The organism is Shewanella sp. CAL98-MNA-CIBAN-0140, from assembly GCF_040309905.1.
In the GTDB taxonomy this organism is placed as follows: domain Bacteria; phylum Pseudomonadota; class Gammaproteobacteria; order Enterobacterales; family Shewanellaceae; genus Shewanella; species Shewanella psychromarinicola.
Map to the genome: position 1 here is coordinate 1 of NZ_JBEOPI010000032.1, position 48,686 is coordinate 48,686.

Here is a 48,686-nt window from a genome sequence, read left to right on the forward strand (position 1 = left end):
TCAAGCGGTATCAAGCGGTATCAAGCGGTATCAAGCGGTATCAAGCGGTATCAAGCGGTATCAAGCGGTATCAAGCGAAAAATCTAAACACCGACAGCTTCTCCACACCAGCTTTTTCACTATTTAATCTATACATTGTTCAACCATTTAATCTTTCTAAACAATCTCACAGATATCATCTGGATTGACCATTAACACAGCGTTCAATCCTAGCATTAGCTCTTATAGCATCTAGCAGCGAAGCGCCCTAGCCCCTAGGCTTGTAAACGCTCTCACCGCTCGTTATCGCTTGTCATCGCAGAATACCCGCAACCCTTCTTAGCTCTTATAGCATCTAGCCGCGAAGCGCCCTAGCCCTTAGGCTTTAACGCTCTCACCGCATTGTCGTCCTTATCGCTTGTCATCGCTTGTCATCGTTTTCCATCAGCTTTCACGCTTGTTATCTATTTTGCCATTTTTATAAGCGTTTCTTGAGCGTTATAATCTGCCAATCAAACTCTAAATCCGAAATGGCAGTCGATTTAATTTGATGCTTTAGCTGATCATTCGCGCGCCAACCAAATACTGACATGTCGAGTAATGTTATTGCTTGCTCACCGGTCACCGACTGCGTAAATGTCACTTGTTGTTGCGCATCAATTTCAACATCATTGGGTAAATTAAGCTGCAGTGTTTTTTCCACTAAATCAGGATACACTTGCTGCTTGATTTGCCATAAATGGCGAATGCCTGGCTGCAATAACACAATACGACCATCATCTTTTAAAATACGAATGCACTCTTTACCCTTCAAGGGTGAATCAAGTACCGTCACAATATCGATAGATTGTGATTCAAAAGGTAATTTCTTTAGTGCCAACAATAATAAGTTAGCCGGGGTTTCAGCTTTAGCGGCTGCAAAGATAGCATTTTCAGCATCGGTAATACCCCAGTGCTCACATAATACATTTGCTTGAGCTAACGCAGGCACAAGCTGGCGCAAATAATAACCATCAGCACATTGGTAATCGATATGCTGTAGCTGAGTTTCGCCACGTGCTGCACACAAGTCTAATAACACAGTTTGAAGTTGTTTAATTAGCGGTGCAAACAAACCTGACTCCAATAAAAAATGTCGCCCACGCATTTGCTGGCGAGACTCCACTTTTGGCTTAGTTTTGGCCTTAGTGTTGCTCAGCAGTGGCCAGTAGCCCTTAGGGTTTTTATCAAAATGATGTTTGTTCTCACAATAAAATCCCGATGAAGCTTGATGTTGCTTTAGTGAAGCCGAACACTCTGGACATAATAAAGATAAAGTCATAATTACACTGATAGTTAATTGAAAGAGAGTAAAACAAAACGGGTAGAAATACCTAGTATGGTAAGACTACCCGCGATGCAAAAAAACGTCGCTTAAGTGTTTATCTTAAATATAGAGCAATCCAAGCAACACTGCACCAAGAGCAAGACGATATAACACAAACGGTGTCATACCTATTTTGCTAATAAACTTTAAAAAGAAATGGATACATAAGTACGCAGCAAAAAATGATACGACAATCCCTAAACCAAGTGCTTGATAATCAATCGGGTCTGGACTACTGACTAAGTCTTTAGTCACCAATAACGCTGCCCCAAAGCTCACGGGTACAGACATGAGAAATGAAAATCGAGCAGCCGCTTCACGCGTCAAGCCTAACATCAGTGCTGCCGTCATCGTGGCACCAGAACGTGAAGTACCTGGAATTAATGCCATTGCTTGAGCAATACCAATTAATAGCGCCTTTTTCCAACCCATTTGAAATTCACTTAACTGGGCTTTTGACATTCTATCGGCTAGCCACAACAGTAAGCCAAAGAAAATGGTGGTTATCGCGATAACCAAGGTATTTCTAAAATGCGTTTCAATAAATTCTTTTGCGGTAAATCCCACAATCACAGCGGGGATAGTAGCCAAAATTATCCACCACGCCAGTTTACTTTCTTGAGTTTGTTGCTTGCTGGCTAAGCTGGTAAACCATGCCTTAGCCAGTGCGATAATCTCGTAACGGAAATAAATAATCACCGCAAATAAAGAGCCTGTATTGACCGCTACATCAAATGATAAACCTTGATCTGCCCAACCTAAAATTTGTGATGGTAAAATTAAATGTGCCGAGCTAGAAATCGGCAAAAACTCTGTAAGCCCTTGAATTAATGCCAGCAGAATAACTTGAAACGTTTCCATATTTGTCCTTGTTAGAGATTAACTTATCGAGTAATTATTAACGGATTAGTCGCTAATAATTCTGCTGGGAACTCAAATGCGATAGGCCATAATTGCTGACACTGTTTATCGTAATGCTGCCAAAGTATTTGATAGGTTTGTAACGTCACCGGATGACATAAGTTAGGAACTAACTCTGCCAAAGGCCATAATACAAACGCATTAAACAAAATTTCGCCTCGGGGTAATTCAACGGGGATTTCACAAATAACATCGTCATACAGCAACAAGTCAATATCAAGACTTCTTGGGCTAAATTTTTTCTCGCCTCTAATACGGCCGTTATCTTGTTCAATTTGTTTAAATGTTGCCACAACCTCTGTAATCGATAACTCGGTATCGGCGGCCGCCACCATATTTAAAAAATTAGTGCCTTTAAATCCTACCGATTCACTCTCAAAAACGCGCGATAACTGTAACGGGCCAAAATGTTTCTGTAAATCAACCAAACCGGCTCTAAGATGTTGCGCAGGCGAAATATTCGTGCCTAAGCTAATGTAAATACGTGCCATTGACTGACCTAATGCTAAACAATAAAAAGAAAATAAGACTTAAATAACCTGATCTCGGGATAAGAGATGAAAATATAATGATAAAGATAAATCTTAGTCATTATATCTATCAAACTTGCCATTTGTTTTACTAACAAGGCGAATTAACGCGTCAATAGTGAGTCTATTGCAAGTTGATTCAACACCGTTAGGAAGGCAAAGGGCTGTTTGAGAGTCGTTTGTTATCCCGAGTTCAGGTTAAATACTGCCGCGTTCAATCTCAACACCGACAGAAACGGCATGGGGTATTGCCCCAGGTTTCATCACCACGACTTTAACCCACGGCACATTAAATTCATCTTGCAAGCAATGGGCGATCATTTCGGCAACCGTTTCAATCAGATCAATCGGATTTTCAGTAATTAACGTCGTTAAACGATTTGATACCGTTTCATAACACAATGCATGTTGGTAATTATCACTGGCAGCCGCAAGACGATTATCCCACGCCATATCTAAATCGATGAGTAATGTTTGATGAAGTTTTTTTTCCCACTCATAGATACCAATAATGGTCTCTATCGCTAACTGACGGATGAGTACTTTATCCATATAAATTCCTACCTTAATCGACGCAAAAAAACCACAAGATCACTCTAAACAAACTTTATTACCGATTATATGCTTAATAATCCACATTTAAGCTTTTTCCTAATGAGTTAACGCAGTAGGATAGGCGCTATTATGCAATTAACATCAATCAAATCTTTAATGTTAACGCAAAGGCGGCTTTAGTGGTTACTGAAAATCACTTGTCTTGCAAATGAATGCGCGATGATACCCTAAGAAGAGTAAGGAAACCAATTTGAACGCCGTTACCGTCACCATTTTGATGATCATTGCCGCCTACCTAGCGGGTTCGATCTCAAGTGCCGTACTGGTTTGTAAAATAAGAGGTTTACCCGATCCAAGAACCAGCGGTTCTGGCAATCCCGGTGCCACTAATGTGCTACGCATTGGTGGAGTAAGTTCTGCTGCTATGGTACTTTTTTTCGATATGCTCAAAGGCGCTCTGCCTTCTTTTCTGGGCTACAAAATGGGACTTGATGCCGTATCATTAGGTTTTATTGCTGTCAGCGCCTGCTTAGGGCATATATTGCCGATATTTTTTGGTTTCAAAGGGGGTAAAGGTGTTGCGACAGCCTTTGGTGCGATGGCGCCCATTGGTGGTGATTTAGCAATATGCCTAATCCTGACTTGGATTGTATTTTTGCTTTTAACACGTTATTCATCTGTTGCAGCAATGGCAACCGCCACCTTAGCGCCCTTGTATACTTGGTGGTTAGACGAACGCTTTATTCTTCCGGTCGCCATGTTGTCAACCCTGATTTTAATCCGCCACAAAGACAATATTGGCCGTTTACGTCATGGTGAAGAAAGCAAAGTCTCACGAAAAAAAGCGATAAAAAAACCCAATACCAACTAGTATTAGGTTTTCTATGGATTTGAAGATCAGAACAATCATTTAAATCAGTCGCATAAACTTATCGGTTAATCAACCGCAGGTAACGTATCCAAAGGCCAACGAGGTTGACCTTTAACGGCAAGTTCTTCTATATGTCCAGCACGTAACCGTTGTAATCCAGCATAAGCAATCATCGCACCATTGTCGGTACAAAACTTCCCACGAGGATAATACACTTGACCGCCTAAACTAGTCATCATCTCAGCCAATGACTCTCGTAAGCGCGTATTAGCACTCACACCACCAGCAATCACCAAACGGGTATAACCCGTCTGTTTCAAGGCACGTTTACATTTTATGGCTAGGGTATCAACAACGGCTTCTTCAAATGCACGAGCAATATTAGCACGTGTCTGTTCATCATCAGGCTCTTTAGCAATTGTATTTGCCGTAAATGTTTTTAATCCAGAAAAACTAAAATCTAATCCTGGTCTATCCGTCATCGGACGCGGAAATTTATACCCTGCAGGCACGCCTTTTTGGGCTAATTTAGCTAACCGTGGACCACCCGGATAATCTAAACCCATTAGTTTGGCGGTCTTATCGAAAGCTTCGCCTGCAGCATCATCAAGAGATTCACCTAACACTTGATACCGGCCAATGCCTTCAACTTGTACTAGCATTGAATGGCCGCCAGACACTAATAAGGCTAAAAAAGGAAATTCTGGAGCGTTATCTTCCAGCATGGGCGCTAATAAATGCCCTTCCATATGATGTACACCGATTGCCGGCTTGTTCCACGCATAGGCCAACGAACGCCCCACACAAGCCCCAACAAGCAATGCACCCATTAACCCAGGCCCCTTGGTGTACGCCACACCATCGATATCATCTACACTCGAATTTGCTTCGGATAAAGCCTGTTTAATTAATGGCACAATTTTACGAACATGATCACGAGAGGCAAGCTCAGGCACAACACCACCGTAATCGGCGTGCAATTTAACTTGGCTATATAGCACATCTGACAACAGGCCCAATTTATCGTCATAGACTGCAACCCCAGTCTCGTCACAAGATGTCTCAATACCGATAACCCGCATAATCTCTCGTCTTCATTAAAAATATGGACGCTAATTCTACCCGTCTCAGCGTAAATACTCCAATGTTTCAGTATTTGATCTCAACTCGGGATTTGATCTCAACTCAGTATTTGAGATCCGCTCGGGATTTGAGATCAACAAACTGTTTTGAATGAGCTAACATTGACTATTTTGATCTCAAACTTGAATTTTAGGCTGATAACAAGACGAATTTATGCGTCAATAGCAAGTCTACAGCCAGTAGATTCAAGACCTCTATTGGCGCAAACGGCTGTATGATATGCATTTGTTATCTCCAGTGGCGACTATTTAAGCCAATAACGTTTTATAAAATCTTAAAAATGAAACTGTTACACCTTAGCTAAAGAGAAAATCAATCAGGGGTTTACAAATGGTCGTCGCTCGGTGTAAAATTCCGCACCATTTTGAATAGCCTTTGGTTTGAGCTAAATCACTAAAAATGTTTAGTCGATTTAGTCATCCAGCATAACTACACCTAAGGGGTGATGGCGTATGCCAATAATTAAAGTACGTGAAAACGAACCATTCGACGTAGCTCTTCGTCGTTTCAAGCGCTCTTGTGAAAAAGCTGGAATTCTAGCTGACGTGCGTGCTCGTGAATTCTACGAGAAGCCTACTACTGCCCGTAAGCGTGCAAAAGCAGCTGCAGTTAAGCGTCTAGCAAAGAAGCTTTCTCGCGAAAACGCACGTCGCGTACGTTTATATTAATCTCATTATGAACTTAACCGATCAGCTAAAAGACCAAATGAAAGATGCTATGCGTGCTAAAGAAAAAGTGCGCTTAGGAACAATTCGTATGGCGCTTTCTGCCATCAAGCAGATTGAAGTGGATACCCGCGAAACTCTGACTGATGAGCAGACAATAGCTGTATTAACCAAAATGGTAAAACAACGCCGAGATTCGATTGCTCAATATGAAGCCGCGAATCGTCCGGAGTTGGCCGCAGCAGAAGCAGAACAAATTCGAGTTATCGAAGACTTTTTGCCTACGCCGCTAACCGAAGATGAAGTTGCAGCGATTATCGATGCAACGATCATTGACGTTGGTGCGGCATCCATGGCGGATATGGGTAAAGTAATGGGAGCATTAAAATCTAAAGTTCAAGGCCGTGCAGATATGAGTGCCATTGGTACAATGATCCGCGCTAAATTGAAGTAATCAAGTTTTAATGTTGAATAAGCCGTGCACTTGCACGGCTTGTTTGTTTTAATCAGTTGATAAAGTAAATTCGAGAACAACAGCAATCAATGGCGATACCTCGTGATTTTATCAATGAGCTAATAGCTCGAATAGACATAGTCGATCTAATTGATCGTAAAGTCCCGTTGAAAAAAGCCGGTAAGAATCACTCGGCTTGCTGCCCTTTTCATAGCGAAAAATCACCCTCTTTTACCGTCAGCAGAGATAAACAGTTTTATCATTGTTTTGGTTGCGGTGTTCATGGCAATGCCATTGATTTTGTCATGGAATATGATCGACTAGAATTTATTGACGCCATTGAAGAGCTTGCAGGTCAACTTGGTCTTGCCGTACCACGGGAGCAAGGCACAGGGAAAAGACCCGACCAAGGATTAAGTCGCGATTTATATGAACTGATGGAAGAAGCCAATCTCTTCTATCAAAGCCAACTTAGGCAGCATACAGACAAACAAAAAGTTGTTGATTACCTAGACTTCAGAGGTTTATCAAATGACGTTGTTGAACAATTTGGTATCGGGTTTGCCCCCGATGGTTGGGATGGTTTATTGGGTCGTTACCGGCAAAATTTGCCCGCCCAAGATAAATTACTGACAGCAGGCATGCTTATTGCCAATGATAGCGGTAAACGCTATGACCGTTTTCGCGACAGATTAATGTTCCCAATACGCGATCGTCGCGGTCGTGTTGTGGGATTTGGCGGTAGAGTTTTGGGTGACGGTACCCCAAAGTACTTGAATTCGCCAGAAACGCCCATATTTCATAAGGGTAATGAACTTTATGGTTTATATGAGTTAAAGCAAAAACACCGTGATCCACAGCATGTGTTAATTGTTGAAGGATATATGGATGTCGTCGCACTCGCCCAATTTGGGGTTGATTATGCGGTTGCATCTTTAGGGACTTCGACTACTGCTGAACAATTTCAGCTTTTAGTGCGTAGTGCAAAACAGGTGGTCTGTTGTTATGACGGCGACCGTGCAGGCCGCGAAGCTGCTTGGCGTGCACTCGAAACAGCATTGCCACTGTTAAAACCGGGTGATCAAGTCAAGTTTATGTTTCTACCGCAAGGTGAAGACCCAGACACTATGGTCCGCAAAATTGGTAAAGAAGCATTTGAAGCCTTAATGCAAAAAGCCATGTTACTTCCCGAGTTTTTGTTCGACACATTAAGTGCTAACCACGGGACAGATAAAGGGGCATTAGCCAAGCAAGCAATCTCGCTAATTGAAAAGGTACAAGATACCGTCCTACAAAATTTATTGCTAGAAAATCTGGCACACAAGTTAGGCATGAACAGTGCCGATGACTTGAAAAAGAAGTTAGGTTTTTCTGCAAAACAGAAACCATTAAATGCGAAAGGCTTACAAGGTCGTGGCACGCCATTAAGATTGGCTATTGGCCTCCTGATCCAAAACCCAAGTTTAGGCTTTGGTTTGGCAAAACAGCCAGCACTAGATCGATTACAAATGACCGGCATAGAATTGCTAAATCATTTGTTAGATATAACTCGAGAGCAAACGTTAAACAGCGCACAACTACTTGAAATGCATAGAGAGCATCAGAAAAAAAGCACTCTAATTAAGCTAGCCCAATGGGAACATCAAGTGGCGGATGAAAACGTATTGCCAGAGTTTAAGCAAACCCTGATTTGGTTAAACAACCAATATATTGAACAACGATATCAGGAATTGAGTCTCAAACAGGCTTTAACGAAAGTTGAAAAAATGCAGCTAAAAAAGCTGATTTCGATAATGAAAGGCATAGCGAAGTAATACGCAATTTATTCGTCAAGAATGTGCGTACAAACATTGCCATGGACTAGCTAAGGTTAGCCCATACAGCTATAATTGACGATTTGCGCGCCACTTAGTAAAGCTAACTGGCCTATCGTTTTAACAGTTACCCAAAATTGGATGATATCTATGGATCACACTCCGCAGTCGCAACTTAAACTGTTGCTCGCTAAAGGTAAAGAGCAAGGTTACTTAACCTATGCAGAAGTGAACGACCACTTACCTGCAGACATGGTCGATTCCGATCAGATTGAAGATATTATCCAGATGATAAATGACATGGGTATCCGCGTTTTTGAACAAGCGCCAGATGCCGATGACATGATGATGTCGGAAGACAACACAGACGACGAAGATGCTGCAGAAGAAGCAGCGGCAGCTCTCGCAACCGTAGAAAGTGAGTTAGGCCGAACCACAGACCCTGTCCGCATGTACATGCGCGAAATGGGCACGGTAGAGCTACTTACCCGCGAAGGCGAAATTGTTATTGCTAAACGTATTGAAGAAGGTATTAACACTGTACAGAGTTCTGTCAGTGAATACCCTCAAGCGATCGCAATGATCTTAGAGCAATTCGATAAGTATGAAGCTGAAGAATTGCGCTTGTCTGATATTATCTCTGGATTTATCAATCCTGACGACGATGACGTCGCACCTACTGCCACCAATGTTGGTTCTGAATTGGCTGACAATAAAAAAGATGATGATGACGACGATGATGAAGAGGAAGAAGGCAACAAAGGGCCTGATCCTGAACAAGCCAAAGAAAAATTCACTCAACTCAGAGAAGCCTACGAAAAAAGCTTAGGTATTATTGCTGAAAAAGGCCGTGATCATCCTGAAGCGATAGGCTCATTATTTGTTATCGGTGAATTATTCAAAGAATTCCGCTTAATCCCTAAACAATTTGACCGTTTAGTCAAAAGCATGCGCAGCATGATGGATCGCGTACGAATTCAAGAACGGTTAGTCATTAAGCTTAGTGTTGAACAAGCTAAGATGCCAAAGAAAAACTTTATTAAAGCATTCACCGGCAATGAAACAAATTTAGATTGGTTTAACAAAGAAAAAGCAAGCACCAAGCCTTATGCTGAAGGTTTGCGGATGATCACCGATGACGTAACGCGTTGTGTGACAAAGTTGGGGGCTATTGAAGTCGAAACCGACTTAACCATCGCAGGCATTAAAGACATTAACCGTCGCATGTCTATCGGTGAAGCGAAAGCTCGTCGTGCGAAAAAAGAAATGGTTGAAGCTAACTTACGTTTGGTTATTTCTATTGCCAAAAAGTACACCAACCGTGGTTTACAGTTCTTGGATTTAATTCAAGAAGGTAACATTGGTTTGATGAAGGCCGTAGATAAGTTCGAATACCGTCGTGGTTATAAGTTTTCGACGTATGCAACGTGGTGGATCCGTCAGGCAATCACCCGTTCAATTGCTGACCAAGCACGTACTATTCGTATTCCAGTACACATGATCGAAACGATCAACAAGTTGAACCGTATTTCTCGTCAAATGCTTCAAGAAATGGGCCGAGAGCCGTCTCCTGAAGAATTAGCAGAACGTATGATGATGCCTGAAGATAAAATTCGTAAGGTACTGAAAATTGCTAAAGAGCCAATCTCAATGGAAACCCCAATCGGTGACGATGAAGATTCGCATCTGGGTGATTTTATCGAGGACACGACCCTGGAGTTACCACTAGACTCAGCAACCAGCGAAAGTCTTAAGAACGCCACACACGAAGTCTTAGCAGGCCTAACCGCTCGTGAAGCAAAAGTACTGCGTATGCGTTTTGGTATCGATATGAATACAGACCACACCTTAGAAGAAGTGGGTAAGCAATTTGATGTAACACGTGAACGTATTCGTCAAATTGAAGCCAAAGCGTTACGTAAGTTACGTCACCCTTCTCGCTCTGAAATATTAAAGTCTTTCCTAGACGAGTAAACTGACGGTTTAGTCTTTTATGACCATGAAAACCCAGCATATGCTGGGTTTTTTTATTTGCATTCTAAGCTGCTAGTTGTAATTTTTTATCTAATACCAATTCTAATAATTATCTGGTCATTCAGCGGGAATTCTGCGCCTTCTAGGCAAGTAATAGGATTGTAGGCATAGTTGTTCTCGGCAACAGCTCCTGCGTTGCTCTATCTCCTGCATCCATGCAGTCGTACGTCAAAATCATATTAAGCAGTATAGAAGGTGCAGAAAACCGCCCTTGGGAGCCACTCAGGCTTTCCATTTTTTTGTTGCATTGTTTTATAAGGGAACAACCATTATTTCAACAATGCGCCTCAAACTGAAAAACCTGAGTGACTCTGATTGAGCACATTATTAATGGAACTGGTATAATTTACGCGGCACAATGACTTATCAGATTAAGCCTAAATGCTCATGCCCATGCAAAGATATAGCCTTCACAACACTCTCTTGACGACATTTTAAAAAAACTATCCGCATTAGTTCATGTTGGTCAAAGCATGCCATCAATCAGATAGTCAAGTGACTTGAGCGATGATATTTTAGAAAAAATATCCGCATTAGTTCATGTTGGTCAACACATGCCATCGATGAGACCGTCAAGTGACTTGAGCGATAATAATTCAATTGTTCCTGCAAACTTAAGATAAAAAAAGCCCACGCTATTGCGTGGGCTAATCAAGGATGAAATCAGCGGTTTATTGCTGTTTTCTGCTCGCTGCTTTATCAAGAAGCGTTAAGATGTTTTTATATGGAATACCCGAGTGCGTCGTTAAACCAACATCACAGGTTGCAGAGACTGAGTAACCATGGGTACAACCTTTATCTTTGGTCTCTTCTTTTAAATGACGAAGTCCATGTTCATTAAGCTCAGGGTAATTCATACCGCGGTTGCCCGCCATACCACAACAACCTACATTCTCTGGCACCACTACTTCAGTGGCGCAAAGCTTGGCAAGTTCAGTTAATTTGCCTGCCATACCGAGCTTACGCGTGGTACAGGTTGGGTGAACAGCTACTTTTTCAACAACTTTGTTTATTTGCATACGGTCAACCATGAATTCAAAAGCAAACTCTTCAGGGCCATACATCTGCAAACGGCTATCACAAGCACGGCGCATCCGCTCAAGACAAGCAGTGGTTGCCACTAGGATAGGATACTCACCATTATTAGAGGCTTTTAACAACCACACCGAGAGTTCATCAGACTTACGGTCGGCCGCATCATCATGACCATAAGACTCCCAAGGTTGCCCACAGCATAAACCTTTGGTTTTCTCACCTAGAATTATCTCAATATTGGCCTTTTCAAATAGGCTCACGATGGTTTCGGGTAAAGAGCGCTGATCGTCATGTTTAGCACTAGTGCCCATCATGCGGTTCAAACATGCAGGGAAGTACACGGCTTTCATGTCACCATTGGTTTTGCGAGTTGGCAAGGCTTTGCCTCGTGTCGGCATCCCTTCAGTCCATAACGGCACCGGCATACCTGGCATAACTTTACGCACGATTTTGGTTATAGCGCCCATACCAGACTCGCCAATCACTTTACGGGTAATATCGGTGGCACCTAAAGCAAATCGAGCGACCGATTCCATAGTGCCAAAACGATCGGCAGTGAAATCAGAAATTTTCTTATCCATATTGCTGGCCCCTTCGGCTCGCAATACCTTCATATATTTACCGGTATCAATCGCCATTGGACAACCTAGCTTACACAGGCCATCTGCAGCACAGGTGTCAATAGCAAAGTAAGGATAGTCCTTTTTCAGCGCCGCCAAGACATCAGGCTCGTTGCCCGTGGCTTCTAGCGTTTTCATCACGCGCGCAACGGCGGTACGTTGGCGTGGAGACAGGGTTAAACCATGAGCCACACAATGCGGTTCACAAAATCCACACTCAATACATTTATCCACAATACTATGCACTGCTGGCATAGGCTTAAAGCCTTTAGCATGGCAAAGTGGGTCGTCATTAATGATGACGCCAGGGTTTAAAATACCGTTTGGATCAAGCGTATTCTTGACTCGCTTCATCAAGTCATAGACTGCTGTGCCCCATTCTTTTTCAACGAAGGCAGCCATACCAAATCCGGTGCCATGCTCTGCCTTAAGCGAGCCGTCATATCCCACAACAAGATCACACATCCCTTGCATAAAGCCTTCGAAACGATCCACTTCAGCTTTAGAGGAGAAGTCTTGTGCGAAGATAACGTGATAGTTACCTTCAAGTGCGTGACCATAAATCACCGCATCATCATAACCATGGGCAAAAGATAAGTTTTGTAAATCTATGGTTGCCTGCGGCAACACTTCAATTGGGAAGGCTATATCTTCGATAATACAAGACGTGCCGACCGGACGCATTGAACCTGCGAGCGGGAAAATCGCCTTACGAATAGCCCACATATTGGTAATTACAGCAGGATCTTGGGTAAACTCGACGTCATGATACAAACCATGTTTTGCCATAATCGCTGACATTTTAGCAACGTTGGCATCGATCTGCGCTTGGTTATCGCCAAAGGTCTCGAATAATACGGCCGTCACATCTTTGTGCACATTGTTTAAGAAGTCTGGTGTTTCATACTTAGACTGGGCAACAGCTTTCAGAGCGAAGTTATCTAACAACTCCGCCGCGTTGGTCTCTTTGAAGGCATCTCGTCGCAGCTCAACAATCGCCTCACAAGCACCGCGAAGTGAATCGAAATAAACCATAGACGACGCAGAGAATTTGTTTTTCACCACACTTTTCATGGTAATTTCTGATAAGAAGCCGAGCGCACCTTCCGAGCCAACCATCAAGTGTAAGATAATGTCGATAGGGTCTTGATGATCAACAAATGAATTCATACCAAAGCCAGTCACGTTTTTAATCGAGTACTTACGCTTGATACGACTAACTAATTCTTTATCAGCCATGATTTCGTCACGAATGGCTTCAATGCCTTTGATCATCTCAGGGTGATGTTTTTTAAACACTTGACGACTTTGCTTGCTTGCGGTGTCTAAAATCGAACCATCAGCAAATATAATTCGAGCAGAGTCAATTAACTGATAAGAGTTATGGTGCGTACCACAGTTCATACCAGAAGCATTATTAGCCACAATACCACCGGCCATCGCCGAGGCAATCGTGGCCGGATCGGGACCAAACTTCCATCCCAGAGGTGCCAGTGCACCATTAAGTCTAGAGCCAATCACTCCGGGCTGCATTTGTATCTTCTTGCCGCCCTCTAACACCTTAAAATTATTCCAATGAAGACCTGCGACCATCAGAACTGAATCAGAAATCGCCTGACCACAAAGCGCTGTACCTGCGGCTCTAAATGTCACAGGAGTAGAGCTCTGATAACATTGCGCCAAGACTTTTGACGCCTCAGCTTCATCTTTAGTGTGGACTACCATTTGTGGACGTTTTTGGTAGAAAGAAGCGTCTGTACCCCATGCCACGCGGCGTATGTAATCGGTATTGACTCTTGAAGGCTCAAGGAGTTGGCCTAGCTTATCTGCAAGCACTTTCAAATTAGATTGCAACATGTGTGTATCCCCATTCATGTCATCTCTATGTGAACAGAGTCCTAGTAGACCCCATCTAAAAAACTTTATGCCGACTACGCATCAAACTTGATGACCTCGACATAACCAAGATGAGCTTTTGGTCAGACGTTCCCGCATGTTCATTTCTACTGATATCATGCAAGCATTTATTCCCACACTATTTAAGACCGCAAATCTACACTCGTGCTTGTGTTGTTGTTACCTTGATTTCAAGCTCAAGCCAATTTTTCGTCTAAAAACAATAAAAATAATTGTCACTTGCATCCATAACCATTCTCGCTATTTAAGAAGACATTATTATGGGGCAGTACATGGGTTTACAGACTGACGCAATCACACCTTGACTACCTTTTTAACAGAGATAAACGCAAGATACTGCAAATACTTAAGACCTTAGTCTCAACCTTTAAATCAGCTCGAAATTTGCACGATTAACGTGAGCGACACCCGCATCTTAAAACACCATCGACCCGCATGATCACAAAACCTAACAAAGCAAAACCCAGCACGCACATCGTCGTCACAGAACATGCAAAAACATGCGTTATAGCATCACTTAATTGAAGGGGTATTGTCTTTTTTCGCAGCATTGCGCCGAACAGCTGGCATTGAGGATAGTTCTCATTTGGGACTGACTTTATAGACTCACTCACACCCGAGATCCATAAGGAATGACATAATCCCTGACCCATTATTTTTCGACCAAAAAAAACCATTAGCCACAACTGTGATCAAAGTATTTATTTCATCTTAAACTGCGACCAATATCTGCCAGAATTTTATTTGATATTTAGTTGCACTGATTAACAGATAACCAGTTGAATCATTTCAACAGAATTCTTGCAAAATCAGAGGTGACAACCACAAATAAACTTCGTATACTGCACACGCTTTCGATAGTGACGACTATCTTAAGTCGGCCCCTTAGCTCAGTTGGTTAGAGCATACGACTCATAATCGTCAGGTCCCCAGTTCGAGTCTGGGAGGGGCCACCAATTAAAAAACAAAAAAGCCCATTGAAAAATGGGCTTTTTTGTGCCTGAAGTAAAATAGTACATTCTAATTGAGCTAGTAAAAAAGTGATGGAAATTAGCCGGGGATCAAATAGGGAACATTTTGCCGACAATTAACTCAGCAATATTTCAACCATTATGTTGTAAAACTCAGCTCAAAATAAGTTGATAGACCTCTAGCGTCAGTCAATACCCAATTCTATTAAGAGCTCACCTGTAAGCTGACTCAATCGTTTGAAGGATTGATCTTGTTTCGGATTCATCTCAATACCAAACAAATTTTTGAAGAAGTGGTTGTGAGTTTTATATAGAAGTAGCTCTTTTTCAATTAGAGGTATGTATTCGTTCATGGTAGTGGTGATATGCTCATTATGCTTTCGAATTGTGAGCAGTTCCGTCTTGGCTTGAGGAAGAAGTTGATATAATTTATCAGTTTCATTAATCAGTTTAGCTTTTTGAATCTCCACCAACTTCACTTTTTTGTAGGCATTCTTAGTCGTAAAGTAAATCATAGGTGCAGCAACTATTCCCCCTAACACCCAAAAACCTCCAGCCATACCTGCACCTCCGGTAGCAAGAGAACCACCACCAAACCAAGCTAAAGTTGCATTGGTAGCAGCAACACCTGAAAGTGATGAAATAGCTGTACCTGTGGAAGCAGAGCCTACGACCGTCACTACACCCCAAGCCCCAAGAGCTGCTGTTCCACCAACTAGACCACCAAATCCCATCCTCATTGAGGTAATACAACCGGTGGAGAACTTTTCATACTGTCGAAGTGTAGGATAAATATTTGTACCGGCTTTGGATTTTAATACCTTTTCAACAGGCTTCAGTGTTTTGTTCAGTTGCTGTAATATATTACCAGTAGCAGATAAGATTTGTTTAGTGCGATTTTCAATTGAAATCAAACTGTCTAGAGTTGGTTTATACATAGCCTCATAAAAATCCAAGTAATGCTTATTTTGCCTCTCCAGTGAGTAAGAACCTCCAAATGAGAAGGCTGCCCCAAGCAACTTGCCAGAGTTTTTTAAGATCCCTCTTTTTGTATCGTTAGGGACAAAGAAGATTTCTTCATATATTTCATCCAGAAACTCAAATGAGCCTTCAGAAATGTGTTGGAGGTTCATTTTTTCACATTTTACAGTGTTCCTATACGCAATCACTGAGTTCTTGGTGATTTGATACTGAGTCAGGTAACGATCTAGATCCGATCTTATAATCATGGCAAAAATAAACTCCACTCCCTAGGTGTAATTAAGCAAAAACACATCGATATTGGGCCCAACTTTTTAGGCATAACCGACAGTTGCTTACCCGACAAAATATCTAGTAGACTTATACAACCAAACGTTTTCCTTTGCTTCATTTCGGCTTATAGGTCTGGATTATATGAATTTACTTTGTACCTAAATATCTTTAGATTTAGGGTTAAGTAAATCTTTATGTTTTTCTTGGTAAAATTTTACCTTCTTATTTATTTCTTCATTTTCCCTTGCGAGTGAATCCTTTTTAGCACTAAGAATTGGCTCTATTGTTTGTTCAGTATTTAACTTGAACACCTTTATGTTTTCAATTAAGTTTTCAGCTTCAACTTTTAATTTTTTTGATGCTTCATCGTCTAATGGTAATTCCATTTTTATTTTTTTAATTAAATTGCTGTTCAAAGCCTCAAAATGAGATAGCTTTACCTTGCTTTTATATAGCATATGGTTAGCTGAAGTACGAAGGGAAATATCTGAATGTATACCCATGGACATCATACGAGAGAAACAATCTAACGTAATACCGATTGAATACAACAATCGCGATGGTTTTTCACTTAATGAGTTCATAAATTTTAAATAAGAATTTTGTTCATCCAATTTTTCTTCCAAAAAAGTGTTTATGTTGGTTTTGCTTTTCACTGCTGATTTAAAAAAAAATTTTAATAACGTTAGCAAAATTTATCCTTCCCCTGGTCTGTTTCATATTTTCTATTGTGACTAAATATAGCTAAGCGCCAGTAAAACCGTATGAACGTTCGATTTTTAGTCAATTATCTAGAACCGGAATTTATTATATTACTTTGTCCATGAATCTATATTCAGAAGGGAAATGTCGTCACTCCAATCATCAAAATCCAATTATTTACTATAGATGTAATTGGTTATATTTTGGCCTCTGATCATTCAAACCATTATCCAACTGCTTCTGTCATGTTACTCTTAAAAAAATCAGAGTATTGACTTTCTTTACTCACATCAAAAACTATCAGATTTTCCACAGAGCGAGTTATAGATGTATACACAATTTCCGGCGTATCTCTCTCATCCATTAGATAGAATACCGTTTTTGATTCTAACCCCTTAAAACTATGAACTGTTGATAGTTTTATTAACCCACTATTTGCATAAAAATGATTCTTTTTTGTTCGACGCGCTAACTCCACATCAGACTTTAATCCCTTATAGCTGTAGATAATTTTTCTCAACTCTTCCTCAGGCATTAATTTTAGATTTTCCAAGGTAGTTATATGACCATATGTAGAAATTAACTGGTGAAGCTCTTGATAAGTTTCAAACATACAGTGAGTCTTTTCAATCCCTTGAAATTTTTCAGCTAACTTTCGAACGAGATAAATGTTAGAGGATAATATAACCACATCATTTGGATTAAAGTTGTTAGCCCTAATCGTTTTTTGAATAAGTTCAAATGATTTATTCACCCAGTCATCAATAAAAAAGTGATAGTCCATAATTTCAAACGTAAGCCCATGCTGCACAAAAATTGTTTCTAACAATTCAGAGTCTGAATATTTTTCGATCAAATACTTTGACTGAAAATCTTTAAAAACTTTGTTGAGAGGTGACTTAAGGCTTGTTCTATATGAGCGCTTTAACTTCTTCCAACGCCCAAACCCTTGAGCTATAACAGCTGCTCGTTCATTATCTCGTCCGTAGATATTCTGTGATTCATCGCCAAATAAAACCATTTCACCATCACTAACGAGAAAGTTATCTCTAAGTATTTTGACCCATTCATTCTCGAAATCTTGTACTTCATCAACTAAAATTGTTTGATAACGTGGTAATGAGTAGTCTTGAAAACTATCTGTTTTATAAAGACGTTCTACCCCATAACGGTCCATGAGTTCACTGATATCCAGTCCTGTTTCATTGATTTGAGAATTGTAGAACTGATGGTAGTTGGTGACAGCAAAGTTTTGCTCATCCCTATAACCTAATATGTCACTAATCCGATCTTTGATAAGATTTTTGAGAGTAATGTTAAAAGTGATTATAAGCACACGATCTTGGTGCCGAGCAAAGGCATTAACAGCTCGTTGAGCAATGATTGTTGTTTTACCACAACCAGCAACGCCCTTGATTTTCTCTTGCCTAATTTCACTCTTTGCCAATTTAGATTGCTTGTCATCCAAAGGCACTGGTTTACCTTGCTTCAAAACATGTTCACATGGCATGAGGCGTCGCTTTAGGTCATCATATACACGTTCATCGAAGAGGACATGGGATTTTGTATTCCTGATTATTTTTACAAAGGATTCTAATCGATCGTCACTAAAAATCATTGATTTATCACGACTTAAATTACGCTTGATATGTGAAAGCACTTGTGATTGGCGCTCGTATTGATCAAACTTGATATGCCCTATTCGGAAGTTTGAATTCAGCTCAGACAACTTTTGTTTTAATTCCTTTTCAGCATGCTGATAAAAATTATCAATCTGATATTTCATTGTGTGATGCAAATAAACATAAGGATGAACCAGATTAAAAAAGTAGCGATTTCTTAACCACTCTAGCCCTAGAACAGGCAGATGTAACTGGTACAAATTTTTCTTGTATTTAAAAGCTTGCGATTGAGGTGATGAAATTTTGGAAGAGCCGCTTGGTGTTTTAACCAACCATTTATTATAACTATCAACCTGATAATTGCTTAAGTTATAGTCTTTAACCTCTATTACAAATATCGCTACGCCTTCTTTTAACAATATAAAATCTGGCCTGTCTCCATCTAAAAAGGGATTGAAAAAAACTTCAAAACTATCATCTAAATGCTCATTAAAATAGTTCAGAAGATGTAACTCCCCCTTCGTAGGTTTAACTTTTAGCCTAGATATGTTTTCAATCGATGGGAAAAATCTAGCCATATATTATTCCTACAAAAAATGGAGTCTAAATAATGCCCCGAAAATTGCAATAGGGCTAATAGGTAATGCAACGTCAGCTGCCACTTCAGCCAGACTTTCACTAGCTACTGTAGTGGAGAAGTCCATTGAATTAGATATTCAGCCTGATGCCAAAGTTTCAGTAACTACTTAATCTAATGTCGCATTATCAATGTCACAAGAATCTATCACCATATGTGACGTCACTGATGACAACAATCGAATTTTTGGGTTTTCAGCTAAGCTTTTATTGACATAACTGACACTACCGGTAACTTTTTGATTTATTTCAACGGCTAAATCGCCACCTTACACACGACATGCCTCTTTGATATCTACATGCACCTAGTCATCGTCACACAATAAACTTGGCGAAGGTGAGATATCTTCAAAATAGACAAAAATTATCATCATCTGATTTATTTACCATAGGCAAGAACAAATTGAACCAACATGTACTCGTACGCATGGACGAGAATGTCATTACAGTGTAAAGCTTCAAATTATTTCAAAAAAGCTTATTCAGTCAGTGTCATTGGATAATTTTTTCTATGATATATCTAATAAATGATATCACTCAAGACTCATAAGACTATGACTTATGTCTTACTTTTATTACTTTTTTGATAAAGTTATAAGCAACATTAAAGTAGTTTGAAAAAAGGCAAATACATTGGGCAGAAAAAAGCATTCCAACTCAAGGATATCTGGCATCCGCAGAAACCTAGAATTTGAAGATTAGCTTAAAGAATTGGCGCGGTTTAATCTCGCCATTGATTTTAAGTTACGGTCGTGTGATTTTGCTTAAAATAAAGGCTCAAGATGTTTCCATAGCAGGAATTTTGATATCCCTTGTAATGGTAAAATAGCATAAGCAGGGCAACCGCATGAGTGTGTATTTTTTGCTCACCATGAATGGTTTCAATATAGAATCACTTCCAATCATTCATGAAGTGATAACATTCCGAACAAATGTAGTTTGATAAACACACTCGATTTGTTCATAACACGTTCGCGGTCTCGCCCTGACAGCATAAGCCTCATTGAGAGGTGCAATTTGAAATAACTGCCAAGTTTCAGCAGCTCCTTTCGCAATGTATATTTCATAACAAATGGATGAATAAATAGGCTCTACTGCTCTTGTTCAATAACAGATGTTCTGTGAGCTGATTGCTGTGCTTGGCTAATAGTCATTCCGCTTAAAAAGACATTTTATCAAAACATACGGTTATTGATATGTTAGTTTATTAACGGCTTACGAGGGTATTAAGATGAAAATTTCCTGATCGATGCTTAATATTCATAATGGTTCTGCTATTTTTGCAGCTAGCCTGCAGCTCGTTCTAGAAATAGTGTCCAAATTCGGCATTAAGCGCTGCTTCGGTGAGCAATTTAATCAGCGAACCTAAGATACTATATTTGCCCAAAAGGCTTTACCCGCATGCAGGGCTTATTCGAAGTAAAAAGGGGCTAATAGTCATTCCTCTGTTGAACATTTTACTGAAACAAAAGAGGTTTTGAGCACTCCCATTATTTTATGATATCTGATTTTCATCCGCAATTGCCAAGATGGCAATGCTTCTAAATTGACGATATGTCACCAACAAGCGCTGGTATGTTTTCTCGTGCATACCTTTTGGCTTAGATTCTTCTGAGTATAGTATGCCTAGTCGCCATCCCAATTTCGCACGGATTTTATCAGCTTTGCGCGCCATACGATCTGAACGGCTTTCATTCTTACTTTGATGGCTTAATTTCAAACAATGTCTGCAGCCAAGTCGATCTGCTATGTAAAGTTTCTTAACTCGCTTGTCGCAATGCAAGTAGGGACACATAAACCATGGCCTCTCGCCACCGAACTGCCCTGCCGTATAAGTTAATGGAACACTATAAACTTCGTCCTTATAATTATCGCCCTGCAGTACAGCATAATAAAACCACACTAAACCTTGTTCTGTTTCACCGTTCACTTCACAATTTTCTGATTCAAACTGCAAAGTAAACTGACAACCATTGGTTAAAGCGCCTGATTTTTTTAAATCGGCCACATCAATACATAGGTAGGATGATGTAACTGCATTGCTATCATGTCGCCTTCCACTTCCAAAGCCACCCATAAATTCGCTCCAGATTTACCGAAATCAACTGAAAAGTACCACCTAACTCACTAGCATTATTTTTAGACGTAACAAACGTAACTGGCGTTACACGTTACAAAAACCATATATGCTCAACATCATCCAGTTATACATTAGGTAATCGCAAAGCATGCACTTTTATGGGTTGACCATGAATGCGCTTAACCAAAGCAGCTTCTTTTGTGCCAGTCTGAACATACAACTGCGCTTGTCATAACGCTTTTACAATCCGTTTTGCGTCTTTTCCTGGGAAAATGTCTTTAAGACCTGAACTGACCACGTAATAAACGCATTGTTCATTTATAAATTCATAATAGCCACTGCGAGGATTTGCACGATGTTCAACATCATTGAGTGCACTAAACCGTGTATCACCATATCGGGTAATATAATCGACCAGCTCTGTGATTATGGCTTCATCTTCATGGCTACCAGTGGGTTGGGTACTTTGCCACTCTTTATGTAATTGCTGACAAAGTTGAGTCGCATGCCCTTTCTCCCATGGCAGTAATTGCCATCGCACCGCTAACTCGGCAGCAAAAGCGACAACGGCAAACCGCTTAGCAATTCGCCCAGCCTGGCCATGAAAGGTATTGAATGACACCAGCACATCAGAGAAATCCTTCTTCAAATCTTCAGTATGATGTTGTACCAACTTGCGTACAAATGCAGTTCCTAAGTGGCCGTAATGTTTGTTGCATGCATAGTTTAGATGATCCGCAAGTTCGGCACCTTTTTCAAATTCAAACAGTGTATCGAAACAACCATACTGACGCTGGGCAGCTATAGATGTTAAGCGCACTTGTTGACCGGCTTTTATTTGCTGCCGGGCTAACTGCAGCACTGCTTCGATGGGGTATTCACCATTAGACAACAACATTAAACGCCAGGTTTGCACGGGCCTCATTCCTCCAAGTCTGTCTGCCCGTATTTTCCCCTGCCCGTTACCAAGTTGATAAATTATCTTACCCACCTCAGCAGGCTCAGATTCACCAATCTCATCCAGGACCAATAATGTATCATTGCGACTTGCTGCGACTCCTTCCTGCCCATTAGCAGTCGCACGCCAGGTTTTAATAAATTTGTCTGGTGATCCCCATACGCTGCAAGCAACTCGGCTAATAGTAGACTTTCCTATGGACGAATCACCATACACATGAAAACCACCATTGCTAAGCTCAAGCTTTGATAATAAGGGACCAGCCAATGCAGAACCAATGGCCACAACCAACCAAGTATTGTCTTTTGCATAAGCGGCCACTTCCTTTTGCCAATCTTGCATAGTTCCATCAACGCCATAATCAGCACTACTATAAGGGCTAGAGGCGAGCATATAATCAGCGGAGCCAATAACCACATTTGGTAAAAGAAAACTGTTTTCATCGGCCCAACCTGTTTTTTGTGCAAGCTTCACTCTGCGTTTTGGTTTCATTTTATTAATGTAATCTCGCAACAAATTGAAACGACGCAATTCAAGGCTGAGCCCCATATCCAAGAACTCTCCCTTTAGTTCTTCTGCTTGCCCTTTAAGCATTTGCATGGGGAGTAAAAACTCGCGGTTGTTATCCTCTACATCAACAAAACTAAGCAACTTTGAATAGCTTGTTCCTGAATCTGAAGCCATAGCAACAACCTCAAGTGGAGCGCACAACCATTGGTCAAGACTTTGCTTGCTGCGGTTGTTTTCTGTGCAGCCATGAAAATAGAGACCGGCATCATAGCGTTTTCCGCTAACTCTGAATGACTCGTTATAACATCGATAACATGGACGCTGTTCTTCACTAGGTAACGTAACGCCTGCTTTAGCGAGCGTCGAACTAGTTACTGCAGCTAAATGACTGTTTCCATTAAATGTAACGTCAGTAACGCCTGTAACTTCTTCCAGTAACAATTCATTTTTCATGCTAAGCTCCCAATCGCGGACCAAACATCCAACCAGTCACCATAAATGCCAACAGGTAAATACTTAGAAGGGCAATGTACTGTAACTTGGCGACCTTCTTTGATCAGGCGAGCCTTAAGATGATTAGCAGCTTCTATACCTGCTCCATTTTTATCGTGATCAGCAAAGATATGTACGTCGCAAATCTCAGCAGGTAATCGGAGCGTTTTCATCCCACCAGTGGTTAAAGTTGCCCATACAGGAAAGTTAGGCCGCATGCATCGCACAGCCAGAGCGGTTTCAATACCTTCTGTGATACATAAAGAATATTTTGCCGGAAATAAGCGCACCGCAGCACCATTCATTGCTCCTGGAAATATCGGAGGTAAGCTTTTTTTAGGTGTACTAACTGCAGCTTTCTGCCCATCGGCGCTCAAATAAATCCTATGTCCACCAATTAAGTTGCCGTCTACATCATGTAACGCCGCTAATAAACACCCAAAACGTTGCGACCGTTCACCATAATGTTTGTAAAGTACATCTTTAGCATAATAAAGATTATCAGGTTCCTCACCCCGCTCAATTAGCGAACCTAGCCCTCTATTAATCATGTATTGTGTGACAGGGTTTCGCTCAAACAATTGCAGTGGCTTACCCTTCTGAATGAATTGTTTAAGGTATCGATATCTACCGTCGGTACTCTGCTGTTTAGGTTTAACTATCGGTTTAGGCTTTACTGCTGGTAATGATTCATCGAGCGCCAAGCGCATCACGCAGTGAAATGACATATTCAAACTTTTCATTAAGAGCCCGATACCATCGCAACTCTCACATTGATTACAAATGGAAGCACCTGTTTCAGGCCAATCACTAAATAATCGGAATCTGTCTTTACCACCACAATTGGGGCATGGTTGATGCGTTGTATTGAGCTTTAGTTCAGGAAAGAACCTCCTGAATACTTGTTCCCAATTCAAACTACGGCATGCTGCATCGGCTTTCATAAAGGTTGGCTTATTCATGATTAGCACTCCTTACCGTTTAATAGCGCTTGTACTGCGTCAGCAGGCCAAAGCAAACGTCCGGTGGGTAACTTGATGGGCTTAATACCGTAAAAACTACCGGTTTTACATAAGCGAGTACGGATGGTGCTGGGCTGACCATGAATAGTGTCAGCCAGTTGTTCTGTGGATAAATGTATTGCTAATGTTTGATGCGACTTCATACCAATTCTCCTATGTTGTTTGGTATGAGCATCTTATGAGGGGCATAGGATCAGATAAGCTAAGTTGATCCTTGGTTGATCCCTTTTTATTTTTTAATGTCTCTTTTGGCTCTTGTAAAACCCGTTTTGAGCATACTTAATGTGTATTCCTCTGAAATGTTGCCATTTATAGCCATTTCAATACTGGTGCTATGACCAACTCTCTCTATTTCTAATGGTCCTGATTGTGTTTCAATTATTTTACTTTCCAATTCTTTAGAAAAATTGAAAAGGGATGGAACAGCTGTGCTTGTTACGGTAAGCGAACCTGTTGGATATTCATTTAGATAATATTGCGCTAGCGAGTATGCTGCACCTTTGGTTGGCCTTCTGACTTCTGCAATCCCATCAGCCTTATTTGCTAGTCGCTCAAACTCTTTTTTCAATTTTATATATTCGTTATAAAGATCATGCCTACGATTAATAGGGTAATCTTTATCCTCTGATTCGTTTAATTTATCTCCAGCTTCAGCTAAGGCATTGAACATTTTGATTTCTAATTCGGCCAGCTCTTCAGCGGTTGTTTTTTTTAAGTTAAACATATTTTATACCACACTAAGTTTCTTTAAAGTTTGGTTGACTGGTAAGTTCAAGCCTGCCTGCTCTAAAAACCATGCTTCTATTCGCTCATGCCATAAACGCAGTAAATCTAACGGTCTATGTTTGTAATGTTTTTCAGCAGTTGCACTGGGTTTATGCCCCATGATTTGCGCCACTACCCCTGTGGGAACTTCTACCCATTCCGACAAAGTAGAAAAACTTCGGCGTAAACCATGTAATGTTAAATCTTCTATACCTGCAGCAATAATAGCTGGTCCAAAACTTTTACGAGGATCGACCAACTTGCCACTTTTACCTATAGGACTCGAGAAAACCCATTGATTGCGGCGAGGTAACTGATTTAGCAAATTGGCGACGTATGGTGTTAATGGAATAACTCGTACTCCGGCAATATTTCCTTTGCTAGTTGCTTTGTCACGTATGGTTAAGCTATTCCATTTAAAATCAACGTCAGACCATTGCAGCCCTAATAGCTCATTGCGCCGCGCGCCCGTCAACAGCAAAGATTGAATATAAGCTGCAATTACTGGATTTGAAATTTTTAACACTTCATTAAAAAAAGCAGGCAACTGCTCTCTCTGTAATAGATCGTCACGCGGCTTTAACTTAGTAACCGTCTTTTTTACAGCTTTACTTTTTAAAGCTACTACATCAATCAAACCAACATAAGCTGGTTGTTCAGTACACCAACTTAGACAAGCAAACAGTAGACGATAGCTTTGCGCGGCAACCCCTGGTCGGGTTTTATTCTCGTTATCTAACCACCCCTTAATTACACTTGCAGTTAACTCACCCAACTTGGCATTTATTAGCGGGTAGAGGCAACCGGCTTTTGTGACCTTACCTTTGCCTCTAGCCCAAGGTAAGCCAGGCACCTGCACAGCCTTGAGATGATCCTTATAATGCTTTTCGCCCCAGTCATTTTTATTAGCCGCTATATAGTCAGTCCAAATTTGGCCAAATGTGACCTGACCTCTTTTTACTTCCTGCTCTTCAGCTAACTCGGCAGCAGCCTTTTCTCTTTTTACTTTGGCAGGGCTTATATTTTGACTCGCTAAAACACCTAGTCTCTTTGCTTCGGTTCTAGCTTGGTCAATATCATAATCGGCAACTGCACCAATCCGACTTCGACGGGTTTTCCCATTCACGGTACCTTGGAATATATAAGCCCGATTACCTGACGCCTTTGCCCTAATACCTAAGCCTGGTGTTTTAATATCCCACAAGTAAGCTTCAGCCTTATCATCAGGACATGAAAACTTCCTAACAACATCAGCTGTAAAATTTATACGATTTGATTTTGCGCTAGCATCCTTTACAGTCATTTTTCGCTCCTTCTACTTACCAGCTATTGCTATTCAGGTGGCTGAAATTTGTTGTTCTACCCCTGGGGATCAGGTTAGGGATCAAATAGGGATCAGATTGATGTAAATATATATCAATTCAGAACAACACGCCAGCAATGGGTTTTGGAGTTAAATCGCTGTTTATATTTAGTTTTGAAATGTTGAACAATATAGAAAAATGCTATGTTTTAACGACTCATAATCGTCAGGTCCCCAGTTCGAGTCTGGGAGGGGCCACCAATTAGAAAACAAAAAAGCCCATTGAAAAATGGGCTTTTTTGTGTCTGAAATTCGTTGTAACTCCGCTTTATTCATTCAGCCTATACGCAGGGTCTTGCTCTAAATGTGCTTGTGCAAGAGTAATAGCTTGCACCGCGCGGGAATTAAATTCCCGTTGATATAAGGTATATACCACGAATAAACTGGCAAAAATCAACATCCCGGGATGCATAAACCAACACAATGCTGCCATAGAATAATAATAAGAACGTAAGCCATAGTTATATGAGTGAGCAGCTTGATCTTGTACGACCGCCATTTGCCTTGCATAGCCGAGCATATTTTTATCGGTACCGGTTTTATCCAGTGGCGCAGCACCAATCATAATATTAACAAAACCATATTGACGCATGGACCAAGTAAATTGGAAAAAAGCCAACACAAAAATCCCAGCTAAAAGAGCTAGTTTGACTTGTACCAGAGCATGGTTAGGTGATGCAGTAAAGGGAATAGAACCAATAACAATTTCAAGCTTTTCAACTTGAGAAAAAAGCGTTAATACCCCGGCAAGTATCAGTAAGGTTGTAGAAGCAAAAAAGGCAATGTTGCGTTCTAAATTAGCTAATAACGCCGCTTCAGCCACGCGTATTTCTTTGGCAATCACCTGTGACATCCAATGAATACGTTGTTGATGCATCACTCGCGCTATGCAATTGGTGGTTTTTGCTTTACGACGAGCAAAACTGGTATAGCCTAACCAACTGACTAAAAATACCGTTAAAGCCAGCGCATCTAACCATGAAATCACCATGCTGATTCACCTATGTAAGAAGAAAAATAGATAGATTATGCATCAGTTATCATCAGGCTCAAATCAGTTTGTTATCTAAAGAGCCAAATAACTAAATAGCTAACTCGTTAAAATGGACTTGGACAAACAGCATTAATCCTTTGTTCCGTCATAGGATGGGTAAACGATAATTCATTGGCATGTAACATCAATCTGCTCGACATCTGCTGCGAATGTTCATTATGGTACAAATCACAACCTAAAATAGGATGACCAATTTGCTGACTGTGTAAACGTAATTGATGGGTTCGCCCTGTGATTGGGGTAAATGTCACCCGCGTCGATAATCCTTGTTGATGTCGCTCAATAACCTGGTATTGACTGTGAGCCGGTTTGCCGCTGTCGTGGCAAATTTTCATTAACGGGAAATGATCACTGTCTTTGGCTATTGGTAATTCAATATCACCGCAATCATTAAGCAAGTCACCATATAACACTGCGGTATAGCTTTTGGTAATAGTGCGCTGCTGAAACTGCTTAGTTAATAATCCATTGACCACTTTATTGAGTGCCACCAGCATGATGCCAGAGGTGCCGAAGTCGAGTCGGTGCACTAACGTTGCCGAGGGGTGATCTTGCACTAAACGGTAGTGTACAGAATCCTTGTTTAATGGATTTTTACCTGAGAGACTCAATAATCCTGTCGGCTTATTGATCAGCAGTAGATGTTCATCTTGGTATAATACTTCAATGACCCCATCGCAGGGAGGAGCAATAAATTCGGCCATAATATCTTCGTAATAACTATCTAAGCCAAGATGATAATAGAAAAGGTGGCCGATAAGCCACCTTTGATAATGTTCTCCCACTCTGGCAGCCTCAATAGCTGCGTTTAACGCTAATAGGTTAGTCTGCTCAGCAATAGCACTAATCTCCTCTACAATACGGCTAATATTGGCGCTGCTGTGGGATACCATGCCCACAGCTTATTGAGCTTGAGCCGAATCAGTCGACATACCTTCAACAAACACCATGGCTTGGCTTAAACGCGTCTGACCTCTTTCACATTGACCATCATTGACCCTGTTTCCATTACTGTTTTTGTTACTGTTTCCATTGCCGTTTCCATCACAGTTTGCTTAGAGGCTTTAGCCACTTCAAGCGCGGTGGCACTCATTTGATTGACCGCGGTGACGCCACTTTTAATTTCGCCATATTGTCGATTAAAACTCTCACGAGTATGTTTGGCAATATCTGCCGACCTAATGCTTTGTGGTCGTGAACGATCGCCAACAACCCTCAATATTCAACCAAACCATGGATTAAAAAAAATCCCGCTTAATGCGGGATGTTATCGAAACGACTAGATCAGGATAAATTTAATTGAAGACACTATTAAATGTCGCATCCATAATGGCAAGCCCAGCATGGATTTGCTCATCAGGAGCCGTTAACGGTACCAATACGCGGATAACGTTACCGTAAGTGCCGCAAGACAGTAAAATCAGTCCACGGTTACGGGCTTCGGCTAAAATCTTAGCACTGTACTGAGGCGCAGGCTCACCATCTTCCATCAACTCGACAGCAATCATCGCACCTAATCCACGCACTTCAGCAATCTGCGAGTATTTAGCCTGCATATCGCCTAAAACAGACTTCAACATGGCACCAACATCATTGGCTCTGGCAAGCAATTGCTCTTCTTCAAACACTTCGATCACCGCTAATGCAGCAGCGCAAGCAATAGGACTACCACCATAAGTGCCACCTAAACCACCGGCAGTGACGGCATCCATCACTTCGGCTTTACCGGTAATACCAGACAGTGGGAAACCACCGGCAATCGACTTAGCAAACGTAGTAATATCTGCAGCAACGCCCATTTGCTCCATGGCAAAAAAGGTACCTGTACGTCCCGCGCCGGTTTGGACTTCATCGGCAATCAATACAATGCCATGGTTGTCGCACAATTGACGTAAGCGTTTCATAAATGATGGTGTAACCGCGTAAAAACCACCCTCACCTTGCACCGGTTCTAAAATAATGGCGGCGATGTCTGCAGGCTCTGCATCATTTTTAAAAATGCGTTCAATTGATGCCATCGAATCATCTTCAGACACGCCATGCATTTCACATGGAAACTCAGCCCGAAACACATTAGCAGACATCAAGCCCATGCCTTTACTATAAGGTGCCACTTTGCCGGTTAATGCTAGCGCAGCGATGGTTCGACCATGATAACCCGAAGTAAACGCAATAACGCCTGCACGTTTAGTATAAGCACGAGCGACTTTAACCGCGTTTTCAACCGCTTCTGAACCACTGGTAAATAGGGCCGTTTTTTTAGCAAAATCACCCGGCACTAAATGGTTAAGTTTTTCACATACGCTAATGTAACTTTCGTAACCCAAAACCATAAAACAAGTATGTGAAAATGCATCTAACTGTGCTGCCACAGCCGCTTTAACTTTAGGATGCAAATGGCCAGTATTAAGTACCGCAATACCACCGGCAAAATCAATATATTCACGACCTTCAACATCCCATACTGTGGCGTTTTGAGCACGTTCAGTAAAGATTGGGTGAATTTGCCCTACACCTTGTGCCACTGCCGCTTGGCGCCGTGCCATTAGTCCATCATTTGTTTTAGTCATAGCCTGCTCTCTTAAACTGACATGCAGATATATTTCATTTCAAGGTACTCTTCGATACCAAACTTAGACCCTTCGCGGCCTAATCCAGATGATTTAATGCCGCCAAAAGGCGCCACTTCTGTCGAGATCAATCCGGTGTTAACCCCCACCATGCCGTATTCCAAAGCTTCAGCGACCTTGTACACTAGCGAAATATCACGGCCATAAAAATACGCCGCTAAGCCAAATTCAGTGTCATTAGCCTGCTTAATCACATCATCCACTTCATCAAACTTAAACAAGGGGGCCAACGGACCAAAGGTTTCTTCGGTTGCCACTAACATCTCACGATTCACGCCCGTTAATATGGTCGGCTCGAAGAAATAGCCACCTAAAGCATGAGGTTTGCCACCGGCAATAATCTGCGCGCCTTTTGCTACTGCATCATCTAAATGACGCTGCACCTTTGCCACTGCATCTGCGTTAATTAATGGCCCTGTTGTCACGCCAGCGTCAGTACCTAAACCTACTTTGAGCTGAGTCACCGCCACGGCCAAACGTTTAGCAAACTCATCATAAACGCCCGCTTGCACATAAATGCGATTGGCACAGACACAGGTTTGACCGGCATTGCGATATTTGGCGATCATTGCGCCTTCAACAGCGGCATTTATATCGGCATCGTTGAACACAATAAATGGCGCATTACCACCCAGTTCAAGTGACAATTTCTTTAACGTAGGAGCGCATTGCTCCATCAGTTTAATGCCTACTGGCGTTGAGCCCGTAAACGACAACTTACGCACAATAGGGCTTTCACACATGGCTTTACCAATGGCGATTGAGTCACCGGTCACCACGCTCAATACACCGGCAGGAATACCAGCACGTTCAGCTAGTTCGGCTAAAGCCAGTGCAGTAAACGGCGTTTGTGGCGCAGGTTTCACGACCATAGTACAACCCGCCGCCAACGCTGGAGCCGCTTTACGGGTAATCATTGCCGCAGGAAAGTTCCATGGTGTAATTGCCGCGGTAACCCCTACAGGTTGTTTGATCACCGTAATGCGTTTATCCGCTTGATGCCCAGGGATCGTCACGCCATAAATGCGTTTGGCTTCTTCTGCAAACCATTCAATAAAGGATGCTGCGTAACCCACTTCACCTTTGGCTTCAGCAAGCGGTTTGCCTTGCTCTGTGGTCATCAACAACGCTAAGTCATCGCTATGTTGATGGATTAACTCAAACCAACGACGCAACTTTTGGCCACGATCCTTAGCCGTTAATGCACGCCAGGCAGGGAGTGCTGCTTGTGCAGCATCGATTGCCGCAAGCGTTTCAGCACTGCCCATCACTGGGACATGGCCAATGACTTCATGGGTTGCTGGATTGGCTATCGCAATAGTTTGGCCATTATCGGCATTACGCCATTGCCCATTAATGTAGCACTGTTGACGTAATAAACTTGGATCGTTCAATTCCACAATATTCTCCTAAACTGACTCGCTGTACTCAACCTATTCGTACTCTATCTACCCGCACTCGACGTAGGTTAAATACCAAATTTATCTCTAAGGGTGTAATACCACGCACCTAGCGCACTAAATGGCACTCGTAGTGCATGTCCACCCGGGAAAGGGTAATGAGGTAACGCCGCAAAGGCATCAAACCGTGTGGCCTGGCCATTGAGCATTTCGGCTATGAGCTTACCCGCTAAATGAGTATAGGTAACACCATGACCGCTACAACCTTGGGAGTAATAAATATTGTCACCAATGCGGCCCACTTGGGGAAGGCGCGACAAGGTCATTAAAAAGTTACCGGTCCACGCATAATCAACCTTAACCCCTTTCAATTGCGGGAAGGTCTTTAATAACTTAGGCATAATCAAGGCTTCAATGTTGGCCGGATCGCGAGCACCATAAACCACGCCACCACCAAAAATAAGGCGTTTATCACCAGTAAGTCGGTAATAATCTAATAGGTAGTTACAGTCTTCAACGCAATAATCTTGCGGCAGTAGACTCGCCGCCATTTCATCGGATAATGGCTCAGTGGTAATCACTTGAGTGCCACAAGGCATGGATTTAGCTTGTAGCTCTGGCAATAATTTACCTAAATACGCATTACCAGCAACCACCACATATTTACAGTTAACTTGGCCTTGTGCTGTGTGTACAACCGGCGATGCACCGTCATCCACTTTAATGACCGCTGAATCTTCAAAAATTAGTCCACCGAGGGATTCCACTGCACGGGCTTCACCTAAAGCAAGGTTTAGCGGGTGAATATGTCCACCGCTTCTATCGAGTAAACCACCGACATAAATATCAGTATTGACTACGTTGCGAATGCCATCTTGGTCGAGTAACTCCAATTGGTTGTTATGACCATGAGCTTCCCACAATGATTTTTGACTCTGCAAATGGCCCATTTGCTTGGCATTCATGGCGGCAAAAACACCACCGTCTTTTAAGTCGCAATCAATGTTGTATTTGGCAATACGGTCACGGATAATCTGACCACCTTCGAACGCCATTTGACCAAATAACTTAGCTTGCTCTTTGCCGACAACGCCTTCAATAGAATCAATATCACGACTAAAAGAATTGACTATTTGGCCGCCGTTTCGACCGGAGGCTCCCCAGCCAATTCTTGCCGCTTCAAGCACCACCACTTTCATGCCGCTTTCTAATAAATGTAACGCAGAAGACAAGCCAGTATATCCTGCGCCAATAACGCAAACATCTGTTTCAATTGTAGATCCTAAGCGAGGACGCTCAACTTTATCATTAGCCGATGCAGCATAATATGAACTAGCATGAGGTGTGGCAGGCATAGCACTTCCTTTATAGGTTTACAGCGTAATACAACTCACTCATCCTACACTTAAGCAAATTTAAACACTAGCATTTATCATATAATTTTTGACACTTTGTTGAATATATTAAACACCTATGTCGCCTGAATACCTTAAATCAATTCTGAAAAATAAAAAGCCACACTGACATCAGCGTGGCTTCTATAATCTGTTTATTCAACGCTATTATTCCATCGCTTCTTTAGCTTTTATCTCCGACCGACGCGCGAAATACCAAGACAAGAAGGCCACCAAAGACACGGCTAAAATAATAATCGTCGCTAGCGCGTTAATCTTAGGTGAAACCCCTAAACGCACTGACGAAAACACCACCATAGGCAAGGTTGTAGAACCCGGCCCTGAGGTAAAGCTGGCAATCACTAAGTCATCTAATGACAAGCTAAATGATAATAACCAGCCGGCGATAAGTGATGGCGCTATCATAGGGATAGTGATCAAAAAGAAGGTTTTTAATCGCGTTGCCCCCAAATCCATTGCAGCTTCTTCAATCGACAAATCCACTTCCCGCAGTCTTGACGACACCACCACCGCCACATAAGCGGCACAGAAAGTGGAATGGGCAATCCACACCGTAAACATGCCACGTTCAGTAGGCCAGCCAAAGGTCTCTGACATTTGTACAAATAGTAGTAACAAGGATAAACCGGTGATCACTTCAGGCATAACCAAAGGCGCGGTGATCATGTTAGACAAGGTTAACTTAGCCCATGACCGACGAAAACGAGTCATCACAAAGGCCGCCATCGTACCAATAATCACCGCCATGGTAGAGCTGTAAAAGGCGATGCGTAAACTGGTCCAGACGGCATTGAGTATTTGCTGATCCTCAAATAACTCACCATACCATTTAGCAGAAAAACCACCCCACACAGTCACTAATTTAGAGTCATTAAATGAATAAATGACCAAAATAAGCATTGGTGCATATAAAAACAGTAAACCCACCCACAACATCACTTTAGAGAAACTTAACTTCTTCATACCGCGTTCTCCATATTACGTGATTGATAACGATGGAATAAGGTTATCGGGATAATCAGTAACGCCAGCATCACAATCGCTAATGATGAAGCGACTGGCCAGTCGCGGTTATTAAAGAATTCTTGCCACAGCACTTTACCAATCATTAATGAGTCAGGGCCACCGAGCAATTCAGGAATAACGAACTCACCTACTGCAGGAATAAATACCAACATAGAACCGGCTATGACCCCTCCCATAGATAATGGCAGGGTAATTTTCCAGAAGGTATTAATACTGCTGGAGCCTAAGTCTGAAGCCGCTTCAATTAAGCTTAAATCTAATTTCACCAAGGTGGCATAAAGTGGCAAAATCATAAACGGCAGGTAAGCGTAAATAATACCTATGTACACCGCAAAATTAGTATTGAGCATTTGAATCGGTTCTGAAATTACCCCTAACCAGGTCAAGGCATTATTAATTAAACCGTTGTTACTTAAAATACCCATCCAGGCATAAACGCGGATCAAAAATGAAGTCCACGACGGTAACATCACCAGAAGCAGCAATACCGCCTGTATTTTTACCGGGGCGCGGGCAATCGCGTAAGCCATGGGAAAACCAAGGACTAAACACCCAAGGGTCGCAATAAAGGCAATTTTTAATGATGAGAGGTAAGCCATATAATACATCGAATCTTGAAGTAACAATAAATAGTTACCCAGATTGACAAATATGTTGAGCGCCTCATCAACATAATTAAACGTTGGCTCGTAAGGTGGAATGGCAATCGCTGCAGTCGAAAAGCTCAGCTTTAATACAATGGCAAACGGTAAGGCAAAAAACAGCAACAACCACAGGTAAGGGACTCCCATGGTGAGGTAACGACCTTTGAATAGCTTCAGTGGATTCTTCATGAGTTTAATACAACCCCGCTGGTGTCTTCCCAACTGATGTAAACCTCGTCTCCCCATGTAGGGTTATCGGAGCGACGTTCACGGTTAATCATTGAGCATTGAACGATTTGGTTGTTTTCTAACTTAATGTAATACACCGACAAGCCACCAAGGTAGGCAATGTCGTGAACGACGCCATGAGCCCAGTTATATTCACGTTCGGGCTTCTGACGGCTAATAATGGTTTTTTCTGGGCGTAAGGCCAAAAATACATTTTTATTTTCTAGGCTGGTTGAAATACCGTGGCCAATATAAAATGGCTGCGATAAGGTCGGCGACTTAATCATCGCGTGATCGACTTCATCTTCAATGATTTCACCTTCAAATAAATTAACCGTACCAATAAATTCAGCCACCATGCGGCTGGCTGGCGCCTCGTAAATGTCCATAGGGCTGCCAGTTTGGGCAATCCAACCGTCATGCATAATCGAAATGCGTCCGGCCATGGTCATGGCTTCTTCCTGGTCATGGGTCACCATTACGCACGTTACGCCTACCGCTTCTAAAATATCGACCACTTCTAGCTGCATTTGAGTACGTAGCTTTTTATCTAACGCGCCCATAGGTTCATCGAGTAATAGTAATTTGGGCCGTTTTGCTAACGAGCGAGCCAAAGCGACACGCTGACGTTGTCCACCCGATAACTGATGCGGTTTACGTTTACCGTATTTTTCCATGTGCACCAGTTTAAGCATGTCTTTGACGCGCACTTCAATATCGGCTTTGGGCATTTTGTCTTGCTTGAGTCCAAATGCAATATTTTGCTCAACCGTCATGTGCGGAAATAAGGCATACGACTGGAACATCATATTAATCGGACGCTCATAGGGTGGTAGATCAGTAATGTCGACACCATCAAGAAAAATACGCCCTTCGCTTGGCTTTTCAAAACCCGCTAACATACGTAGTAAGGTTGATTTACCTGAACCTGAACCGCCCAGCAGCGCAAATATTTCGCCACTATTAATGGTAAGCGATACATCGTCTACCGCACGCACATCATCGAAAAGTTTGCTGACGCGATCAATCCTAAGCAGTACGTTATCTTGCGTCTTTGTGGTTGGTTTATTGGTGACGCCCGAGGTGTTTACCATAATACTGCTCCGCCTTTTTGGAGTATGCGTACCGCAACAGAACAGCCTGTTTTAGGGCACGCGTAACAATCTGTTAAGTGGCTAAATGAGCCAATAAATACATCAATACTGCTATAAAAACAGGGCGAGGCTTCTCGCCCTGGGGGCCAGTGAGTTGGATTATTGACCTGACTTCACTTTGGTCCAAGCACGTGTGACTACACGCTGGATTTTTAATGGCCGAATATCGCCAATGTATAATTTATCAATTACTGATTGTGGTGGATAAATGGCAGGATCGTTACGAATAGCGTCGTCAACAAATGCTTGTGCAGGGACGTTAGGGTTAGCATAAGCAACATAGTTACTGATAGGGGCTATCACTTCAGGACGAAGCAGATAGTTAATCAGTTTATGGGCGTTATCTACGTTAGTGGCATCTTTTGGGATGGCCAACATATCAAACCATAAGTTGGCGCCCTCTTTTGGAATAGAATAACCAATCTTATTGCCGTTACCCGCTTCATCAGCACGTGCGGCCGCCTGGAACACGTCACCAGAGAAACCAAACGCAACACAGATATCACCGTTGGCTAAGTCAGAAATATAGCGCGATGAATGAAAGTAAGTGATGTAAGGACGCACTTTTTCCAATACTTCGGCGGCTTTTTGATAATCAGCTGCATTTTTGCTATTAGGATCTAAGCCTAAATAAATGAGTGCTTGAGGTAACATGTCGTCGGCTGAATCAAGCATTGAGAAGCCACATGAGCCAATCTTTTCGGCGTATTTTGGATTAAAAATAAGCTCTAAAGAATCAAATGGTGCATCTTCACCTAATACGGCTTTGACTTTGTCGATGTTATAGCCGATGCCGTTAGTGCCCCATAAATAAGGGATAGCATGCTCGTTATCCGGATCGGCTTTTTGTAACTGCTTCATTAAATCAGGCTTTAAGTTGGCATAATGAGTCAACTTAGCGCGATCTAACTGTTGAAAAGCACCCGCTTTAATTTGCTTAGCTAAAAAGTGATTAGACGGCACCACTATGTCATAACCGCTGTGGCCAGAAAGTAATTTCGCTTCAAGTACTTCATTACTATCAAACACGTCATAAATAACACGAATACCGGTTTCTTTTTCAAAGTTGGCTAGGGTATCTTCGGCAATATAATCCGACCAATTGTACATTTTAACCACTTCCTCGGCCTGAATCGCAGTGCTGGCAAACACACCTGCGGTAATTAAGGCCAATGTGGATAGTTTGGTTAGTAGCTTCATACTTTCTCCCTGTTGGATAATGGTCAGCATGACACTGACATTCTTTTTTTCGCTAGGTCTTGCTAGCGTGTAAAATCTTCTTTCTAATGAAAGAAATTATCCAATGCTACAACTTAACTATGCATCGGTATGGTTACAACAACATCGCTTTTCCCTTCAATATGAATGTTATCAACACATTTTCAATGATTAGATCCTTGCAATGCATTGGGTTATAAAATCACGATAAAACAATCACCATTCAGTGACTGAACCTTATTTAAGCGCTTTTACATACTGATAAGTATCATCTAGCGCATGCGTCGCTTTGGTGACTAGCTCGTCAATTTCAGCATGACTGATGGTCAACGGCGGCGAAATAATCATGGTGTCGCCGACTGAACGCATCACTAAACCGTGGGTGATGCACGCATCGCGGCAATAGGTTCCCACGCCTAGGTCGGCATCAAACCGCTGCCGTAACGATTTGTCTTTAACTAACTCGATGGCCGCGACCAAGCCGAGGCCGCGCACCTCACCCACTAATGGGTGTTGAGCTAATTGTTGTAAGCGCGACTGTAAATAAGCCGAAGTATCATTAGCCACACGTTCAACTAATTTTTCTCGCTCAATAATCGCAATATTCTCCAATGCCGCCGCCGCGGCAACTGGATGGCCAGAATAGGTAAAACCATGGGTAAACTCGCCACCATCTTGTTTGATTACGTCAGCCACTTTGTCTGACACAATCACCCCGCCCATTGGCATGTAACCCGACGTCATGCCTTTAGCAATAGAAATAAGATCCGGTTGTAAATCAAAATACTCTGACGCAAACCATTTACCCGTGCGACCAAAACCGCTAATCACTTCATCAAGAATAAATAAAATATCGTATTTGGCTAAAATACGTTTTATTTCAGGCCAATAAGTTGACGGTGGAATAATGACTCCACCCGCACCTTGAAAAGGCTCAGCAATAAAAGCCGCTACATTGTCTTCGCCTAATTCAATAATTTTAGCTTCTAATTCCTGTGCTGTTTGTAATCCAAACGCTTCCACAGATAAATCTTTACCTTCGGCATACCAATAAGGTTGCGCGATATGCACCACACCAGGAATAGGTAAATCCCCCTGTTCATGCATGCCCGACATGCCGCCTAAACTGGCACCCGCAACGGTTGAACCATGGTAAGCATTCACCCGACTGATGATGGTTTTCTTGCTCGGCTTGCCTTTTAAATCCCAGTAACGCCTCACCATGCGTAAATTGGTGTCGTTTGACTCAGAACCAGACCCCGTAAAAAAGACATTATTCATGTGAGCCGGTGCTAGCGAAGCAATTTTTTGAGCTAACTCAATAGCAGGAGGATGGGAGCATTGAAAAAAACTATTATAAAAAGGCAATTTCTGCATTTGTTGGCTGGCGGCATCCACAATAGACTGCCGACCATAGCCCACATTGACACACCATAAACCCGCCATGGCATCCAGCAGTTTATGACCCATGACATCCCACAAATACACCCCATCTGCCCGCTCTATCACCCGGGTTCCCTTTTGGGCTAACCCCTTTGAATCGGTAAATGGGTGAATAAAATGCTGTTTGTCTGCAGTTTGCAGACGCTCAAGCTTGTGCTGCTGCTTCATCGCATCTGTCGATAATGGGTTTGTCATACTTATATCCTTTCAAGCAGATAGCAAACCCGTATGTATCTGCTATCTGCTGTTATCCACAAACATTCATAGTGTGAGCCAACGGGCTCAACCATCATTACACTGTTAGTAATAAGAACTCACGTTCCCACGAACTCACCACCCGTCTAAAGTTTTCAAGCTCCGCTTGTTTTACCGCCACAAAACCCGTGGTAAAAGATTGACCTAAATACTCAATACAGGCATCACTGCTTTGCATGGCCACTAAGGCTTCTTCTAAGGTCAAAGGTAAGCAGTTGTCATTATTTGTTCGGCTATCGTTCGACTTACCTGTCACAGGTGTAGAAGGTTTTAAGTCATCAACCATACCGATATAACCACATAATAAGCTGGCAGCAATCGAGAGATAACAGTTAGCATCTGCACCCGGGATACGGTTTTCAATACGACGATTTTGTGGCGATGATTCAGGAATACGTAAACCACAGGTGCGATTTTCAACACCCCATTCAAGATTTACTGGCGCAGAGGTGCCTGGCAAAAAGCGACGGAAAGAGTTAGGACTTGGCGCCATTAACGGTAACAATTCAGGAATGTACTGCTGTAACCCTGCAATATAACTAAGGAATAATTTACTTTGAGTGCCATCTTCTTTGGTGAAAATGTTTTTACCGGTTTTAATATCAAGCACGCTTTGGTGAATGTGCATGGCACTGCCAGGCTCATCGGTAACGGGCTTAGCCATAAAGGTGGCACAAACATCATGTTTTAAGGCAGCTTCTTTCAATGTACGCTTAAAAATGAACACCTGATCGGCTAATGACAATGCATTACCGTGGCTGAAGTTAATCTCCATTTGCGCGGGACCGTCTTCATGGATCAAGGTATCAATATCTAACCCTTGGATTTCACACCAATCATACATGTCTTCAAACAGTGGATCGTATTCGTTAGCGGCGTCGATAGAGAAAGACTGACGTCCTGCTTCTGGGCGACCAGAACGCCCAATAGGCGGCTTAAGCGGTAAGTCATGATCGTCAGAACGTTTGGTGAGATAAAACTCCATTTCTGGTGCAATAACCGGTTGCCAACCTTTATCTTCATAAAGCTTAAGGACTTTCTTCAGCACGTTACGCGGTGATAATTCAATGGGATTGCCCATACGATCATAACAATCATGGATGACCTGGGCAGTAGCCTCAACGGTCCATGGCAACATAAACACCGCATTTTCGTCTGGTACGCAGACAAAATCGATATCAGCATCATCAAGAAGTTGATAATAAACATCCTCATTAATGAAATCACCTGTGACCGTTTGCAGTAATACGCTCTCAGGTAAACGCATGCCTTTTTCTGAGACAAACTTATCCACTGGGGCAATTTTGCCGCGCGCAATCCCTGTCATATCACTAATAACACATTCTACTTCGGTAATTTTTTTGTCTTTTAAAAAAGCGATTAACTTATCCATTTTTATCTCACTTGTGTTGCCGCATGATGTCTACAGGCCTGTCCGAATGCTTCGAAAATTGCAGTATAGAATGCATTTTCGGTTACTTTCCATTCAGGATGCCATTGGACACCTAATGCAAAATTTTTAGCATCTTTAACAGAAAATGCTTCCACTAATCCGTCTGGAGCAAATGCTTCTGGCTGCAACCCCTCACCTAGGCGCTCCACGCCTTGAGTATGAACAGAGTTAACCTCTGCAGTGTCACAGCCCCATGCATCGTGAAGGAGCCCACCCGCAACGAGATTAACTTGATGCGAAATACCATACTGCACATCTAATGGGGATTTCTTATCTTCACTGTGTTCAATATATTTACCAACGTCATGTAGCTTCTGATACAAACTGCCGCCGAACACCACGTTCATCTCTTGAAAACCACGACAAATACCGAATACGGGGATCCCTGCATCAATGGCGGCTTTTATCAGCGGTAAGGTTGTTGCATCACGCTTAGGATCGTGATGAGTGCCGTCCTCACTAATAGGACCTTGGTAATGGTGAGGTTCAACATTCGATGGTGAGCCCGTAAAAAGGATACCGTCGAGACGAGCAAGAATAGCGTCAATGGGCAAATCGACACCAAGTGATGGGATCACCAAAGGGAACCCTTTCGCGCCATTGACCACACTCAACAAATATTTTTCACCCACGATGTTAAATGGATGCAGACCAATTTGCTGATTGCACGCTACTACCCCAATAAGAGGAAGACCTGACTGAGACATATCTCACCTTAAGCAAAGAATAGTGATGAACTTATCATTTACGTGTTCATTTTTTCACACACTACACGGATTTTTTTAGCTAGGCAAGAGGATAACTGAGGATAAAAACAATTTTTAATAAAAATAAATTAAAACACTTTATAAACATACTGATAACTTTAAAATAGCCATAATGCAAAAAAAAACTATCTGACTGACTTTGCTTAAATCTCGCCAAAAAATGCGCCAAAATGGGGAGGGAATGCACAAAAAAAGGCAATCCATTGCTTAATATTCTTTACACAAGATAATAATGACATGTTAGGAATACCATCGAAAATAGATGAAACCCTAAAAATCATCAGCGACTAACTCGTTGGGAATAGCCTGATTTATTGATTATCTTACACTATTCCCTTAAGCCGTCGAGTTAGACATAAGCAGTAAAAGCTAAAGTGAAAACCGTTAAAAATCGGCTGAAGTAGTGGCACTCATTAACTGACAAGGCTGTTCAAATGGGTTACGAAATCGATGGGGGTGTTCACTATTAAAATAATAACTGTCGCCTTTTTCAAGGATAAACACCTCTTCACCAACAGTCAGCTCAACCTTACCTTCAACGACAATACCGCCCTCTTCACCCTTATGTTGCAGCATTTCAGCACCCGTATCAGCATTGACAGGATAAGTCTCACTCATCACCGACATTGCACGGTTTGGGTAGTCACGGCCGATAAGTTTATACACTAACTCACCGGTACCGATATCCAATAACTCATTACCACGGTAAACCACTTTCTGGTCACCAATAGAGCCATCATCAATCGAGAAGAAATCTACCAATGACATCGGGATCCCCGCTAACACTTTTTTAAGTGAACTCACCGATGGACTAACACTGTTTTTCTCAATCATTGAAATTGTACTGTTGGTAACCCCTGCACGCTTGGCTAACTCGCGTTGAGATAACCCTTTCAATTTGCGAACAGCTTTTAGGTTTGCACCAATATCCAAATTCGTTCTCCTAGTATATGTTGACCCATGACTTGTTATTAAAGTGTTGCAGATTATTAACACTTTAACAAAAAAATGCTAGCGATCAAGCATGATAACTTGCTTAAATCAAAGCAATTGTATTTTACACTAAATAAGTGTTAAATAAAATGCACACCCTAGATGACTTACATCTGCATCTGACTATTCATTTAAACGTTATGATTATAATCGCAATCAATAGCTTGGAGTATTTATGCCACGTAAATCCCCGATCCATAGCCAACACTACCCAGACTCCTTTTATGTGGCGACCGCAAAAGAGCTTTATTCGCATCCCAAGCTAACCGAACAGCTAACTGTCGATGTGTGTATTGTTGGCGGTGGATTTAGCGGCATTAATACTGCCATTGAACTCAGACAACGTGGCTACAGTGTCGCATTGCTCGAAGCTAAACGCATTGGCTGGGGCGCCTCGGGACGCAATGGTGGTGAGTTGATCCGAGGGATCGGTCATGACGCCACCCAGTTCCGTAATGAAATTGGCGACGAAGGCGTAAAAGCCATTCAGCAAATGGGTTTTGAAGCGGTTGATATCGTTACCGAGCGCATTGCCGAGCACAAAATCGATTGCGACTTACACATGGGTTATTGTGATTTAGCCGTAAAGCCACGGCACATGGATGATTTAGCGGCAGAATACCAAGATCTGCAAGACCAAAGTTATCAAAAATCAATCAAACTGCTTGATCATTCGCAAATTGGTGAAGTTATCGGTTCAGACTTTTACCAAGGCGCCTTGGTCGATATGGGCAGCGGACATTTACACCCACTTAATTTAGCCCTAGGCGAAGCACGTGTTGCCCGTGAACTTGGTGCACAATTATTTGAATATAGCGCCGCAGAAAAAATCATCAAGGGCAGTAAACCCAAAGTGATCACCGCCGAAGGTGAAGTGATCTGTGACTATCTGGTATTGGCAGGCAATGGTTATATCGGCAATACATTAAGCCCTTTTCTTGGCGGGAAAGTGTTGCCAACAGGCACCTATTTATTAGCCACTGAACCGTTAACCGAGCAACAATGTGCCAGTGTTATTCCGCAAAATATGGCCTTTGCCGACATGCGCGTGGCGTTAGACTACTTCCACTTATCAGCAGATCGCCGATTATTATTCGGCGGTTTGTGTACTTATTCAGGTAAAGACCCAAAAAATATTGAAGCTGAATTAAGGCCTAATCTTGAAAAAGTCTTTCCACAATTAAAAGGCATCAAAATTGATTATGAATGGGGCGGCATGATGGGCATCGGCGCCAACCGCATGCCGCAAATCGGACGTTTACCTGACGCAGCCAACATCTACTTTGCCCAAGCCTATGCAGGTCACGGGGTGAACGCCACTCATATGGCCGCAAGGTTAATTGCTGAAGCGATTAGCCAGCAGTCACAGCGTATTGATGTGTTTAATGATATTAAGCACATGACCTTCCCCGGTGGACCCATGTTGCGATCGCCATTGCTGGCAGCAGGGATGTTGTACCACAGAATGAAGGATTTACTATAGGGTTGATGGATTTGCTGTAGGTTAGCAAAAGGGTCAACCTTTACATCTTTTTATGGCCTACGGCCACTAACGTCGTGGCGCTTCACCCACACCAGACTTTTCAAACTTCGTTTGAATTAAGATCGCAAGGTGAAACCTTGCGATCTTAAGCGTTAGTGGCCGCAGGCCATCACTTAAAAGACAAGCTAACTTAATTACAATTGCTGCAACCTTTGTGCATGCTGCATCAGTAAAGTGTCCAATACTTCAGGGCTTAAGCTAAATATTTGTACAATTTCTTCGCCAGTTTTAGAAACCGTTGCTTGCTTGTCTTCAAAAGTAATATGTAAACCTAACGCCTTTAACGTTTGCTGGTCATAACTATATAATGGCGTGTCTCGTTTACCTTTTAAGCCTGGCATCATCCCCAATACCGTGACAGCTTGATTGACCTTAACCATGTCAAAAAAGACGCGCTCGGCCTCTGCCCACGCCATAATATATTCAACCATACTTTTGTTGTACTTATGGAAGTCTTCCGAGCCGTATAATAGTGGTTGTAACACCCCACCATGCCAACCTAACAGGGCATCTTGTTTTATAGTCACTTCATCACTGGCGGTTACAACATAATTAGCACAAGATGACGCACAGACTTTATCAACTGTGACCTTTAATTTGTGCTGATATACCAACTCTCCTAATCGTATGCCAGCAAGTACATCTCCCCCACCACTGTTAATAATCAATGAGGTTATTTGAGTTGGACTATTTGCCATGCCTTGTTCAAAAGCGGCAACATTATCTGGATCAATTTCACCGCTATAATTAATGACAGAGGGCAATAAGGGGTCGATAACAAGGCTAAAAGGAGGTTGTTTACTTGCGCAACCAGTTAAGGTTAGCAGCATGGCTAGCAGTAGATAACGCATTCATATTCCATCATGATGTTGAGTTCGCAAGAAATTAGCATAACAAGTTCATTATTCACAAGTAAATAATGTAACGCCCTCGATAATATTGATTAATCAGACTCTAACTGAACATTATCGCCAGAGACTTATCATTGCAGGCTAGCTTTCGCGGTACAGGTCGTTCATTGGCATCTGAACCATATGGATTTGGGAAATGTCATTATGATGTCGGAAACATCATTGACCGTGCCATCACTACATTCGTGAATCCATTCACATCAGATCCCCATTGGAAGCGTTAGCATTTTCACTCTTTACTGTAAGATGAACCGAGGAACGCTAAAACTAAGTCAAAAGCAGGATCAATCCCCATGGCGACCTTTTCGCTTCTGTTGTTTAAGTCAATGGGGAAAATATTGCCGGAATGGCTGGGCCCAATTCTCTTATAAAAGAGTAAAGAGGGAACAGCCGTTGGTTTCCTCTTGGTCTGGTGTTGCAAAAATAAGCCACTCATTTTTTAAAGTACTAAAGGATCTGAAAAGCGTCAGGCAGCATTCTTTATTATAAAATAATTCACAATAAGAGAGGCTCATCTGTGTTAGGGCGAAACTATACTATGCTGAAACTTCCCTGTTTTTAGGAAACTTTTAACTTGCCTAATCACTTCGTCATTTCGCATAAGAAATGGGTGAGAAACGGGGAGAATTATGTGATCAGCCATCCCTTCCACCTTTGTGTTCTCGACTGACACCTTACCGTCATCAGGATTTGGAAGCATTTGAGAAAGTATTGGGTTAATAGTTGAACTGCCTGCTATTATTCCTACTGGATAGGTGACCGCCCCAAGTAAGTTTGGAACACTTGTTTTATCAGTACTTAATTCCATACCCGCTGGACCATTAATAAATTCAAAACCTGGAACATTTTTTAGTTTATCAACAACCTCACTTCCTTTATTCGGCGGACCTAGCATTACCACACGGCCTAGGCGTTCTAGTTTGTTATCGCTTAAATATTTACGTAACACAATCCCACCAAGAGAATGTGTCACAAAATTTATGATTACGTTAGGTTTACATTGAGCTATAGCATTAGGAAGGTAATCTGTGGCTATACTCTCAATATTATGCTGCGTTGATGGGTAGTCAAAATTCACGACGGTATAACCTGCCTCTTTAAGCTTCGTCTCCATTTTATTCATAGAGCTATCGGAACGAGCCATCCCATGAAGTAATACAACACACTCTTCAGACATAGAAAAAGAACTCCATAAGTACAAAATGAAACAAAATAATCTTATTTTCATACGCCATTCTCGATATTACGCCCTAACACTTGGGATAAGAACGAGGCTTCGCGCGGCCTATCCTTATTTGTTAGCTGCCATATTTTCTTTATAACTTCTTTCGCCGTAAGTGACGAGCCATCGCTTCTGTCGTCGGATATTTGGGTAAAACTAACCACAAAACAACATAAGCCAATACAGGAATCGCAAAAAACAAGCTAGTTAACAAAAATGCTAACCTAATGCCGTTTTTTCGCAAATTATAATATTCCGCAATACCTGAACAAACTCCAGCAAGAATCGCGGATTCTCCACGAGTTAGAACTTTTATATTATCTAGACTTTCCATGCCACATCCATATTAATCGGTATGTTTTATGCTATAAGAATTTGCTTTTTTTGATGCTGAATCTGGGCTGTAGAGCAGTTTTAAACAGAATATATTGCGTGATTTGTATGTATTCCATTGAAATTCCCTTGTCATTGTAGTGTTCCATCACATCTTTTTAAGTCTAGCTGATTCAATGAGGATAATATACTCGATTGAGTCAGCATTTGGCTCCGCGCAGCGGCTTAGTTCAACGCCTAATTAACAGGCAAAAAATTGTTGGCTAAAATAAGTGAACGGAGTGAACAAAAAGTCAACGGTTTTTTGTTCCGTTTAAAGTCTCTTGTTAAGCCTCTATTCACTGAAAATCCCAATATAATTGAGCAATACTAATAAAGCTCCAGACAGTCCAGTAGTTGTTAATACCCAATAAAACACAAAACCTAATACCTGATCAAATTTGGTTGTATTTTCATATAATACGGTTGCATTAGCATAAAAGAATGAAAATTTACTCTTTTCGATTTTCCGAGTCCAAGACCTTGGAAGAGAAAATGCTTGAGCTACATTAATAATATCCCAACCACTGGCATACTCGACACCGAGTAGACCTTTAGTTTTAGGGTTTTTCCTTAACTTCCGTACAGTGATTTGTCCAAAAGCAACATATAAGACACCGCTCACCATTGAGGCAGCGATCATTACTCCAACTAGCATTGTTATAGTATTCATTAATTTATAAACTTTTAATTAATGCATCATATGTATTACCTGCATTGTCTTTAATAATATTATTCATTCCTATTGATGCGGTCGCCGCCGCACCTGCAACAACCAAGCCACCCACTATTAAACCAATCCAACCAATAGGTGTCGCCACCATTAAAAATGTTAAGGCTCCCGCTCCTACATTGACTACGCCAATTCCTGTAGCTGCACTAGCAGCAAAGCTACTAGACTCAATAAACATTTCACGTTCCCAGTTACCACCTGCTTTATAGCTATTCTGAATATTACCTACACGACTACCAAAGTCGATAATGGTAAGACCATTACCTAAAACTTTTGCGTATTTAGTAAATTTAACAATCTTGTCAGCTTGAACAGGTGTCATTATGTCTAATTTAGCCATATTCCTACTACTTTTGGCGATATTTGCACCTCGGTCAAAATTAGTCAGTGGTGTACCGCGACTCGATTTAACTTGGCTTGTTACAACCTTAACTTCGTGTTTAAAGCTATTTTGCATTTTATCGAAAGCCATTTTGGCTTTTTGTTTAGCGGCTACTTTAAGAGGTGATTTACTTTTTGCTACTTGGCTATATTCAATTAAAGCAGATTGGTAGTTTTTAACTGAGCCAACAAAGCCTCCCATTCTATTTGCGTAGACACTGGTTGATGCGCCCATTAACCCCACATTATACTCTTGCAGTTGAGAGCTAATAGACGAAAGAGAAATCAGATTATCACCACCAAAAGATAAAGCTAAGCTCGTCAGGTTTTTTGTAATTGAAGGATTAGATAGTTTTGCTAATGATGCTTTACAAACAGCTGAATTACCATTTTTTAATAAATAAGGCGTATTAGCGATAATCATATCTGGGTTGGCACAAGTAAGAGATGAAGCCAACTCAATCCCAATGCCACACTCATTTTTAAATACACTTGCACTATAAGTGCGATTACATAATATTATTTCACTCATTTTCTTTTAAGTTCCTTTTAAAGTTTGAATTATACTCTAAACGTTGGTTTAGAGGTTTAACGCCCTGCTAATAAGTGAGCCATGTGCTGGCGGGCGATTTGCTCAGCAAATGGCATGACAGCCTTGGTGAATCTGAATTTAGCAGCTTGTTAAGTGGCATTTTCATTTTGCTCTGTGGATTTCCGGATCTCAGGTAATTGGTACTGTAGTATGCCAAAAATTACAATCAGCGGAATTATTGCAAGCCATAATAATCCATCGAGAAACCACAATGAGGTGAATAGGATTTGAATACATACATATGAGGTCAACTTGAGCCAAGATGGAAGTATGAGCATTTGGCCAATTGCTAGAAATGGTAAAGCAAAGAGCAAAGTACCAAACACTAGAAATGCAGGTTGAAAACCAAGAGCTTCTTTACCAAAAAAACCTTGATAGAAGTCATAGCCAAAAATTGTAACTATTGGAAATAGCGACAAAGCCAAATAGAGTGCGCTATGCCTTTCCTTAGCTATCAACTTCGAATGTTCATCATTTTTCTGCTGAAGAGTCTTCATGCCATCATTGCCATTTAACGTTTTAGTATTTATGCGTTGCGCTGTTTGCATGGCATAAATCGCTTGTTGGGCTTGGCCGATGCCGAGTCCAGGTTAATTGGTACGCTTTATGCTATAGGAATTTGCTTTTTTTGATGCTGGCTATGGGCTGTAGAGCAGTTCTGAACTGATTATGTGGCTTGTTTTGTACGTGTTTCATTGAAATTCCCTTGTCATTGTGGTGTTCCATCACATCTTTTTTAAGTCTAGCTGATTCAATACGAGTAATACAGTCAATTGAAGCTTGATTTGGCTCCGCGCAGCGGCTTCGTTCAACGCCTCACTAAGAGGCAAATAATAGTTGGTTAAAATAAGCGACGAAGGAGCAAAAACCAACTGTTATTTGTCCTTGTTTAATTTCTTGTATGGATAATAAACCCACCTAATTACACATAATTCCCAGTTTCGGGTAATGTGAGACCCAGGCTTTAGCTGCA

At 41.8% G+C, this 48,686-nt stretch carries 41 protein-coding genes, 1 tRNA gene and 1 pseudogene; 7 read left to right on the forward strand and 36 right to left on the reverse strand.

Annotated elements, in window-relative coordinates:
- Positions 1-457: 457 nt before the first annotated feature.
- From AAEY93_RS15520 to folB, 4 genes are all read right to left on the reverse strand, one after another.
- Complete coding sequence (locus tag AAEY93_RS15520; RefSeq protein ID WP_351078138.1) at positions 458-1,300, reverse strand: class I SAM-dependent methyltransferase; 843 nt, start codon at positions 1,298-1,300, stop codon at positions 458-460.
- A gap of 105 nt (positions 1,301-1,405) precedes the next feature.
- Positions 1,406-2,206, reverse strand: coding sequence for an undecaprenyl-diphosphate phosphatase (locus AAEY93_RS15525; protein ID WP_101034485.1), 801 nt, complete (start codon positions 2,204-2,206; stop codon positions 1,406-1,408).
- Positions 2,207-2,229: 23 nt separating this feature from the next.
- Complete coding sequence (folK, locus tag AAEY93_RS15530) at positions 2,230-2,757, reverse strand: 2-amino-4-hydroxy-6-hydroxymethyldihydropteridine diphosphokinase (protein WP_101034484.1); 528 nt, start codon at positions 2,755-2,757, stop codon at positions 2,230-2,232.
- Positions 2,758-2,994: 237 nt separating this feature from the next.
- A complete protein-coding gene (gene folB, locus AAEY93_RS15535) occupies positions 2,995-3,348 on the reverse strand; it encodes a dihydroneopterin aldolase (RefSeq protein ID WP_101034483.1) in 354 nt (117 codons plus the stop codon).
- Positions 3,349-3,628: 280 nt separating this feature from the next.
- Between folB and plsY the strand changes: the two genes are divergently transcribed.
- Positions 3,629-4,222 carry a glycerol-3-phosphate 1-O-acyltransferase PlsY gene (gene plsY / locus AAEY93_RS15540; protein WP_372491467.1) on the forward strand — a complete coding sequence of 198 codons (594 nt, stop codon included), beginning with the start codon at positions 3,629-3,631 and terminating at the stop codon, positions 4,220-4,222.
- Between the two features lie 65 nt (positions 4,223-4,287).
- On the opposite strand, the gene tsaD is transcribed toward plsY, so the two are convergent.
- Positions 4,288-5,304 (reverse strand): tRNA (adenosine(37)-N6)-threonylcarbamoyltransferase complex transferase subunit TsaD, encoded by a 1,017-nt coding sequence (tsaD, locus tag AAEY93_RS15545; protein ID WP_124012268.1) that lies wholly within the window; start codon positions 5,302-5,304, stop codon positions 4,288-4,290.
- Between the two features lie 513 nt (positions 5,305-5,817).
- Between tsaD and rpsU the strand changes: the two genes are divergently transcribed.
- From rpsU to rpoD, 4 genes are all read left to right on the forward strand, one after another.
- Positions 5,818-6,033, forward strand: a complete 216-nt coding sequence (rpsU, locus tag AAEY93_RS15550) for a 30S ribosomal protein S21 (RefSeq protein ID WP_006080725.1) — start codon at positions 5,818-5,820, stop codon at positions 6,031-6,033.
- Positions 6,034-6,040: 7 nt separating this feature from the next.
- A complete protein-coding gene (locus AAEY93_RS15555; RefSeq protein ID WP_101034480.1) occupies positions 6,041-6,484 on the forward strand; it encodes a GatB/YqeY domain-containing protein in 444 nt (147 codons plus the stop codon).
- A gap of 89 nt (positions 6,485-6,573) precedes the next feature.
- Positions 6,574-8,298 carry a DNA primase gene (gene dnaG / locus AAEY93_RS15560; RefSeq protein ID WP_351078145.1) on the forward strand — a complete coding sequence of 575 codons (1,725 nt, stop codon included), beginning with the start codon at positions 6,574-6,576 and terminating at the stop codon, positions 8,296-8,298.
- Between the two features lie 150 nt (positions 8,299-8,448).
- Positions 8,449-10,272, forward strand: a complete 1,824-nt coding sequence (gene rpoD / locus AAEY93_RS15565; RefSeq protein ID WP_351078148.1) for an RNA polymerase sigma factor RpoD — start codon at positions 8,449-8,451, stop codon at positions 10,270-10,272.
- A gap of 731 nt (positions 10,273-11,003) precedes the next feature.
- On the opposite strand, the gene AAEY93_RS15570 is transcribed toward rpoD, so the two are convergent.
- Complete coding sequence (locus tag AAEY93_RS15570; protein ID WP_351078151.1) at positions 11,004-13,844, reverse strand: FAD-binding and (Fe-S)-binding domain-containing protein; 2,841 nt, start codon at positions 13,842-13,844, stop codon at positions 11,004-11,006.
- A 939-nt stretch (positions 13,845-14,783) separates the two neighbouring features.
- On the opposite strand from AAEY93_RS15570, the gene AAEY93_RS15575 reads away from it, so the two are divergent.
- Positions 14,784-14,860: transfer RNA gene (locus AAEY93_RS15575), tRNA-Ile, on the forward strand.
- A gap of 200 nt (positions 14,861-15,060) precedes the next feature.
- Here AAEY93_RS15575 and AAEY93_RS15580 read toward each other — a convergent pair.
- The 24 genes and pseudogenes from AAEY93_RS15580 to AAEY93_RS15690 form a co-directional block, all read right to left on the reverse strand.
- Positions 15,061-16,008, reverse strand: coding sequence for a hypothetical protein (locus tag AAEY93_RS15580; protein ID WP_351078154.1), 948 nt, complete (start codon positions 16,006-16,008; stop codon positions 15,061-15,063).
- A gap of 279 nt (positions 16,009-16,287) precedes the next feature.
- Complete coding sequence (locus AAEY93_RS15585) at positions 16,288-16,821, reverse strand: hypothetical protein (RefSeq protein ID WP_351078157.1); 534 nt, start codon at positions 16,819-16,821, stop codon at positions 16,288-16,290.
- 236 nt (positions 16,822-17,057) lie between these two features.
- Complete coding sequence (locus AAEY93_RS15590; RefSeq protein WP_351078160.1) at positions 17,058-19,031, reverse strand: nuclease-related domain-containing DEAD/DEAH box helicase; 1,974 nt, start codon at positions 19,029-19,031, stop codon at positions 17,058-17,060.
- A gap of 1,553 nt (positions 19,032-20,584) precedes the next feature.
- Positions 20,585-21,166, reverse strand: coding sequence for a hypothetical protein (locus AAEY93_RS15595; RefSeq protein WP_351078163.1), 582 nt, complete (start codon positions 21,164-21,166; stop codon positions 20,585-20,587).
- A 232-nt stretch (positions 21,167-21,398) separates the two neighbouring features.
- Positions 21,399-23,090, reverse strand: coding sequence for a DUF927 domain-containing protein (locus AAEY93_RS15600; protein ID WP_351078166.1), 1,692 nt, complete (start codon positions 23,088-23,090; stop codon positions 21,399-21,401).
- Entirely contained in the window at positions 23,087-24,091 is a 1,005-nt protein-coding gene (locus tag AAEY93_RS15605; RefSeq protein ID WP_351078169.1) for a DUF7146 domain-containing protein, read from the reverse strand. Before AAEY93_RS15605 ends, AAEY93_RS15600 begins: the two co-directional genes overlap by 4 nt.
- 2 nt (positions 24,092-24,093) lie before the next feature.
- A complete protein-coding gene (locus tag AAEY93_RS15610; RefSeq protein WP_351078172.1) occupies positions 24,094-24,294 on the reverse strand; it encodes a hypothetical protein in 201 nt (66 codons plus the stop codon).
- A gap of 86 nt (positions 24,295-24,380) precedes the next feature.
- Positions 24,381-24,875, reverse strand: coding sequence for a hypothetical protein (locus tag AAEY93_RS15615; RefSeq protein WP_351078175.1), 495 nt, complete (start codon positions 24,873-24,875; stop codon positions 24,381-24,383).
- Positions 24,876-24,878: 3 nt separating this feature from the next.
- Complete coding sequence (locus AAEY93_RS15620) at positions 24,879-26,219, reverse strand: tyrosine-type recombinase/integrase (protein WP_351078178.1); 1,341 nt, start codon at positions 26,217-26,219, stop codon at positions 24,879-24,881.
- Between the two features lie 328 nt (positions 26,220-26,547).
- Entirely contained in the window at positions 26,548-27,270 is a 723-nt protein-coding gene (locus AAEY93_RS15625; protein ID WP_124012277.1) for a DUF599 domain-containing protein, read from the reverse strand.
- 107 nt (positions 27,271-27,377) lie between these two features.
- Positions 27,378-28,037 carry an RluA family pseudouridine synthase gene (locus AAEY93_RS15630; protein ID WP_351078211.1) on the reverse strand — a complete coding sequence of 220 codons (660 nt, stop codon included), beginning with the start codon at positions 28,035-28,037 and terminating at the stop codon, positions 27,378-27,380.
- Positions 28,038-28,106: 69 nt separating this feature from the next.
- Positions 28,107-28,181, reverse strand: a pseudogene (locus tag AAEY93_RS21285) (methyl-accepting chemotaxis protein); the annotation flags it as partial.
- 110 nt (positions 28,182-28,291) lie between these two features.
- Entirely contained in the window at positions 28,292-28,552 is a 261-nt protein-coding gene (locus tag AAEY93_RS21290) for a hypothetical protein (protein ID WP_502959562.1), read from the reverse strand.
- Between the two features lie 76 nt (positions 28,553-28,628).
- Positions 28,629-29,903 (reverse strand): 4-aminobutyrate--2-oxoglutarate transaminase, encoded by a 1,275-nt coding sequence (gene gabT / locus AAEY93_RS15640; RefSeq protein WP_124012281.1) that lies wholly within the window; start codon positions 29,901-29,903, stop codon positions 28,629-28,631.
- 11 nt (positions 29,904-29,914) lie between these two features.
- Positions 29,915-31,363: an NADP-dependent succinate-semialdehyde dehydrogenase gene (gene gabD / locus AAEY93_RS15645; RefSeq protein WP_101034473.1), complete on the reverse strand. Its 1,449-nt coding sequence runs from the start codon at positions 31,361-31,363 to the stop codon at positions 29,915-29,917.
- Between the two features lie 68 nt (positions 31,364-31,431).
- Positions 31,432-32,718, reverse strand: a complete 1,287-nt coding sequence (locus AAEY93_RS15650; RefSeq protein ID WP_351078184.1) for an NAD(P)/FAD-dependent oxidoreductase — start codon at positions 32,716-32,718, stop codon at positions 31,432-31,434.
- Positions 32,719-32,925: 207 nt separating this feature from the next.
- Positions 32,926-33,741 (reverse strand): ABC transporter permease subunit, encoded by an 816-nt coding sequence (locus tag AAEY93_RS15655; RefSeq protein ID WP_101034471.1) that lies wholly within the window; start codon positions 33,739-33,741, stop codon positions 32,926-32,928.
- The gene (locus AAEY93_RS15660; protein ID WP_101034470.1) at positions 33,738-34,637 is read right to left on the reverse strand and encodes an ABC transporter permease subunit; all 900 of its coding nucleotides are present in this window, start codon (positions 34,635-34,637) and stop codon (positions 33,738-33,740) included. Before AAEY93_RS15660 ends, AAEY93_RS15655 begins: the two co-directional genes overlap by 4 nt.
- Complete coding sequence (potA, locus tag AAEY93_RS15665) at positions 34,634-35,770, reverse strand: polyamine ABC transporter ATP-binding protein (RefSeq protein ID WP_351078188.1); 1,137 nt, start codon at positions 35,768-35,770, stop codon at positions 34,634-34,636. Before potA ends, AAEY93_RS15660 begins: the two co-directional genes overlap by 4 nt.
- 159 nt (positions 35,771-35,929) lie before the next feature.
- Positions 35,930-37,030: a polyamine ABC transporter substrate-binding protein gene (locus AAEY93_RS15670; RefSeq protein ID WP_351078191.1), complete on the reverse strand. Its 1,101-nt coding sequence runs from the start codon at positions 37,028-37,030 to the stop codon at positions 35,930-35,932.
- A 255-nt stretch (positions 37,031-37,285) separates the two neighbouring features.
- Complete coding sequence (locus tag AAEY93_RS15675) at positions 37,286-38,686, reverse strand: aspartate aminotransferase family protein (protein ID WP_351078194.1); 1,401 nt, start codon at positions 38,684-38,686, stop codon at positions 37,286-37,288.
- A gap of 97 nt (positions 38,687-38,783) precedes the next feature.
- On the reverse strand, positions 38,784-40,139 hold the full coding sequence (locus tag AAEY93_RS15680; protein ID WP_124012285.1) for a glutamine synthetase family protein: 1,356 nt from the start codon (positions 40,137-40,139) through the stop codon (positions 38,784-38,786).
- Between the two features lie 2 nt (positions 40,140-40,141).
- On the reverse strand, positions 40,142-40,906 hold the full coding sequence (locus tag AAEY93_RS15685; protein ID WP_351078198.1) for a gamma-glutamyl-gamma-aminobutyrate hydrolase family protein: 765 nt from the start codon (positions 40,904-40,906) through the stop codon (positions 40,142-40,144).
- Positions 40,907-41,350: 444 nt separating this feature from the next.
- Entirely contained in the window at positions 41,351-41,899 is a 549-nt protein-coding gene (locus AAEY93_RS15690) for a cupin domain-containing protein (RefSeq protein ID WP_351078201.1), read from the reverse strand.
- Between the two features lie 235 nt (positions 41,900-42,134).
- On the opposite strand from AAEY93_RS15690, the gene AAEY93_RS15695 reads away from it, so the two are divergent.
- Positions 42,135-43,442, forward strand: coding sequence for an NAD(P)/FAD-dependent oxidoreductase (locus AAEY93_RS15695; protein ID WP_351078204.1), 1,308 nt, complete (start codon positions 42,135-42,137; stop codon positions 43,440-43,442).
- 194 nt (positions 43,443-43,636) lie between these two features.
- Here AAEY93_RS15695 and AAEY93_RS15700 read toward each other — a convergent pair whose 3' ends face one another.
- From AAEY93_RS15700 to AAEY93_RS15725, 6 genes are all read right to left on the reverse strand, one after another.
- Positions 43,637-44,353 carry a hypothetical protein gene (locus tag AAEY93_RS15700; protein ID WP_124012288.1) on the reverse strand — a complete coding sequence of 239 codons (717 nt, stop codon included), beginning with the start codon at positions 44,351-44,353 and terminating at the stop codon, positions 43,637-43,639.
- 580 nt (positions 44,354-44,933) lie between these two features.
- Positions 44,934-45,590 carry a lipase family protein gene (locus AAEY93_RS15705; RefSeq protein ID WP_157822266.1) on the reverse strand — a complete coding sequence of 219 codons (657 nt, stop codon included), beginning with the start codon at positions 45,588-45,590 and terminating at the stop codon, positions 44,934-44,936.
- Positions 45,591-45,729: 139 nt separating this feature from the next.
- Positions 45,730-45,969, reverse strand: a complete 240-nt coding sequence (locus AAEY93_RS15710; protein WP_124012289.1) for a PspC domain-containing protein — start codon at positions 45,967-45,969, stop codon at positions 45,730-45,732.
- 333 nt (positions 45,970-46,302) lie between these two features.
- The gene (locus AAEY93_RS15715) at positions 46,303-46,680 is read right to left on the reverse strand and encodes a hypothetical protein (protein WP_124012290.1); all 378 of its coding nucleotides are present in this window, start codon (positions 46,678-46,680) and stop codon (positions 46,303-46,305) included.
- A gap of 4 nt (positions 46,681-46,684) precedes the next feature.
- On the reverse strand, positions 46,685-47,653 hold the full coding sequence (locus AAEY93_RS15720) for a hypothetical protein (protein ID WP_124012291.1): 969 nt from the start codon (positions 47,651-47,653) through the stop codon (positions 46,685-46,687).
- 149 nt (positions 47,654-47,802) lie between these two features.
- Positions 47,803-48,261, reverse strand: coding sequence for a hypothetical protein (locus AAEY93_RS15725; protein ID WP_124012292.1), 459 nt, complete (start codon positions 48,259-48,261; stop codon positions 47,803-47,805).
- Positions 48,262-48,686 lie beyond the last annotated feature (425 nt).

Excerpts from the sequence above, each read along its gene's own strand:
- AAEY93_RS15520 (WP_351078138.1), bottom strand. The coding sequence starts at position 1,300 with ATGACTTTATCTTTATTATGTCCAGAGTGTTCGGCTTCACTAAAGCAA.
- AAEY93_RS15525 (WP_101034485.1), bottom strand. The coding sequence starts at position 2,206 with ATGGAAACGTTTCAAGTTATTCTGCTGGCATTAATTCAAGGGCTTACA.
- folK (WP_101034484.1), bottom strand. The coding sequence starts at position 2,757 with ATGGCACGTATTTACATTAGCTTAGGCACGAATATTTCGCCTGCGCAA.
- folB (WP_101034483.1), bottom strand. The coding sequence starts at position 3,348 with ATGGATAAAGTACTCATCCGTCAGTTAGCGATAGAGACCATTATTGGT.
- plsY (WP_372491467.1), top strand. The coding sequence starts at position 3,629 with ATGATCATTGCCGCCTACCTAGCGGGTTCGATCTCAAGTGCCGTACTG.
- tsaD (WP_124012268.1), bottom strand. The coding sequence starts at position 5,304 with ATGCGGGTTATCGGTATTGAGACATCTTGTGACGAGACTGGGGTTGCA.
- rpsU (WP_006080725.1), top strand. The coding sequence starts at position 5,818 with ATGCCAATAATTAAAGTACGTGAAAACGAACCATTCGACGTAGCTCTT.
- AAEY93_RS15555 (WP_101034480.1), top strand. The coding sequence starts at position 6,041 with ATGAACTTAACCGATCAGCTAAAAGACCAAATGAAAGATGCTATGCGT.
- dnaG (WP_351078145.1), top strand. The coding sequence starts at position 6,574 with ATGGCGATACCTCGTGATTTTATCAATGAGCTAATAGCTCGAATAGAC.
- rpoD (WP_351078148.1), top strand. The coding sequence starts at position 8,449 with ATGGATCACACTCCGCAGTCGCAACTTAAACTGTTGCTCGCTAAAGGT.
- AAEY93_RS15570 (WP_351078151.1), bottom strand. The coding sequence starts at position 13,844 with ATGTTGCAATCTAATTTGAAAGTGCTTGCAGATAAGCTAGGCCAACTC.
- AAEY93_RS15580 (WP_351078154.1), bottom strand. The coding sequence starts at position 16,008 with ATGAACCTCCAACACATTTCTGAAGGCTCATTTGAGTTTCTGGATGAA.
- AAEY93_RS15590 (WP_351078160.1), bottom strand. The coding sequence starts at position 19,031 with ATGGCTAGATTTTTCCCATCGATTGAAAACATATCTAGGCTAAAAGTT.
- AAEY93_RS15595 (WP_351078163.1), bottom strand. The coding sequence starts at position 21,166 with ATGGGTGGCTTTGGAAGTGGAAGGCGACATGATAGCAATGCAGTTACA.
- AAEY93_RS15600 (WP_351078166.1), bottom strand. The coding sequence starts at position 23,090 with ATGAAAAATGAATTGTTACTGGAAGAAGTTACAGGCGTTACTGACGTT.
- AAEY93_RS15605 (WP_351078169.1), bottom strand. The coding sequence starts at position 24,091 with ATGAATAAGCCAACCTTTATGAAAGCCGATGCAGCATGCCGTAGTTTG.
- AAEY93_RS15610 (WP_351078172.1), bottom strand. The coding sequence starts at position 24,294 with ATGAAGTCGCATCAAACATTAGCAATACATTTATCCACAGAACAACTG.
- AAEY93_RS15615 (WP_351078175.1), bottom strand. The coding sequence starts at position 24,875 with ATGTTTAACTTAAAAAAAACAACCGCTGAAGAGCTGGCCGAATTAGAA.
- AAEY93_RS15620 (WP_351078178.1), bottom strand. The coding sequence starts at position 26,219 with ATGACTGTAAAGGATGCTAGCGCAAAATCAAATCGTATAAATTTTACA.
- AAEY93_RS15625 (WP_124012277.1), bottom strand. The coding sequence starts at position 27,270 with ATGGTGATTTCATGGTTAGATGCGCTGGCTTTAACGGTATTTTTAGTC.
- AAEY93_RS15630 (WP_351078211.1), bottom strand. The coding sequence starts at position 28,037 with ATGGCCGAATTTATTGCTCCTCCCTGCGATGGGGTCATTGAAGTATTA.
- gabT (WP_124012281.1), bottom strand. The coding sequence starts at position 29,903 with ATGACTAAAACAAATGATGGACTAATGGCACGGCGCCAAGCGGCAGTG.
- AAEY93_RS15650 (WP_351078184.1), bottom strand. The coding sequence starts at position 32,718 with ATGCCTGCCACACCTCATGCTAGTTCATATTATGCTGCATCGGCTAAT.
- AAEY93_RS15655 (WP_101034471.1), bottom strand. The coding sequence starts at position 33,741 with ATGAAGAAGTTAAGTTTCTCTAAAGTGATGTTGTGGGTGGGTTTACTG.
- AAEY93_RS15660 (WP_101034470.1), bottom strand. The coding sequence starts at position 34,637 with ATGAAGAATCCACTGAAGCTATTCAAAGGTCGTTACCTCACCATGGGA.
- potA (WP_351078188.1), bottom strand. The coding sequence starts at position 35,770 with ATGGTAAACACCTCGGGCGTCACCAATAAACCAACCACAAAGACGCAA.
- AAEY93_RS15670 (WP_351078191.1), bottom strand. The coding sequence starts at position 37,030 with ATGAAGCTACTAACCAAACTATCCACATTGGCCTTAATTACCGCAGGT.
- AAEY93_RS15675 (WP_351078194.1), bottom strand. The coding sequence starts at position 38,686 with ATGACAAACCCATTATCGACAGATGCGATGAAGCAGCAGCACAAGCTT.
- AAEY93_RS15680 (WP_124012285.1), bottom strand. The coding sequence starts at position 40,139 with ATGGATAAGTTAATCGCTTTTTTAAAAGACAAAAAAATTACCGAAGTA.
- AAEY93_RS15685 (WP_351078198.1), bottom strand. The coding sequence starts at position 40,906 with ATGTCTCAGTCAGGTCTTCCTCTTATTGGGGTAGTAGCGTGCAATCAG.
- AAEY93_RS15695 (WP_351078204.1), top strand. The coding sequence starts at position 42,135 with ATGCCACGTAAATCCCCGATCCATAGCCAACACTACCCAGACTCCTTT.
- AAEY93_RS15700 (WP_124012288.1), bottom strand. The coding sequence starts at position 44,353 with ATGCGTTATCTACTGCTAGCCATGCTGCTAACCTTAACTGGTTGCGCA.
- AAEY93_RS15705 (WP_157822266.1), bottom strand. The coding sequence starts at position 45,590 with ATGTCTGAAGAGTGTGTTGTATTACTTCATGGGATGGCTCGTTCCGAT.
- AAEY93_RS15710 (WP_124012289.1), bottom strand. The coding sequence starts at position 45,969 with ATGGAAAGTCTAGATAATATAAAAGTTCTAACTCGTGGAGAATCCGCG.
- AAEY93_RS15715 (WP_124012290.1), bottom strand. The coding sequence starts at position 46,680 with ATGAATACTATAACAATGCTAGTTGGAGTAATGATCGCTGCCTCAATG.
- AAEY93_RS15720 (WP_124012291.1), bottom strand. The coding sequence starts at position 47,653 with ATGAGTGAAATAATATTATGTAATCGCACTTATAGTGCAAGTGTATTT.
- AAEY93_RS15725 (WP_124012292.1), bottom strand. The coding sequence starts at position 48,261 with ATGCAAACAGCGCAACGCATAAATACTAAAACGTTAAATGGCAATGAT.